This window comes from Pseudomonas sp. LBUM1649 (assembly GCF_059716155.1).
In genome coordinates this window covers 5712501-5769383 of sequence record NZ_CP166807.1, presented here as the reverse complement: position 1 = coordinate 5769383, position 56883 = coordinate 5712501, and the positions used below count along the sequence as shown (strand labels likewise).

Below are 56883 nucleotides of genomic sequence, written 5' to 3'. Positions count from 1 at the left end.
CCATCGCCGAAGGCCTGGCCCAACGCATCATCAATGGCGAAGTGCCCGATGGTCTCAAGGGCAAGCGCCTGCTGTCCCTGGACATGGGGGCATTGATTGCCGGTGCCAAGTATCGCGGCGAGTTCGAAGAGCGCCTGAAATCCCTGCTCAATGAACTGTCGAAGCAAGAAGGGCAGATCATTCTGTTCATCGACGAATTGCACACCATGGTCGGCGCCGGTAAGGGCGAGGGCTCGATGGATGCGGGCAACATGCTCAAGCCAGCCTTGGCCCGTGGTGAATTGCATTGCGTTGGTGCTACCACGCTCAACGAGTACCGCCAATACATAGAGAAGGACGCCGCCCTGGAGCGACGCTTCCAGAAAGTGCTGGTGGACGAGCCGAGCGAAGAAGACACCATCGCCATCCTGCGTGGCCTGAAAGAGCGCTACGAGGTCCACCACAAGGTGGCGATCACCGACGGCGCGATCATTGCGGCGGCCAAGCTCAGCCATCGCTATATCACTGACCGGCAGTTGCCGGACAAGGCCATCGACTTGATCGACGAGGCCGCCAGCCGCATCCGCATGGAGATCGACTCCAAGCCGGAAGTGCTGGATCGCCTGGAACGTCGTCTGATTCAGCTGAAGGTGGAATCCCAGGCACTGAAGAAAGAAAGCGACGAAGCGGCGATTAAACGTCTGGAGAAACTCCAGGAAGAAATCGCTCGTCTGGAGCGTGAGTACTCGGATCTTGAAGAGATCTGGAACTCGGAAAAAGCCGAGGTGCAGGGTTCGGCGCAGATCCAGCAGAAGATCGAACAGTCACGTCAGGAGCTGGAAAGCGCTCGCCGCAAAGGCGACCTGAACCGCATGGCCGAGTTGCAGTACGGGGTGATCCCGGACCTGGAGCGCAGCCTGCAAATGGTCGATCAACATGGCAAAAGCGAAAACCAGTTGCTGCGCAGCAAGGTGACTGAAGAGGAAATCGCCGAAGTCGTGTCGAAATGGACCGGCATTCCCGTGTCGAAAATGCTCGAGGGCGAGCGCGAAAAACTGATGAAGATGGAAAGCCTGTTGCACCAGCGTGTGATCGGCCAGGACGAAGCAGTGGTCGCCGTTTCCAACGCGGTACGGCGCTCCCGCGCCGGGTTGTCCGACCCCAATCGCCCGAGCGGCTCGTTCATGTTCCTCGGCCCGACCGGTGTCGGTAAAACCGAGCTGTGCAAGGCGCTGGCGGAATTCCTTTTTGATACTGAAGAGGCGATGGTGCGGATCGACATGTCCGAGTTCATGGAGAAACATTCCGTGGCTCGCCTGATCGGTGCGCCACCCGGCTACGTCGGTTACGAAGAGGGCGGTTACCTGACCGAGGCGGTGCGCCGCAAGCCTTACTCGGTGATCCTCATGGACGAAGTCGAGAAGGCGCACCCGGATGTGTTCAACATTCTTCTCCAGGTGCTGGAAGATGGTCGCCTGACCGACAGCCATGGCCGCACGGTGGACTTCAAGAACACTGTGATTGTCATGACCTCCAACCTGGGCTCGGTGCAGATCCAGGAGCTGGTAGGTGACCGCGAAGCACAGCGCGCGGCGGTGATGGATGCGATTTCCAGCCACTTCCGGCCGGAATTCATCAACCGGGTCGATGAAGTGGTGATCTTCGAGCCATTGGCGCGGGATCAGATCGCTGGCATTACCGAGATCCAGTTGGGTCGCCTGCGCAGTCGCCTGACCGAGCGGGAGTTGAAGCTGGAACTGAGCCCAGAGGCCATGGATAAGCTGATCGCGGTCGGTTACGACCCGGTGTACGGCGCACGGCCGCTCAAACGAGCGATCCAGCGCTGGATCGAGAACCCGCTGGCGCAGTTGATCCTTTCCGGTCGATTCATGCCGGGCGACACGGCGCATGGCGTGGTGGAAAACGACGAAATCGTCTTCGCCTGATCCATAACGGCAGCAAAATCGAAAAGGCCTCGCATTGCGAGGCCTTTTTTTCATTTAGGCTGTTGAACTCAAAGGAAAAGGCTTGTAAAGTGCGCCCCGCAGTAAGTCACCCGCCAGGGTTTCTGCTCCCAAGCAGGAATCTAAAATAAGTTGCAAATCATTAACTTGAAAGCAATTTAGGGGGTTGACAGAGGTTGTAGAGATTGTAGAATAGCGCGCCTCAGACACACGAACGCAGCGATGCAAACGGGTCGAAGAGAACGCAGTAAAGCTACAAAGTTGTAAATTGAAATATGTAGTTCCGTGATAGCTCAGTCGGTAGAGCAAATGACTGTTAATCATTGGGTCCCAGGTTCGAGTCCTGGTCACGGAGCCAATTTCAAGCCGGGGTATAGCGCAGTCCGGTAGCGCGCCTGCTTTGGGAGCAGGATGTCAGGAGTTCGAATCCCCTTACCCCGACCATTTTTGGGTCGTTAGCTCAGTTGGTAGAGCAGTTGGCTTTTAACCAATTGGTCGTAGGTTCGAATCCCACACGACCCACCATTTTTGAAACCAGCTAACGCTGGAATCGAATCTTAAGATCAGACGCCAAAAGCTCTGTTCGCAGAAGGCGCCTTTCAAAGGTGCCTTTTTTTTACCGGGGTATAGCGCAGTCCGGTAGCGCGCCTGCTTTGGGAGCAGGATGTCAGGAGTTCGAATCCCCTTACCCCGACCATATTAAAAATCCTCGTATCGAAAGATACGGGGATTTTTTTTGTCTGCGAAAAGCTCAGGTGTGCTGCAAATCGCTCAGGTGTGCTGCAAATCATTGTGGGAGCGAGCTTGCTCGCGAAGAGGCCGGGTCAGCCGACATCTATGTTGACTGACCCACCGCTTTCGCGAGCAGGCTCGCTCCCACAGGTTTTTACATCAGTGCAGCTTGAGCCGCGGCTCGGTCCCGCGTCCGATCTTGCTGCCCAGCATCAGCATCGCCGTGCGAAACGTTCCGTACAGAGCCATCTGGTGCATGCGGTACAGCGACACGTAAAACATCCGCGCCAGCCAACCTTCGAGCATTACGCTACCGGTCAGGTTACCCATCAAGTTACCCACAGCCGAAAAACGCGACAACGAGATCAGCGACCCGTAGTCGGTGTACTTGTACTCCGGCAGCGCCTTGCCTTCGATCCGCAACTTCAGCGATTTGGCGAGCAACGAAGCTTGTTGATGCGCAGCCTGGGCGCGCGGCGGCACATTGCGATCAGTGCCCGGTTGCGGGCAAGCCGCGCAGTCACCGAAGGCGAAGATGTTCTCGTCACGGGTGGTTTGCAGGGTAGGCAGCACTTGCAGTTGATTGATGCGGTTGGTCTCCAGGCCATCGATGTCCTTGAGGAACCCTGGCGCACGAATCCCGGCGGCCCAGACTTTCAGGCTGGCGTTGATCACTTTGCCATCCGCGGTGATCAGGCTGTCCGCCGTTACCTCGCTGACTGCGGCGTTGGTCATGACGTTGACCCCGAGTTTTTCCAGGGTTTTATGCACAGGCCCGCCGATCCGTTCCGGCAGGGCCGGCAGCACTCGTGGCCCGGCTTCGATCAGGGTGATGTGCATGTTTTCCGGTTTGATCCGATCCAGGCCATAAGCCGCCAGTTCATGGGCGGCATTATGCAGTTCGGCGGCCAGTTCGACCCCGGTGGCACCGGCACCGACGATGGCGACGCTGATCTGCTCGACCTTGTCGGTCTGCCCCGCGTGCGCGCGCAAGTAGTGGTTGAGCAACTGCTGATGGAAGCGCTCGGCCTGTTTGCGGGTATCCAGGAACAGGCAGTGCTGCGCCGCGCCCTGGGTGCCGAAATCGTTGGTGGTGCTGCCGACGGAGATCACCAGCGAGTCGTAAGGCACTTCCCGGGCGGGCACCAGTTCCAGCCCGGCTTCATCATAAGTGGCGGCCAACTGGATTTTTTTATTGGCGCGATCAAGCCCGCTCATGCGCCCTAGCTGGAACTCGAAGTGGTTCCATTTCGCTTGGGCAACATAGTTGAGTTCGTCTTCGGACGAGTTCAATGACCCGGCCGCGACTTCGTGCAACAGCGGTTTCCAGATGTGGGTCAGGTTCGCGTCGACCAGCATCACGCTGGCCGTGCCGCGCTTGCCCAGAGTCTTACCCAGACGGGTAGCCAACTCCAGACCGCCGGCGCCGCCGCCGACAATTACAATACGATGGGACATGGGGATAACTCGCAAGGCTAAAGGAAATCGGTGTGGTTACCCAAGCGAGCGCGAAGCAGCTCATAGCGTCAGGTAACTGATAAATCGGCTCAACAGGCCCAGACCAATGGTCACTGCCAATACCAGCACCAGGAGCATCCATGGCCGGAAAGGCCGGCGCTCGACTCGGTGTTGGGACAGTTGCAGATACGCTTCGACATGCTTTTGGTCTTCGGGGTTCAGGCGGCTGGTCATAAAGGCCTCGTCAGGTAGACGTTGCTGAAGGTGAAGAAGCTACAGGCAGACTCAACGAACGTTGAATGGAGAATAGCCGCTGTCCGGAATGGGCTCGACGCTCACCGTATCGTCCAGTCGAATGATGCCACTTTGTAACACCCGGGCGGTGATTCCGCCATGTCCGCGCACGGCCTGAAACGTCCCGGGGCCCAGGTTGTGTTGCAGACGTGCGCAGGGCTGGCACCAGCCGGTGGTTTCGAAAATCGCCTGGCCGATTCGGAAACGCCGGCCCTTGAGGCTGAACAGATTGATCCCACTGATAACGAGATTGCGCCGCAAATCTTCAGGCTTGACCGGTTGATCGTCCGGGCGGCCCATCAGCGAACTGATCACCGCCAGATGCTCCCACTGAATCAGCGTCACCTGCCGTGCATTGCGTACGCCGGGTCGGGCGCGATCGCCAGTCAAGCCGGCCTCCAGTCGCGCTTCCACGGCATCCAGTTCGATCATCGGTACGTGACGTTCCGGGCGCACGCCAATCCAGCGTACGCGGCCGGTTTGCGGGACTTCGGCAATCAGTTCCTGCAATGGACTCACAGGCTGATCCCGACGTCGAACACGATGCTGCGTCCCAGGTTGCTGCGCAGGAAGTCCGGCGCATCGGGATGCGCGAACAAAACACGTGCGAAAGTCGGGCCCACCAGCGACAGCGAGCGCCAGCCCTGGCGCAGGTATTCGGTGGGCGGCGGGAAATGACTGTTGAGGTCCAGCACTTCGCGCTTGAGGCTGGCGAAGGCAATGATGTCCAGTTCGCCCAGATCCATGCCGCGTTCTTTGTAGTTGTGCGCTTTTTTGCGCAAGGTCGGCGCCAGCCGCAGCAGGAACTCGTTGGCCGGTATGCGACGGGGCTTGGCCTCGCGCCGTACCAGCTGGCTCAGGGAGAACGCGCTGCGCCGCCGCTGCAGTTCGTCGCGCCACTCATCATTGAGGCGTCGGCCCTCGTCGAGCACGAAGAACACCTCGAAACTGGCGTCGCGAAACAACACGTCCGGCGGCTCCCCGGCCGGGGCGAATTCGTCGGCACGGTAGGGAATGTTCAGGCCTTGCAGCAGGCGTTGGCAGACCCAACGCTCACGCTCCCATTTGCGGGCATTGGACAGGAACGCGTTGGCTTGCTCGGCCGCAATGGTCAGCAGGCGTAAGTAATCTGAATCATCCATACGCCCAAGCTTAGCGCTCAAATGTGATTGCAAAGAAGACAGTTTATCGGAGAGGGGCAAATCCTCGCGCCTTCCAGCCCGGTTCAGGGCACTGCACAAAACGGATAGTGGTCTGCGCAATGCGGATATTGACCCGCGCCTGGTGACTCTACCCTCGGCTGTACGGACGTGAGCCGTGCTACCGCTGCTCCTGAAAAAACAACAACAAGAGATGAATGCCATGCGCAAGATCGACGTACATGAGGTTATCGACAACGCTCGGTTCAACCGCTTTCACTGGATGGTGCTGTTCTGGTGTGCCCTGATCATCATTTTCGATGGTTACGATCTGGTGATCTACGGCGTGGTCTTGCCGATGCTGATGAAAGAGTGGGGGCTCAGTCCTCTGCAGGCCGGTGCACTGGGCAGCTATGCACTGTTCGGCATGATGTTCGGCGCGCTGTTCTTCGGACCGCTGTCGGACAGGATCGGCCGCAAGAAAGCCATCACGATCTGCGTGATCCTCTTCAGTGGTTTTACCGTGCTCAACGGGTTCGCCCGAAATCCTACCGAGTTTGGTCTTTGTCGCTTCATTGCCGGCCTGGGCATTGGTGGCGTGATGCCCAATGTCGTGGCGTTGATGAACGAATACGCGCCGAAAAAAATCCGCAGCACCCTGGTGGCGATCATGTTCAGTGGCTACTCGGTGGGTGGCATGCTGTCCGCCGGGCTGGGTATCGTGCTGATCCCGAGTTTTGGCTGGCAGTCGGTGTTTTATGTGGCGGTCCTGCCATTGCTGCTGTTGCCGCTGATCATGTACTTCCTGCCCGAGTCGGTGGGTTTCATGCTGCGCCAGGGGCGCAATGAAGAAGCCCGCAACATTCTCCAGCGGATCGACCCGGCCTACGTCGCACAGACCGATGATCAGTTGCACATGAATGAAGTGAAGGGCACTGGCACTCCGGTGTTGCAGCTGTTCCGCGAGGGCCGTGCACTGCGCACGTTGATGTTGTGGCTGGCGTTTTTCTGCTGCCTGCTGATGGTCTACGCCTTGAGCTCCTGGCTGCCCAAACTGATGGCCAACGCCGGTTACAGCCTGGGCTCGAGCCTGTCGTTCCTGCTGGTGCTGAACTTCGGGGCGATCTTCGGTGCAGTCGGCGGCGGTGTGCTGGGTGACAAGCTCAACCTGCCGCGTGTGCTATCGGTGTTCTTCGCCATGGCGGCGGTGTCGATCACTCTGTTGGGCTTCAACAGCCCGATGCCGGTGTTGTACCTGCTGATCGCCATCGCCGGCGCCACCACCATTGGCTCGCAGATTCTGTTGTACGCGTGCGCCGCCCAGTTCTACTCCATGAACATCCGCTCTACCGGTCTGGGCTGGGCTTCTGGCATCGGGCGCAATGGTGCGATCGTCGGACCACTGCTGGGGGGGGCCTTGCTCGGGATCAGCCTGCCGCTGCAACTGAACTTCATGGCGTTTGCCTTGCCCGGTGCGATTGCCGCCGTCGCCATGACGGTGTTCGCCATCAGCAGTCGGCGCAGTGCCCGACAACCACTACCAGGCGCGCAGCAGGGCTCGTCTGACGGAGCTGTCGGCGAGGCTTCATGAAAACCTTGATGCGCGACTTTTCCCTGTCTGCGGCCGTCGCCGGATTCATCGCCACAGTGATTTCCTACGCGGGTCCCTTGGTGATTATTTTCCAGGCCGCCGAGGCCGCGCACCTGTCGCGGGAAGTGCTGTCGTCGTGGGTCTGGGCGATTTCCATCGGCAGCGCCGTGCTCGGGATCGGTCTGAGTTTGCGCTACCGCGTGCCAGTGATCATCGCGTGGTCAGCGCCCGGTTCGGCGTTGCTGGTGGCGTTGCTGCCGGGGATCTCGATGCCGGAAGCGGTGGGTGCTTATCTCGTCAGCAGCCTGATCATTTTCCTGGTCGGGGTGTCGGGGGCGTTTGACCGGATCATCGGCAAGCTGCCGGCAGCGGTTGCGGCGGCGATGCTGGCGGGGATTCTGTTCAGCTTCGGCACCGGGTTGTTCGTCTCGTTGCAGGGTAAGCCGTTGCTGGTGCTGGCGATGTTTGCCACGTACCTGATCTGCAAACGGCTGATGCCGCGTTATGCGGTGCTGATGGTCCTGCTGGTGGGCTGCTCGATGGCTTTGCTCGCCGGTGATCTGCATCGCGAGGCGTTGGTCATCGGTTTGGCCACGCCGGTGTGGATCACCCCGGCGTTCAGCCTCAGCGCAACGCTGAACATCGCCTTGCCGCTGGTGATGGTGGCGCTGACCGGCCAGTTCGTTCCCGGCATGGCGGTGTTGCGCGCCAGCGGCTACGCCACGCCATCCGGCCCGATCATCGCCAGCAGCGCATTGGGCACGGCACTGTTGGCGCCGTTCGGTTGCCACGGGCTGAATCTGGCGGCGATTACTGCGGCCATTTGCACTGGCCGCGAGGCCCACGAAGATCCCGGCAAGCGCTATGTGGCAGGGGTGGTGGGTGGCCTGTGTTACCTGGTGCTGGGGATCTTTGGCGCCACCCTGGTCTCACTGTTTTCCGCATTCCCCAAGGAACTGATCGCGGCGCTTGCCGGGCTGGCGCTGTTCGCCGCGATTGCCGGGGCGTTGGCGGGCGCGATGGCGGTGCCAGGTGATCGCGAAGCCGCGCTGGTGACCTTTCTCACCACCGCCTCGGGCATGTCGCTGTTTGGGTTGTCCGCTGCCTTTTGGGGGCTGATTTTCGGCATGGCCACCCACTTGATGTTGAGCACCCGTCGCCCCGTCTCTCGCAGTGAATCCACTGCTGAAGCACTTCAACCTGTCGATCAATAAAAATAAGAGAAAAAAACGATGAAACAGATTCTTCCAACAACCGGTTCAGTGTTGTCCATGGCTGTCGTCTCGAGTTTCTCCTCTGGCGCTACTGCCGCCGAGGGCGGTTTCATCGAAGACACCACGGCCACCCTGCAAGCACGCAATTACTACTTCAGCCGGGACTTTTCCGACATCGTCGGGGCAAATCAACAATCGAAGGCCGAAGAATGGGCGCAGGGATTCATCCTCAACGTTAAATCGGGTTATACCCAAGGGCCCGTCGGTTTCGGCGTGGATGTGATCGGCCTGCTCGGCCTCAAGCTCGACAGCAGCCCGGATCGGGTCAATACCGGTTTGCTGCCCGTACAGGATGACGGGCGCGCGGCGGACAATTACAGCCGTCTGGAGGGCGCGTTGAAGGTGCGCTACTCCAAAACCGAACTGAAGGCGGGTGAGCTGCAACCCAACCTGCCGGTGCTGGTGTTCAGTGATATCCGACTGCTACCGCCCAGCTATCAGGGTGCGAGCATCAGCTCCAATGAGATCAATGGCCTGACACTGCAGGCCGGTCATTTGAATACGACCAGCCTGCGCAACGAAGCCGGTGACGAAAAAATGCAGGCCATGCTCGGTCACGTACCGCAACGTCAGGTCAGCAGTGACGGCTTCAATTTTGCCGGTGCCGATTACGTCTTCAACGATAAACGCAGCTCGGTCAGCGCCTGGTTCGGGCAACTGGAAGATATCTACAACCAGCGCTTCCTGGGTTTCAAGCACAGCCAGCCGATGGGTGACTGGATATTGGGGGCAAACCTCGGCTACTTCGATTCGCGCGAGGACGGCAAAAAGCTGCTGGGCAATATCGACAACCAGGCGTTCTTCTCGCTTCTGTCGGCCAAGCGTGGCGGTCACACGTTTTATGTCGGTTATCAGGGCATGTTCGGCGACAGCGCGTTCCCACGGGTGTTTGCCAACATCTCACCGCTGGGCAACGAAGTGCCGACCTACGAGTTCGCCTACACCGACGAGCGCTCCTGGCAGGCGCGTTACGACTATGACTTCGCGGCCCTGGGAGTACCGGGACTGACCAGTACCCTGCGCTACATCAGCGGCAACAATGTCGATACCGGCAAGGGGTATGAGGGCAAGGACCGTGAGCGTGACCTGGACATCGGCTATGTGCTGCAGAGCGGCAGCCTCAAAGGCCTCGGCATTCGTGTGCGCAATGCGATGGCGCGTTCCAACTACCGCAGTGATATCGATGAGAATCGCTTGATCCTCAGTTACACCTGGACACTGCTATGAGCCACTGATCACAGGTTGCTCGTGCAATCACCCATGACTTCGTATGTCACGCGACGGGTCTGAGCCTGATGATCGACATACACCATGGTCGCTGGCACAACGCCGCACGCGGTGGCGGTGTCCGACACGGAAACCACCTTGGCGATGTCCAGCGGCTGTGCCGGGTTATACAAGACAGCGAGCGGCTCGTTGTCAGCGGCCATGGCCGAGGTGGCGATAAGGGCCAGAAACAGGCTGATCAAGGTTTTCATTTTTCTGTACTCCGCGTTGATTCCGATACCTGAATTCTAGTCTTCGCCCGCAACCGAAAAAGGGGCCAACGCCTGATACAGCCTTACATTAAACGTAACAGTCACCCACCCTGGAGGGCTCATGGATTTGCTTAACAACTTGCGCGTGTTCGTCCGTGTCGTGGACTGCGCAAGTTTCACCGCCGCCGCCGACGCACTGGAATTGTCCACCGCGCAAGTCTCGCGCCTGGTCGCGGACCTGGAGCAGCATGTGCAAGCGCGCCTGCTGCAACGCACCACGCGGCGCTTGAGCCTGACCGAGGCCGGCGAGCGCTTCCTGTTGCGCAGTCGCCTGATACTCGAAGAAATGGAGGAGGCGACCGCGGAGGCTCGCGGCGCCCATCTCAAGCCAAGCGGTCGGTTGCGGGTGCACAGCATGAACGGCCTGGGGGTGTTGATCACGCCGCTGATTGCCCGGTACAGCGAGCTTTATCCCGATGTGGTATTCGAGCTGACCCTGTCGCAGCGCAATCCGGATCCTTTGGAAGAAGGGCACGATGTAGTTATTTCGATTGCCCACGAATTGGCCGATTCGCAATTCGTCGCCCAGGCCATCGGGCAAATCTACAGCGTGCCCTGCGCTTCCCCGGAGTACCTGCAACGCCTTGGTGTACCGGACAATCCGCTGGCGCTGAACGATCACCAGTGTTTGCGGATGCTCGACCCGTTGTACAGCGATCAATGGCTGTTCCAGGACGAAGCGGGCGAGCATGCCGTCAGCCCGGCCAGGACCTTCCAATGCAACGTCGCCGAGTCGATGGTCAAGGCTTCGGAGGCGGGCATGGGCATCAGCCTGATACCGTTTTACACCGCGACGCGGCCCCTGAGCGACGGCACCTTGTTGCGCTTGCTGCCGGACTACCGCCCGCGTCAGCGCAATGTGTATGCGCTGTATCCGTCGCGGCGCTTTCTCGATGCCAAGGTCCGCACGTGGGTGGACTTTCTCAAGGCCGAGTTACCCCGCTTGTTCGCTGAGCATGAAGCAGTGATGAACGATCCACGGCATTGGGCGTGAGGTCGAAGGGCGGGCAAAGGGCGGTGTAGACTGGGAGCCTGTTCTCTTTCGGCAAGCCAACGGAGTGTGCCCCGCCATGATCGGCGCCGAGTTACTGTCATCCGAAACCCTCACGGTGGGGTGGTTGATCTATGTGCCGGTGCTGATCTGGGCCGTTGCGCGAGTGTCCTGGGTCGAGCTGTTCAGTGACAGGCGTCGCCAGCATTTGCTGTTCGGTACGGTGTTTGCGCTGTTTGCGTTGTGGCTGGTGCGTCGGGACTTCGATACCGGCGTGTCCTATCACTTTATCGGCATGACGGCGGTGACGCTGTTGCTGGACTGGCCGCTGGCGATCGTCGGCGGTCTGGTGGCGCAAGCAGGGCTGGTGTTGCTGGGCCGTCAGGACCTGATGGCCATGGGGGTCAATGGCGCGCTGTTCATTTTGTTGCCGGTGTTGATCACCGAATGCTGTGCGATTCTGGTGGAGCGCGCGCAGCCACGAAATCCCTTCGTGTACATCTTCGTTTCCGGTTTCTTCGCCGCAGCCCTTTCAGCGTTGCTGTGCCTGCTGCTATCGCTGACGTTGTTGTGGTACGACGAACGTTTCGCCATGCCGTACTGGCTGGAAGATTTTATCGGTTACCTGTGGCTGATCATTTTTCCCGAGGCGTTCATCAATGGCATGGTGGTCAGCGCGTTGGTGGTGTTCTGCCCCGAGTGGCTGGAGACCTTCAACCGCACGCGCTATCTGTCGGCGCCCTGGAAGGACGACGATCCTGAGTCTTGAGCCCGGTTCCTGAAGGCTGTTGCCAGCGTTTCAATCAATCAGCTGATCAATCAAAACCACGTTGGAATAGATCAGGCTGCCATCGCTCGCCCGGTGTCCGACCAGATGGAACTGACCACGCTCGTAGTGCAAATAGACGCGCATCTGACAGTCGGACAAGGGGCCGTACCCCTCTGGCAAGACCAGGTTCAATGTGTCCATGTCGACATCGACCATGGCTTCAGGCTCCTGGGTTTTCTGCAGGCGTTCTTCAGCTTCCTCCAGCCGTAGATGGAGGGGGCCGTCGACGTAAAAATGGATCTCACCTATTGGGACGGACTTTTGGTCGGCGCTGGGTTTGCACCTGCCTTCGAGCGTAAGGTTACTCATGACGAATCCTCCATCGGGGCTGCTGGAAATCTGCAATTGAGTATAGCTACCAGCCGGATCTCGCTTGCCGACCTATACTTTTTACTGGTTTTGCCACCACGGGTGGTAGTTGCCTGCCCTGCCTGGACGTCAGTGGCGATGCTTGCGCATAACCAATGAGCAACAGGAATAGGATGAAGAGAAAATGGCGATAGCAATTGTCTTGATTCTGATCGTTATTGCCTCAGTGCTCTTTCATGTACTAGCGCCTTGGCATGCGGCACCGCCCGCCTCCAACTGGGGATCAATAGACACCACACTTTTCATTACCCTGATCATTAGCGGAATATTTTTCATCGCCATTACGGTGTTCATGGCAGTCGCCGTGATGCGTTATCGCCATAAGGAAGGTTCCAGGGCGCACTACCAGCCAGAAAGTAAAAGGTTGGAGTTCTGGTTGATTGTAGTGACCTCGATAGGTATCGCCGCGATGTTGGCGCCGGGCCTGGTTGTCTACAATGATTTCATCCGGGTGCCGAAAGATGCTTATGAACTTGAAGTGGTTGCCCAGCAGTGGCAGTGGGCCTTTCGTTTTCCCGGTCAGGACGGAAAGTTGGGGAAATCGGATATCAAGTTTGTCAATGCCATCAATCCCCTCGGCGTTGATCCCAAGGATCCCGCCGGGCAGGACGATGTACTTATAAAAAATAATGAAATCAGACTTCCGCTGGATCGGCCGGTAAAAGTTTTACTGCGGTCTAAAGATGTATTGCACAATTTTTATATACCGCAAATTCGCAGCAAGATGGACATGGTGCCGGGGATGGTGTCGTACTTTTGGTTTACGCCGACTAAAACCGGGAAATATGAAGTCCTTTGCGCTGAATTTTGTGGCGTAGGTCATTACAACATGCGCGGCCAGATGATCGTGGAGGAGCAGGGTGCCTTCGATCAATGGCTGAACAGCCAGCCGACCTTTGCGCAGACATTAGTGTCAGCTGCCAAACCCAGTCAGGACAGCGTGCTGGAAAAAGGTCGCCAGTTGGTCGAACAATACGGCTGCAGTGCCTGCCATAGCCAGGATGGCAGTACCCGTCTCGGCCCGGGATGGAAGGGGCTGTACGGTCGCACTGAACAGTTTGCCGATGGCACCAGTGCGCTGGTCGATGAGGCTTACCTGAAAGAGTCGATCCTCACGCCGCAGGCCCGTCTGGTACAGGGCTACCCGCCGGTCATGGTGGCCTATACTCTCAATGACGATGAACTGGGCGCGCTCATCGCCCTGATCAAATCACTGGGTGTTGCGCCCCAAGCCTCGGGTTCAGGTGAGGACCTGGTGACGCAGGGACAACAGCTGGCCCAATCGCTCGGCTGTCTGGCCTGCCACAGTGTCGATGGCAGCAAGGGCGTCGGCCCCAGCTGGCAGGGCCTGTATGGCGAGACCGTAACCTTTGCCGACGGTACGAGTATCAAGGCCGACGAGGGCTATATAAAGGATTCGATTCTTGATCCCGGCGCCAAAATCGTCAAAGGCTATGCAGCCGTCATGCCGGCCTTTACCCCGAGTGATCAGGAGTTGAACGCACTGATCGCTTTTATCAAATCCAAAGCCAATGCCGACGCTGACGCGAACAAGGCTGAGCCAGGGAAGCAGCCGTAAGCAGCCAGGAATGCACCGAAACTTCGACAGGAGGATGACGTGATGGCCTATGCGGAGCAAGCCGAAACAGAAGCACTGCACGAGCCTAAAAGTTTCCTGACCAAATACATCTGGAGTCAGGACCACAAGGTCATAGCCATTCAATACTCCCTGACGGCTTTGTTCGTGGGTGTTATCGCCGTGGTGTTGTCTGGCTTGATGCGCTTACAGCTAGGCTTCCCCGGCAGTCTGGAGTTCATGGACGCCAGTGCTTACTATCAGGCGATGACCATGCACGGCATGATCATGGTCATTTACCTGCTGACGGCCTTGTTTTTGGGTGGCTTCGGTAACTATCTGATCCCGCTGATGGTGGGCGCCCGCGACATGGTCTTCCCCTATGTCAACATGCTGAGCTACTGGTTCTACCTGCTGGCGGTCGTGGTGTTGCTCTCCAGTTTCTTTGTCCCCGGCGGCCCCACCGGTTCGGGCTGGACGCTCTATCCGCCCCAGTCCATTTCTCAGGGAACACCGGGGGTTGAATGGGGCATCGTCATGATGCTCGTCTCACTGGCGATTTTTATTGTTGCCGCCACCATGGGCGGATTGAACTACGTCACCACGGTGTTGCAGGCGCGCACGCACGGCATGACATTGTTTCGCATGCCGCTCTCCGTATGGGGAATCTTCATGGCCTCGATCATGGCCTTGCTGGCTTTCCCGGCGTTATTTGTCAGTGCGGTCATGATGCTGTTTGACAAGCTGTTGGGCACCAGCTTCTTCATGCCGGCGATGATCTCGCTGGGGCAGCAGCTCGATCACCAGGGTGGCAGCCCGATATTGTTCCAGCACCTGTTCTGGTTCTTTGGCCACCCGGAAGTCTATATCGTTGCGCTCCCTGCGTTTGGTCTGGTCTCCGACCTGATCAGCACGCATGCGCGCAAAAATATCTTCGGCTACCGAATGATGGTGTGGGCCATTATTGCGATTGGCGTGCTCAGCTTTGTGGTCTGGGCGCACCATATGTATGTCAGCGGAATGAACCCGTACTTTGGCTTTTTCTTCGCCGTTACCACCTTGATCATCGCGGTGCCGACTGCCCTGAAAGTCTACAACTGGGTGCTGACCCTTTGGCGGGGCGACATCCATCTGACTGTGCCGATGCTGTTTGCCCTGGCCTTTATCGTCACCTTCCTGGTCGGCGGTCTGACCGGGTTGTTCCTCGGCAATGTGATCGTCGATATTCCGCTCTCGGACACCTATTTCGTCGTAGCCCATTTTCATATGGTCATGGGGGTCGCACCGGTACTGGTGGTGTTCGGCGGTATTTATCATTGGTTCCCGAAGGTCTCCGGGCGCATGTTTAACGACACCCTGGGTAAGTTGCATTTCTGGATAACTTTTCTGGGCACCTACGCCATCTTCTTCCCGATGCACTATCTGGGCTTCCAGGGGATGCCTCGTCGGTACTACGCCTATGACAACTACGCCTTCATTCCGCAGTCGGCGCAAGAGTTGAATGCCTTCATTACGGTGGTCGCATTGATCGTCGGCGTTTCCCAACTGCTGTTCCTGTTCAACATGGCCTGGAGTGTATTTAAAGGTAAACCCGCAGGCAGTAACCCTTGGGGCGCGGCCAGTCTGGAATGGCAAACGCCGGACACCCCACCGGTACACGGTAACTGGGGAGCCAAGCTACCGGTGGTGCATCGTTGGGCCTATGACTACAGCGTGCCGGGGATAGAACAGGATTTCGTGCCGCAAACGGTCTCCGCCGAGGAACTGGAGCAAATGCGGCAACTCAGTGCCGGAACCAGGATAGCGGACGTTAAAACATGAACAGACAGCTATTGAGAAATGCCGACGGCGCTGACCCCGGCGGCAGTTGGAATCGCGATCCTGAAGGTATTCAGTCCGCCGAGGGTACCGATCGAAACCAAATCGCAAAAACAGGCCTGCGCTTGTTTCTGGTCGTGGTGAGCTCGTTATTCTTTCTCTTCCTGCTCGCTTTTATCGCCCGCTCACAAATGGCCGACTGGCTCCCCCTGACAGAACCCATGGCGCCGCTGGCCAATCCATGGCAGCTGTGGGTGAATTCGGCTTTTCTGGTATTGAGTTGCATCGCTCTGCAGTGGTCGCGCATGGCCGCCCACCGGGCTCGAATGGACGCAACGGTCATTGGTTTTGTATTGGGGGGAGGATTTGCCATTGCCTTTCTGGCGGGGCAACTCTGGGTCTGGCAGCAGTTTGCCGCCTGGGGCTACTTTGTCGCCAGCAATCCGGCCAACAGTTTCTTCTACCTGTTGACCGGCGTGCACGGCCTCCACCTGTTGGGCGGGTTGATCGCGTGGGGCAGGACCGTCGCTAAATTCTTGCGTCATGTGCCGTTGCCGCAACTCAGCGCCAGCGTAGAGCTCTGTGCCATCTATTGGCATTACTTGTTGGGTCTTTGGTTCGTGCTATTCGCGCTGTTGACCAGCACGCCGGAAATCTATGAAGCCATCGCCAGATTCTGCGGCCTGAGGTGAAAAACCATGGCATCGCATCCACAAGTCCCCGCCGAGTCCGGCTCATCCAATCCACCAGACTCACCGCCTGCACCGGGATGGCAGGGCATCGCCAGCGACTGGTCCTCGGATAGAGAGGTCTTCAAGCAGGTGCCTTGGGGCAAGGCGATGATGTGGATATTCCTGCTCAGCGATACTTTTATATTCACCTGTTTTTTAACCGGCTACATGTCGGTACGCATGACCATCACCACCGCATGGCCGAATCCCAGTGAAGTGTTTGCATTGACGATCGGTGGTAGAGAAATCCCGCTCATTCTGATCGCCATCATGACCTTTGTGCTGATCAGCAGCAGCGGCACGATGGCCATGGCAGTCAATTACGCCTATCGCCGTGATCGCGCGAAAACCGCAGCCCTGATGCTGGCGACTGCTGCCTTGGGTGTGGCCTTCGTCGGCATGCAGGCATTTGAATGGAGCAAGCTCATCGCAGAGGGAGTGCGTCCTTGGGGGAATCCCATGGGGGCGGCACAATTTGGCGCCGCCTTTTTCATGATTACCGGTTTCCACGGACTGCATGTGTCGATCGGCGCTATCTACCTCGGCATTGTGGCGATGAAAGTATTGCGGGGAGATTATGAGCACTCCGGAAACTATCAGAACGTCGAGATAGCCGGGCTTTATTGGCACTTCGTGGATTTGGTGTGGGTGTTTATTTTTGCTTTCTTCTATTTATGGTAGAGGAGCACGGGTGATGGCACATGCTCAGGGTCAGCAACATCCAATCAGTTTGTATCTCAAAATCTGGGGGCTGTTATTCGTCCTCAGTACGCTGTCGTACCTTGTCGACTATTTCCAGTTCCACGGCTACCTCCGGTGGTCACTGATTATCACTTTCATGTTGCTGAAGGCAGGCTTGATTGTCTCCATCTTCATGCATATGGCCTGGGAGCGGTTGGCCATGGTGTACGCCATATTGGTGCCACCTTTGTGTTTACTGGTGCTCGTCGGACTGATGGCCACCGAGGCAGACTATGTTTTCCTCAGCAGGGTCATTTCCTTTGGCCAATAAGCAGCCTTCGGATGGCCCTCAGTCTCCAGGAGCTAACCCGATATCACGCGCTTGAACTGATGCCATTTGTGCTGCCAGGCTACTGTCCAGTGGGGGGCTGCCGCTCCCGTGCCGGCGATTTCCAGCATTGGATGATGTCCGATTACCTGGTCCAGTACTGATTCCTGATTCGGTTCAACATCCACGAAGAAGATGTGTTTGCCCTCTTTTACCGCCTGCTTGAAATTGCGGAAGTGAGTGTTCGGCACCTGGAACCCAAAAAAACCGCCTTCCCAGATGCTGAAGCCCAAAATAACAATAGCAAGGAAGATGAAGGGCATCCAGCCTGCGGCGGATTCGGTCCAGCCCATCCAATAGGAGCCACCCAGGACCAGTGCCGCGAGTGGCACACCGATCACCGCACCAATCTCACCAGAGTGAACAGCATCTTGTTCCATCAACGAGCTAATCTCGTGGAGGTGATGTTGTTCAACATCAGCAACCTGTTCACTGAGCACATGAATCTGTTCTGAATTGATGCCGCTGGCTTCCAGTTCATTTTCAACGGTTTCAAGATCGTCGAGATTGTCACTGATGTAATAGTGTCGGTTCATGCCACACCTCCCATCTCGTTTATTTTTGCTGTAGACCTCCTCTGTCCAGCAGCCGTTAACTGAGATTTACCGTCGGTATTGGTACCCGTGGGAAACGTTGCACTCTTCATGCAACCCGAAAGTAGTATAGCACTCGCTAGCATGCGGAAAATTGGGTGTCAAGATCCAAAAAAAAACGGCATCAGTGCCTGGCACACCTCATCGATTTCTCGCGTAAGACACACCGCTGATGATCGGGATCAGTGGCGCGGGTCGAAATCGCCGCTGAACAGCTCGTCCTCGGCATCCGGGGCCACTGGAATCTTGTGCTCTTCCGACGCCCAGGCGCCCAGGTCGATCAGTTTGCACCGGTCGGAACAGAACGGCCGGAATTTGCTCTCGGGGCTCCATTCGACAGGGGCACCACAGGTTGGGCATTCGACGGTTGGGATCTGGCTCATGACTGGCCTCCACGCAAAGTAAGGTAAAAGTGATGCAGGCGTTCGACCTCGCTGTGCAGCCAGGTGAGGTCCCGGTCGTTGACCACCACGTCGTCGGCATGGCTTACGCGATCCTGACGGCTGGACTGGGCCTTGAGGATCGCCTGGACCTGCTGTTCGCTGGTCTGGTCACGCCGCAGGGTGCGTTCGATCTGCAACTGTTCGGGGGCATCGATCACCAGGACCCGTTGGGTCATGGCGTACTGGCCGGACTCGATCAGCAGCGGCGAAACCAGGATCGCGTAAGGTGATTTTGCCAGCGCCAGATGATGGGCAATCTCTTCGGCGATAAGCGGATGCAACAAGGCTTCCAGCCAAAGGCGTTGCTCCGGTACTTCGAAGATCAATTTGCGCAACGCGGCGCGGTCCAGTTGCCCGTCGGCTTGCAACACGCCGGGACCGAAGTGTTGGGTAATCTTCGCCAGCGCCGGCCGACCAGGTTCCACCACCCAGCGAGCGGCATGATCGGCATCGACCGCGTGCACGCCCAGGTCGATGAAGTGTTGGGCCGCCGCACTTTTGCCGCTGCCGATGCCGCCGGTCAAGCCGAGAATCCAGGGTTTTTCCACAGGGGTATTCATTTCAGACCGACAAACTGCCAATAGAAGTCGGTTATTTGACCACCCCAGAGCAAGGCAATCCAGCCGGCAATGGCCAGATAGGGTCCGAAAGGGATCGGCGTCGAAGTTTTTGCCTTGCGCAGGCGCAGGTAAACCGCGCCGATGATCGCGCCCACCAGGGATGACAAGACGATCGTCAGCGGCAGGATCTGCCAACCGCCCCAGGCGCCAAACATCGCCAGTAGCTTGAAATCACCATGCCCCATGCCGTCCTTGCCGGTGATCAGCTTGAACACCCAGAACACCGTCCACAGCGCCATGTAGCCGGCAATGGCGCCCCACAACGCCTCAGGCAATGGCACGAACAGATCGAGGCTGTTGACGATCAGCCCCAGCCACATCAGCGGTAGCACCAGAACATCCGGTAGCAGTTGATGCTCGGCGTCGATCAGGCTCATGGCCAGCAAGCCCCAGGTCAGGAGCAACGCCATGCCGGCTTGCCAGCCGAAACCGAAGTGCCAGGCAATGAATGCCGACAGCAGGGCGCAGGCCAGTTCGGTCAATGGATAGCGTTTGCTGATCGGCGTCGCGCATGCCGAGCAGCGCCCGCGCAGGAACAGGAAGCTGAATACCGGAATGTTTTCCCAGGCACGAATCCGGTGGCCGCAATGTGGACATTGGGAGTGCGGCAGCATCAGATTGTAGGTCGACAACGGCGTTTCGCCGGGCAGCCCGAGGATCTCATGGGCCTGCACGCGCCACTCGCGCTCGAGCATTTTCGGCAGGCGCCAGACCAATACATTGAGGAAGCTGCCAACCAGCAGGCCGACCACCCCAACGATGACGACGAAAGCCAGCGGGAAGTGAGTCAGAATTTCGTTCAAGGGCATGTCAGATCGCTGAGCCGAGTTGGAAGATGGGCAGGTACATCGCGACCACCAGGCCGCCGACAATAACACCCAGCACCACCATGATGAACGGTTCCATCAGGCTGGTGAGGTTGTCGACCATATTGTCGACCTCGTCCTCGTAGAAACCGGCGACCTTGTCGAGCATGTCGTCGAGTGCACCAGACTCCTCGCCAATGGCGGTCATCTGAATGGCCATGTTTGGAAATATGCCGGACGTGCGCATGGAAAAATTCAGCTGCATGCCCGTCGCAACGTCCTGCCGGATGCGCAGCACCGCGCGTTTGAACACGATGTTGCCGGTGGCGCCGGCCACCGACTCCAGGGCTTCCACTAGCGGCACACCGGCGGCGAAGGTCGTCGACAGCGTGCGGGCGAAACGGGCCACGGCGGACTTGTACATCAAGGTGCCTATCAGCGGCAGTTTCAGCAGCCAGGTGTCCATTCGGTCGCGAAAACCTTGCGAGGTTTTCAGGGCGTGGCGCACAGCGAAAGCGGCCGCGGTGAGCGCACCCAGCAACAGCCACCACCACGCTTGCATGAATTGCGACAGGTCGATGACCATCAGGGTGAAGGCCGGCAGCTCAGCGCCAAAGCCCTTGAATACGGATTCGAATTGCGGCACCACCTTGATCAGCAGGATTGCGGTCACGATGATCGCGACGCACACGACGATCAGCGGGTAGGTCATGGCTTTCTTGATTTTTGCCTTGAGACTTTCGCTTTTTTCCTTGTAGGTCGCCACCCGTTCCAGCAGGGTGTCCAGTGCGCCGGCCTGTTCCCCGGCGTCCACCATGTTGCAGTACAACTCATCGAAGTATTGCGGTTTTTTGCGCAGGGCCGCGGCGAAACTGTTGCCCGCCGCCACTTCCTGTTTCACCTCATCGACCAGCTTGCGCATGGCCGGGTTGTCGAAGCCTTCACCGATGATGTCGAATGACTGCAACAACGGCACGCCGGCTTTCAGCATGGTCGCCATCTGCCGGGTGAAGAGGGCAATGTCCTGGGCTTTGATGCGTTTGCCCAGATTGAAAATCGACGTGGTTTTTCTGCGCACCTTGCCGGGATTGATGCCTTGCTTGCGCAACTGCGCCTTGATCAGCGCCGGGTTCTGACCGTTCAACTCGCCCGTCACCTTCGTGCCTTTCCTGTCTGTGCCTTCCCAGGTGTACACGCTGGTTCTTGCTGCCTTGACTGCCATCTTCAGTCCTTGGTGACCCGGTTGATTTCTTCAAGGCTGGTAATGCCCTGCATGGTCAAGACTTATAGCCTAGTCAAGCGGTGGAACCAAACCAGCGGTCTTGAGGTGACAAAAAGTGTCAGATAGTGCGGTTCCTGAGGGTAGGAAGGGGCTTCGTGGCGACCGTGCACCCCGCGAACAGGGCGCGCTGGGCCTGGCATGGGCTGTGCTGCAGCTGGTGCAGATCATGAGATTCCGACTCATGCACGGAGGCTGTCAATGAACAATCAAAAAGGTTTTACGCTGATCGAATTGCTGATCGTTGTGGCGATCATCGGGATTCTGGCGACGTTTGCGATCCCGGCTTACTCCAAGTACCAGGCGCGGGCCAAGGTGACAGCGGGACTGGCGGAGATTTCGGCATTGAAGGTGCCGTTTGAGGATCTCATGAATCAAGGGACCGATCCGGATCTGAAGAAGGTGGGCGGTTCCGCAACCACTTCCAATTGCACTACGACAGCAGCGGGCAAAGCCTCAGATGGTACGGGCACGATTGGTTGCACAATCCTCGATGCTCCGGCGCCAGTGCTGAATAAAACCATTACCCTGACGCGTTCGATGACTGGCTGGGCGTGCACCACCGGTGTCGACCAGGAGTACGCGCCGAAAGGCTGCACGGGTGTTGCCCCGAAAGCTTGATCCATCACTTTACTGCCTGATACCCCGCCATTCGCGGGGTATTTTTTATTCCGCCGCTCAGGAATCCAGGGCATTGCAGAAAATCCCGACAATTCATGGCCTTAGGCCTTCTTCAAAACCCGCAACTTGCATGTAGATAATTTCCAACTCATGCATTTTGCATGATTGCGAAAAATGACTGTTTTTATAAGTAATTGATTTATAAGTAAATATAATCGGTTTCAAAGTTGGCACAGCGTTCGCAATATCTCTGGTAACCCTGCTGACAGATAACCCAGCAGATTTTCCAGTAAAACAGGAGTTACTTGTATGAAGAAGTTCGCTATTGCTGCCGCTACTGCTACCGCGCTGACCCTGACCATGGCCAACGCTGCATTTGCCCAGACTCAGGCCACACAAGCACCGATGATGCTGGCCGCCGGTGAAGTCACCGAAGCGAAAGAGGATGTTTCTGATACCTGGATCACTACCAAAGTCAAATCAGACCTGGTTACCGAAAAAGGCATTCCAGGTACCGATATCAAAGTAGAAACCAACAAAGGTGTTGTGTCCCTGTCGTCCACTGTTGCGGTAACGGATGCCCAGAAATCCACCGCCGTGGCGATCACCAAGAAAATCAAAGGCGTCAAAGCGGTCTCCGCTGACGGCTTGAAAGCCGAGTAAGGCAGACTTCTCGCCTGGACTGGGAGAAGGCGCGGTAGACGGGCTGAGTCATACGTCTGCCGCAACTGAAGAGTTCATGCGACCGGCCACAAGGATGTGGCCATTACAGGCCCTGGCATTCGTGTCGGGGCCTGTTCTATGTAAAGCAAAAGACTTTCAGTTACCGCGTTTACTGGTGATCTGCACTAAGCGGTTACCCTCGAACCGCAGCCCCAGCAGCAGGCCCTTTGCCCATCACTCAGCGTCCAGATGCAGTGGCGTAACGACCTTGCCGTCTTTTTCCGCTTCGCCCAACTGGGCATCAATGAAGTACACACGGTCGTCGGCGAGCTGACCCTTGTCCACCAGATAATCCTTGATGCTGCTGGCGCGTTCCTGGCCCAGCTCACGCAAAAGCACTTCGCTGGAACTCCAGAACTGGATCACCTCCGCGCGCATTTTCGCGGTGCGATCTTCTTTGCCCAGGTCTTTCCATTCGGCGGGTGGCTGGACCTTCAGGCGTGTGCGGTAGATCCCTTCCAGCAGCGGACCTTTTTCGCTGTCGGGCACCTCCAGCAAATTCGCCTTCGCCGGCACCTTGTCGCCGCGGCGCTGGAGCATTTTGTAGTAGTTGTACTGATATTCCCGTTCCAGGCGTTGCTCGGCAATCAGCGGGCCGTCACTGCTCTTGGCGGCGGTGCCTTCGATTTCCAGGCGCAGGGCCGGACGTTCCTCGAGGGCCTGGGACAGTTTGACCAGTGCCGCTTCGGCGTCCTTGCTCAGGTCGCTCGACCCGGGCGCGAATGACACGGTACCCAGGTCTTGCGAACCACCACCGGTCACCAGACCACCAATGAGTTTGAATGGCGCGGCGGCAGCCTTGACGATCAGGTTGCGCAGGGTCTGCCAGACAATCGGCATCACGCTGAACTGCGGATTGTTCAGGTCGCCGGTCACCGGCAGTTCGATGGAAATCTTGCCATCGACGTCCTTGAGCAAGGCGATGGCCAGTTTCAGTGGCAGGCTCACGGCATCCGGGCTGTCGACTTTTTCGCCCAGTTGCAACTGCTCGACCACCACTTTGTTTTCAGCCTTGAGCTGACCCTTGATGATCACGTAATGCAGATCGAGGTTGAGTCGGCCCTTGCGGATGCGATATCCGGCGAACTTGCCGGAGTAGGGGGTCAGTGTGGTCAGTTCCACGCGTTTGAAGCTGGTGGCGATGTCGAGGCCGGCCATCGGGTCGAACGGATTGACCGCGCCCTTGATGGTCACCGGTGCGTAGCGGTCAACCTTGCCTTTGATGTCGACACTGGCCCGTTTCGCCTGACGGCTGTCGATGGTGCCGATCGAACCGTTGAGCTGCTGAATGGCGGTGGCGAAGTTCGGGGTCAGGCTGAAGTCGGCGAAGTTCGCAGAACCGTCGTTGATGGCAATGCCACCGATATGGATGCCCAGGGGCTTGTCCTTGCTGGCGGCGGGTTTGGCGGCGGCGGGCTTGGCGCCGGAGTCGGCCGGTTGCGGGATCAGCAGATCATCGATGTTGGTGGTCCGGTCATCGTTGATCATGAAGCGCGCATAGGGTTGCAGCAGGTTGATCTTGTCGATCGACAGGCTGTCGCCGTGTTGGTAGTTCAGGCCTTCGACCACCAACCGTTGCCACTTGAGAAAGTCGCGGGTTTTCAGGGTGTCGAGGGTATGCAGTTGATCGACCTGGGCGCGGCCGGTGACGCTGAGCGCCAGCGGGTCGGTGCTTTTCAGGTTGACCGCCACGTCGCTGCCGAGCATGCCGCTGCGCAGTTCCAGGCGAATGAACGGGCTGATGTAGGACTGGGCGAGGCGCAGGTCGATGTCCTTGGTCTGTACGTTGAGCCTGGCGCTGACCGGAGCCAGGTTGACCTCGCCATCGGCCGTGAGCTTGCCCTGTTTGCCTACGCCGGTGTCGAGTTTGAGGATGAAGGGCGAGCCATTGAGGCTGTCGAACTTCTGCAAATCGAGATTCAGCGGGCTCAATTCCAGTTCCACCGCAGGCTGCGCTTTGCGGTCCGCCAGATGCACTTTGTTATCGCGCAATTGCACATCGTTGAGCAGCACTTGCCAGGGTTTGCCTGGCGTCGCCGGTTCGGGTTTCGGTGAATCAGCGGCCGCCGGGGTGCTCGGCTTTTCGGCGTTGGCCTTGGCCGCCGGTTTGGACGGTTGGCTGGCGAACAGTTTCTGCCAGTCGAGTTGCCCGTCGGCTTCCAGTGCTGCCCAGGTTTCCAGCTTGTGGCTGCGGATCTTGCCGACCACCACTTGTTGCTTGGCCAGGTCCACCGTGGTTTCGCTGATGTCCAGACGCTCGAGTTTCGCCAGCGGCCGTCCGTCCGGGGCCTTGATCGCGAAGGGTGCGACGCTGACCGCGACGTTACTCAGCAGCAGTTCGGTTTGCTTGGACAGGTTGAGTTTGTAATCGGTACTGAGGTTGAGAACACCGCTTTCGAGGTCCAGTGGCACCGCGTCGCGCACATAGGGCCAAAAGGATTTCATCTTGCCATCGGTGATTTTCAGCTTACCTTCGGAGGCGAGCGGGATCAGGCTGAAGTTGCCGGTCCAGTCGATCTGTCCGCCTCCCGGGCCGATGGCGACCAAGGTCATGTCGGCACTGTCTTCGGGCAGGGTGCTGAGGTTTTTCAACTCGAAATCGAGTTTGTCGTAGAGGAATTCGATGGGTTCGCTGGGACGGTTATCCACGAAGTGCACGGCACCACCCGCCAGATTGATCCGGTCTATTCGCAGCGGGAACGGTTTAGCATCGGGATCCGCGGGCGTCGGCTCGCTCTGTGGCAGTTTGAACAACCCGGTCAGGTTCAGTTTGCCGTCCTTGTCGAAAAGCACCTCGGTCTTGGACTTTTCCAGTTCGACATCCGACAGATGCAGCGCCTTGGTCCAGAGACTGTCGAGTTGCAGGTTGGCGTACAGGCGTTCGAAGCCGAGCTGCTCCTTGCCGGGTTCGCCGATGTTCAGGCCCCAAAGGGTCACTTCAAGGCTGAACGGGTTGAGCTCGATACGCTGGAGGGTGGCGGGCATCGTGGCGTAGTTGGCCAGTTGTTGGTTGGCAACGCGCAACGCGATGCCCGGCAAAATCAGAAAGCCCAGCAGACTGTAGAGGGCCAGAGCAGTCAACAAGGCGCCGATGGCGCGAATCAATCCTTTGTACATGTGCGGCTTCATCTGTCTGAATCGGAGTGCGTTGGAGTATGGCACGCGATTTCCGTTCCGAAGTCCTCACATCGGGCGGGATTTGTCTGAAACCAAGGGCGACTTTCAGAACTGCAGAATCAGGGTTTTCAGGGGGGGCTGCTGGTCCATCGACGGGAAATCGCCGCCTGGTTGCATGACTGTCCATTCCCGTACCGGCCGGCCGGCCTTCTCGGCGCAACGCAAGACCTGCTCGCGCCAGTCGTCCATGCTGACTTTTGCCAGGTTGTTGCAGCAGATCAGCACACCGTTGTCAGCGGTGGTCAGCAATGCCGGCTTGAGCAGACTCTGGTAGTCGCGCAGCAGGTCGACGGTCCCGAAAGCACTCTTGGCCCAGGCAGGGGGATCGAGCAGCACCAGGTCGTACTGACGCTGTTCCAGGCGTTGATAGCTCGGCAATTTCTGCCCGCGACGCTGGGTGATGGGCAGGCCCGCCAACTGGCGAATGGCCGGGAAGTAGTCGGACTGGATGAATTCCATGGTCGGCAATTGCGGGTTGAGCAAGCCATTCTCGCGACCGACCGCCAGGTTGCCTTCGGCAAAATCCAGGTTGCACACCTCGCTGGCACCACCGGCTGCGGCGCTGAGACCGACCCCGCAGGTGTAGGCGAACAGGTTCAGCACGCGCTTGTCCTTGCTGTGCTCCTTGACCCAGCCACGGGTGTTGCGCAGGTCCAGGAACAGCAGCGGGTCTTGCCCAGCGTGTCGCCCGCGCACCCGGTAATTGAGGCCCCACTCGTGGCCAACCAGGTCTTGCAGTGCGGCCTCGTCGGCGCGGTAGACGGTGTCTTCACGGTCGATGCGCGAGTTGCCACGGGAACGGTCGTTGTAGACCAACAGGGTTTCAAGCCCCAGGTATTGATTGACGATTTCGTGCAAGTGCAGCAACGCCTCGCGGTCCAGCGACTGGTGGAAGCTTTGCACCATCAGTTGTGGGCCATAGCGGTCGATCGTCAGCCCCCCGGCGCCTTCCTGGCTGCCATGGAACAGGCGATAGCAGTCGGTGCCCTGGCTGTGCAACTCGGCCAGCAGATCCTGTCGATGTTCAAGGGCGGCGCGCAGCGCCTGATTCAAGGATGACATGCTGGGCGCCTTGCAGGTGGATTTGGGCGCGGGAGTTTAACAGCTTGAGCGCAGTAGCACTTGTAGGAGCGAGCATGCTCGCGATGGTCGTCAACGATGACGCTGGGTGGCCTGACACTCCGCGCAGTATTCGAGTCCATCGCGAGCATGCTCGCTCCTACAGCAGGCCCATCCGCCGTTTCGCACGATGTACCGAGCCATTGCGCACCGCCCAGCGCAGCATCGGCGCGCTGCGATTGACGCTGGCGCGGATCAGTTTGCGTTGCAGCGGCCCTTGGCTCACACCGAGCATGTCACTGGCCCAATCCGGCAGCAGGTCGATCCCGGCCTGCATCATCAAACCGCCGAAAGGCCTGGCCAAACGACTGGGGGAGGGGGCGTTCAACAGCAGCCGCAGCACTTCACGACTACGCTCGTCGCACAACAGTTGCGGGCGAACGCGCTCAAGATAAGCGGCAATTTCCTGCCGGGAGCGCGGCACGTCACGGGCGCCCAGGCGTTCGGCCACCAACGCGATCTCTGCGTAGTAACGATCCTGATCGGCCAGGGACAGGTGCGGATTTCGATAACGCAAATGCGCGGCGAGGAAGTTGCTGACCTCGGCCACGTGCACCCAGGTCAGCAGGTCGGGATCGCTGGCGGCATAGGGCCGGCCATCGGGCGCGGTGCCGGTGACTTGCAGGTGGATGGTGCGGACTTTCTCGATCAGCCAGTCGGCGTCCTGTCGTGAGCCGAAGGTGGTTCCGGTGATGAATTGCCCGGTGCGGCGCAGGCGACCGAGCATATCCTCGCGAAAATTCGAATGGTCCCATACACCGGCCAGGGCCAGCGGGTGCAGCGCTTGCAACATCAGGGCGCTGATACCGCCGATCAACATGCTGCTGAAGTCGCCGTGGACTTGCCAGCTCACGGAATCCGGTCCGAACAGCCCGGGGTCGCCCTTGGGGTTTTCCAGGTCGAGCTTGCCCAGGGACAGACCGGTCAGGCTCATGATCTGGGTTTCAATACGGCTACGGATGAATTCCATGGTGTCCCGGTGATTTTCCTACAATAGACGGCTGTACGTTATTGGTTCAGGCGCTTGTCGATCAAGCCCTGGACCACGCTCGGGTCGGCCAGGGTCGAGGTATCTCCCAGGCTGTCCAGTTCGTTACAGGCGATCTTGCGCAGAATGCGGCGCATGATCTTGCCTGAACGGGTTTTCGGCAAGGCCGGCGCCCACTGGATCAGGTCGGGCTTGGCGAAGCTGCCGATTTCCTTGCTGACGTGGGCCAGCAAGGTTTTCTTCAGTTCTTCGTTGGGCTCGACGCCGTTCATGGGGGTGACGAAGGCGTAGATGCCCTGGCCCTTGACGTCATGGGGGTAACCGACCACGGCGGCTTCGGCGATGCTGTCGTGCACTACCAGGGCGCTCTCCACTTCGGCGGTGCCGATGCGGTGCCCGGAGACATTGATGACATCGTCGATGCGCCCGGTGATCCAGTAGTCGCCATCTTCGTCGCGGCGGGCGCCATCGCCGGTGAAATAGTAGCCGGGGTAGGGCTTGAAGTAGGTGTCGACCATTCGTTGCGGGTCGCCATAGACGCTGCGGATCTGCGCCGGCCAGCTTGATTTTATGGCGAGCACGCCGCTGCCGGCGCCTTTGATTTCCTTGCCATGCTCGTCCAGTAGCACCGGTTGTACACCGAACATCGGTTTTGTGGCGCAGCCGGGTTTGATGTGTTTGGCACTGACCAGAGGGCTGAGCATGATGCCGCCGGTTTCGGTCTGCCACCAGGTATCGACGATCGGGCAGCGCTGTTCGCCGACGACATTGAAGTACCACTCCCACGCTTCCGGATTGATCGGTTCACCGACTGTGCCGAGCAATCTGAGGCTGGCACGGGACGTTTCCTTCAACGGTTCTGCGCCCTCGCGCATCAGGGCGCGCAGCGCGGTGGGGGCGGTGTAGAAGATGTTCACTTTGTGCTTGTCGATCACCTGCCAGAACCGCGAGGTGCTCGGGTAGCTCGGCACGCCTTCGAAGATCAGGGTGGTGGCGCCATTGGCCAGGGGCCCGTAGACGATGTAGCTGTGGCCAGTGACCCAGCCGACATCGGCGGTGCACCAGAACACTTCGCCATCGCGGTAGTCCAGCACATATTTGAAGGTCATTGCCGCTTGCAGCAGGTAGCCTCCCGTCGTGTGCAGCACGCCTTTGGGTTTGCCGGTGCTGCCGGAGGTGTAGAGGATGAACAGAGGGTCTTCGGCGTCCATCGGCTCGGGCGGGCAGTCGTCGCCGACGTCGCGCAGCGCCTGGTGATACCAGAGGTCGCGGCCCTCGACCCAATTCACCGGGTTCTGGGTCCGTTCGACCACGACCACAGTGCTGACATCCGGGCAGCCTTGCAGCGCCTTGTCGACATTGTGCTTGAGCGGTACGAACTTGCCGCCGCGCACGCCTTCATCGGCAGTGATCACTGTGCGGCAGTCGGCGTCGAGGATCCGGTCGCGCAGCGAATCCGGCGAGAACCCACCGAACACCACCGAATGCACTGCACCGATGCGTGTGCAGGCGAGCATGGCGTAGGCCGCTTCAGGGATCATCGGCATGTAGATGCACACCCGGTCGCCTTTCTTCACGCCACGGCTTTTGAGCACGTTGGCCAGGCGGCAGACGTAATGGTGAAGTTTCTTGTAAGTGATTTGCGTGGATTCGGCGGGGTCGTCGCCTTCCCAGATGATTGCGGTTTGATCGCCGCGTGTTGCCAGGTGACGGTCAATGCAGTTGTAGCTGACGTTCAGCTTTGCGCCGGCAAACCAGTGGGCTTCACCGGTTTTCAGGTCATAGCGCTGGACGGTCTGCCACGGTGTACTCCAGTCGAGAAACCGGTTGGCCTGTTCGGCCCAGAAGGTGCTCGGGTGTTCGATGGATTCGCGGTACAGGCGGTGATAGTCGTCTTGACTCAGTTGTGCAGCCCGGCGGACGGCATCGGCTTTGGGGAACGTGCTGATATCGAACATGACGGTTCCTTATTCTTGTTTTGGCGACAAGAGGGGAGCTGCGCGACCCTCGTAGGAGCCGGCTTGCTGGCGAAAGCGGCGTATCAGTCGACAAAAATGTTGAATGACACAGCGCTTTCGCCAGCAAGCCGGCTCCTACAAGGTTAGTACCCCCGCAGGAATGGCGTCAGATCAACCGCGGTGACGCCCGCGGAAGTAGTTGATCAAGCCCTGGGTGGACGCGTCGTCAGCCGGGGTTTCTTCGCTGCCGACCAGGCGGTTGTAGACGCCTTTGCCCAGCTCCTTGCCCAGTTCCACACCCCATTGGTCGAAGGCATTGATGCCCCAGATCACGCTTTGCACGAAGACTTTGTGTTCGTACATCGCCACCAGCGCACCGAGGCGCCGCGGGCTGATGCGCTCGACCACCAGGGTGTTGCTCGGACGGTTGCCCGGGATCACCTTGTGCGGCGCAAGGCTCTGCACCTGCTCTTCGCTCATACCTTTGTCACGCAGCTCGGCCTGGGCTTCGGCCAGGGTCTTGCCGAGCATCAGCGCCTGGCTTTGCGACAGGCAGTTGGCGTACAGCCACTGGTGGTGGTCGGCCACCGGGTTGAAGCTGACGATCGGCACGATGAAGTCGGCCGGGATCAGTTGGGTACCCTGGTGCAGCAACTGGTGGTAAGCGTGCTGGCCGTTGCAGCCCACACCACCCCAGATCACCGGGCCGGTATCGGTGCTGACGGGAGTACCGTCCTGGCGCACGCTCTTGCCATTGGATTCCATGTCCAGCTGTTGCAGGTGCTTGGTAATGTTACGCAGGTAGTGATCGTACGGCAGGATCGCGTGGCTTTGCGCGCCCCAGAAATTGCCGTACCAGACCCCCAGCAGGGCCAGCAGCACCGGCATGTTCTGTTCGAACGGGGTGTTCAGGAAGTGCTGGTCCATGGTGTAGGCACCGGACAGCAGCTCCTTGAAGTTCGACATGCCGATGGCCAGGGCGATCGGCAGGCCGATGGCCGACCACAGTGAGTAACGCCCGCCGACCCAGTCCCACATCGGGAAGATGTTTTCTTCGCGGATGCCAAACGCCACGGCGGCAGCGTTGTTGCTCGATACCGCGATGAAGTGGCGATGCAGCTCGGCTTCCGAACCACCCTGGGCCAGGTACCAGGCGCGTGCAGCCTGGGCGTTTTTCAGGGTTTCGAGAGTGTTGAAGGATTTCGACGAGACGATGAACAGCGTGGTCTCGGCGCGCAGTTTCATCGCCAGTTCGTGGAATTCACTGCCATCGATGTTCGCCAGGTAGTGGCAGCGCACGCCTTTCTGGGCATAGGCCAGCAGGGCTTCGGACACCAGCTCCGGGCCGAGGAACGAACCACCGATGCCGATGTTGACCACGTCAGTGATCGGCTTCTCGGAGTAGCCGCGCCACAGGCCGTCGTGGATACGGCCCACGAGGTCGGTGATCTGGTTCAGCACCTTGTGCACTTCAGGCATCACGTTGACGCCGTTGACCGACAACTTGTCGCCGACCGGGCGACGCAGGGCGGTGTGCAGGGCGGGGCGTTCTTCGGAGGCGTTGACGATTTCGCCATCGAACAGCGATTTGATCGCGCCCTTGAGGTCGACTTCGTCGGCCAGGCACACCAGCAGGTCGCGGGTTTGGGCGTTGATCAGGTTTTTCGAATAGTCGAGAAACAGGCCGCAGCTGCTCAGGGTGAATTGGGTAAAACGCTGCGGGTCGGCGTTGAAGGCCTCGCGCATGTTGAAATCCTGCATGGCCTGGCGGTGGTCTTGCAACGCTTGCCAGGCGGGAAGGGCGGTCACGTCGTGGGGGGTGCGGTAGTACGCCATCGCTGCGGGTTTCCTTTTACTTGAACTGCCTTTAAGACACTGAAAATACCGGAATGTCCTGACCACTGTCTGGGTGGTACCCGGTTAGCCTGCGTGCACACGATTAAATAGCGCAGACCGGTAACAGTAAACCCAGAGAGACGATCTGTCTTGGCTTTGTCGAACCTGCGGCCGGTACTTTTTTATACCGGCACGGTCGTGGGGGGAGGTGTGGGGGGAATTGTGGGGGGAATTGTGGCGGGAATTCAGGCGGGGGTGTCGAGGTTCAGGTGCAGGTTGTCGATCAAGCGCGTCGTCCCCAGGAACGCCGCCACCAGAATCACCAGGTCCCGATCTTCCGGGGTTGCCGGGCGCAGGCTCAGCCCATGGCGAATTTCCAGGTAGTCAGGGCGCAGCCCCGCCGCTTCGAGCTGTTGCAGCTTGGTGCGGATCAGGGCCGGGTAATCGCGCTCACCTTGCCTGATCGCTTCGGCGATCTCGCTCAGCGTGCGATACACCACCGGTGCCACGGCTCGCTGATCTTCGCTGAGGAAGCCATTGCGCGACGATAGTGCCAAGCCATCGGCCGCCCGCACCGTCGGCTCGCCAATGATCTGGATTGGCATGTTCAGGTCATGCACCAGCGCGCGAATGACCGCCAATTGCTGAAAGTCTTTCTGGCCGAAGATCGCCAGGTCCGGCTGGACCATGTTGAACAGCTTGCTGACCACCGTTGCCACACCTTCGAAATGCCCTGGACGGCTGCCGCCACAAAGGCCTTCGGAAATCTGCGGGACGCTGACGCGGGTCTGGCCGGTCATGCCGTCGGGATACATCTCTCCAACGGTTGGCGTGAACAGCAGGTCGCAACCGGCCTCGAGCAGTTTTTCCTGATCGGCGGCGAGGGTGCGCGGGTATTTGTCGAGGTCTTCGCCGGCACCGAACTGCAACGGGTTGACGAAAATGCTCGCGACCACGAAATCCACCCGTTGGGTGGCCTTGGTGATCAGCGCGACATGACCGCTGTGCAGGTTGCCCATGGTCGGCACAAAGCCGATGCGCTTGCCTTCACTGCGGGCACGGGCCACGGCGGCCCGAAGTTCGCGGACGGTTTTGACGGTGTTCATGAAGAGAATCCATGTTCGATGCCAGGGAAAGTCGCCGCTTTGACTTCGGTGACATAGGCGCTCAAGGCGGCGTGAATGCTCGTTTGGCCGGCCATGAAGTTTTTCACGAATTTGGGTACGCGACCGGTAATGGACAAGCCCAGCATGTCATGCAGGACCAGTACCTGGCCGTCGGTGCGGTGGCCGGCGCCAATCCCGATGACCGGAATGTTCACGGCCTGGGTGATTTCTTCGGCCAGTTCGCTGGGCACGCATTCGAGCAGCAGCATCGCCGCGCCGGCCTGTTCCAGCGCAATGGCATCTGCACGCATCTGCCGCGCCTGGTTTTCGTTGCGACCCTGGACCTTGTAGCCGCCGAGGATGTTCACCGATTGCGGCGTCAGGCCCATGTGGGCACAGACCGGAATGCCTCGTTCTGCCAGCAGGCGGATCGAGTCCGCCAGCCACAACGCGCCTTCGACCTTGACCATGTGAGCGCCCGCCTGCATCAGCAGGGCGCTGTTGGTCATGGCCTGTTCCGTGGTGGCGTAGGCCATGAAGGGCAAGTCGGCAAGGATCAAGGCGTCGGTGTTACCGCGTTTGACGGCTGCCACGTGGTAAGCCATATCGGCGGTGGTGACCGGCAGGGTGCTGTCATGACCTTGCAGAACCATGCCGAGGGAGTCGCCCACCAGCAGCACTTCGACACCGGCCTGATTGCAGGCGTGGGCGAAGGTCGCGTCATAGCAGGTCAGCATGGTGATTTTTTCACCTTTGTGCTTGAGACCTTGCAGAGTGGTCAGGGTGATGGCTGGCATGAAAAGTTCCTCATTCAGGCGCTGTGGAAACTACTGCGAGTAACGCGCGTGATTCTTCGTTAAATACAGGCGCACGGTCTTTTGTCGTGCTTTTAAGGCCTGGATTGCGCCCTTGATGCCGTGTTGGCGGCAGCGGGACGCCTATAGTCGTGAGGAGAACGTGGGAAGTCAATTGCGTGTGTTACCGCATTGTTACGCGTGGGGTGTTACCGGGTTGACTGATGCGTTTCAGCAGGCGGGATACCGCAATGCTGTCCTGGGTAGGTGATTTCTGTAGGAGCAAAGCTTGCTCGCGATGGCGGTGTGCCAGGCAGCACACATGTCGGATACAAGTCCGTCATCGCGAGCAAGCTTTGCTCCTACAGGGAGGTCAGTGTTGAATCGGGAGGCGTTCCAGGCCGACGAACGGGCATGCCATCAGCAGTTGGGCCAATGTCCGGCCATCGGCCAAACGCAGATCGGCGGGCGCCAATTCCGCCAATGGATACAGCACAAAGGCCCGCTCCTGCATATGGTAATGCGGGACTTTCAGGCGAGGTTCGTCGATCAGGCGGTCACCGAACAGCAGAATGTCCAGGTCCAGCGTGCGCGGTCCCCAGCGCTCAAGGCGCTCGCGGCCCTGGCCGTTTTCGATTGACTGCAAAGCGTCCAGAAGCTCAAGCGGTGCCAGAGTGCTGTCGAGAGCGGCAACCGCGTTGGTGTAGCGCGGTTGGCCGGGGAGCAACGAGTCGCTTTGAAAGAAGGCTGAAACCCCGACCCATTCCGATTGCGGCAACTGTGCCAGCGCCAGGGCGGCGCTGCGCAGCTGTTCGGCGGGGTCAGCGAGGTTGCTGCCCATGCCGATGTAGATGCGTTCCATGGATTATTCGCCCGTGGTACTCGAAGCGTCCGCTGAGCGCTTGCGCTTGGAGCCGCCGCTGCGGCGACGTTTGCGTGGGCCGCCGGTGCCGTCGTCCTTGCCGCTGAGGTCGCGAATCATGTCGCGACGCTCGCTGTCATTGGCATCCTGATAGTCGGTCCACCATTCGCCCAGGCCATCGGTCTGCTCGCCCGCGCTTTCGCGTAGCAGCAGGAAGTCGTAGCCGGCGCGGAATCGCGGATTGTCCAGCAGCAGGTCGGCACGTTTGCCGCTGCGCCGTGGCAGGCGCTCCTGCATGTCCCAGATCTCGCGGATCGGCATGGTGAAGCGTTTCGGGATGGCGATGCGCTGGCACTGCTCGGCAATCAGTTCGTGAGCCGCTTCCTGCATCGCCGGAATCGGCGGCATGCCACGGTCTTGCAGACGCAATACGCGCGCCGGCAGGGCTGGCCAGAGCAGGGCGGCAAACAGGAACGCCGGGGTCACCGGTTTGTTCTGCTTGATGCGCAGGTCGGTGTTGATCAGGGCTTCGCTGATCAGGGTATGGGTGTAGGTCGGGTTGTATTCCAGTGCCTCGGCGCTGGCCGGGAACAGCGGATCGAACAATTGCAGGTCGACCAGCATTTCAAAGGTGTCAGCTGCGTGACCGGACAGGAACAGCTTGAGCACTTCTTCAAACAAGCGGGCCGAAGGGATCTCGCGCAGCATGGGCGCCAGATCGCGGATGGGCGCGGCGCTGTGTTTTTCGATACCGAAATTCAGCTTGGCGGCAAAACGCACGGCGCGCAGCATCCGCACCGGATCTTCCTGGTAGCGCTGCTTGGGGTCGCCAATCAAGCGGATCAGTTGGTTGCGAATGTCGTGTACGCCGTTGGCGTAATCGAGAATGCGTTCGCTGACCGGGTCGTAATACAGGGCGTTGATGGTGAAGTCACGGCGTTGCGCGTCTTCTTCCAGGGTCCCGTAGACGTTATCGCGCAGGATGCGCCCGCTTTCGTTGCGCGAGGATTGATTGTTGTCTTCCTCTTCATCGTTTTGTGGGTGATTGGCGCGGAAGGTCGCGACTTCGATGATTTCGCGGCCAAAGTGGATGTGCACCAGTTTGAACCGGCGGCCGATGATCCGTGCATTACGGAATTCGGCCCGTACCTGTTCGGGCGTGGCGCTGGTGGCGACGTCAAAATCTTTCGGCGTGATGCCGAGCAGCATGTCACGCACACAGCCGCCGACCAGATAGGCCTGGTAACCGGCGCCCTGCAGGCGATCGACGATGTTCACCGCGTAACGGCTGAATTGCGCCTTTTGCAGCGAATGTTGGCCGCTGTTGAGCACTTCAGGCGTACTGCGGATGTGTTGCGTACGACGCACGGGAGTACGGAATGACTGGAACAGCTTCTTCAGCATGGGATGCACTGTTTGAAGGAATGTTCGGCCAAAACGAAGAATGACCGGATGATGGGCGGGGATTCTAGCATTTAGTCGAGGGATGGTGTAGGACACAGCAGATATGAGGCGTAGGAGCGGGGGGGGGAATCGCAGAAACTACAAGGGGAGCCGAAGCTCCCCAAGAAGTAGTTGCATGCTCTATTTTTGTTATTGGTTTCGGGCTTCTTGTTTTTGTTGAGTGCCCTTGCCATGAAGCTTTCCTTCATGACCCTCCCAATCGGGAGCCAAGAGCAAACGGATTGCTTTGGTCGCTGTGCTGCAGTGATCTTGCGATCCAACCAGTTCAGGCTCTGTCTTAAGACAGTTTTTTGTTGTTCTCGGCCTGGTCGTGGGGCAAGCCCCAAATACAACGCCTCTCCAAAAGAATCAGTTAGCTGCGCCTCTCGCCGTCTTGTTTTTATTGTGCGTGAGTCGATTCGTCTTATTTTTATTGTCTTGTACGTTGCTTGTTATTGTTCTTGTACCAAACATATAGCAGGGTGCGTGCCAACTTTTGCGAACCTCAGTAAAACAAGGGGTTAGGCGTTTCGCTGGGGTCAATGAGGGCCAAAAAAAGCCGGGGCTTCGTTACCGTAAGCCCCGGCCTCTGTTACGTGAAAAACCTGAGGTAACAGTTTTTTCACAAAGTCATGTGTTACCCGCACATGAGACAGGTGTGGTTCAGCTCTCGCTCGGTACCCCGGTTTTGCGCCGTGGGATACCCAGGCGCTGACGGCGTTCCCACAGGCACTTGCGACTGACCCCGAGTTTGCGTGCCAGCTCGGTTTCGGTCATGTGATCCTGATGCTCGAGCACGAAGTGCTGGAAGTAGTCTTCCAGGGACAGGTCTTCGGTCGGCTCATGATTGTTGTTGCCTGTATTGTTGCCACCTTGTTGCGGGGGCAGGCCGATGAACTCGTCGTCTTCCAGATCGCCCAGTTCGATGTCGATGCCCAGCAGCTCGGCGGAAATTTCCGGGCTCTCGCACAGGATGACAGCACGCTCGACTGCGTTTTCCAGCTCGCGAACGTTGCCTGGCCACGAGTAATGACGAATGGCTTGCTCGGCGTCAGGGGCAAATTTCAGGTCTGTCCGGTTTATCCGTGCGCTTTGGCGCGCCAGGAAGGCGTTGGCGATTTCATTGACGTCCGCGCCACGCTCGCGCAGCGCCGGCAGTTTCAGGGCGATCACGTGGAGGCGGTAGTACAAATCTTCACGGAACTGGCCGATCTTCGCCAGGCTCTTGAGGTCGCGGTGGGTCGCAGCGATCAGGCGCACATCGACTTTCTGCGACTGGACCGAGCCCACTCGACGAATTTCACCTTCCTGCAGCACGCGCAACAGGCGCGCCTGGGCTTCCAGTGGCAGCTCACCGATTTCATCGAGGAACAAGGTGCCGCCGTCCGCCGCTTCCACCAGGCCGGCACGTCCGGCGCTGGCGCCGGTGAATGCGCCTTTCTCGTGGCCGAACAGTTCGGACTCGATCAGGCTTTCAGGAATAGCCGCGCAGTTCACCGAAATCATCGGCGCCTTGGCCCGCTTGGAGAGGTTGTGCAGGGCGCGCGCCACCAGTTCCTTACCGGTACCGGACTCGCCCTGGATCAGGACATTGGAGTCAGTCGGCGCGACTTTGCGGATCTTGCCATACAGGTCCTGCATCGGTGGGCACGAGCCGATGATGCCGATTTCACCGTTACTGTTGTCGCTACCGGGTTTGGCCGCGCCATTGGCGACTTTGCCGGCAACCGGTTCGCCACTGGCTTGCGCCGATTGCCGGTCACGCAGGATGCGCGCGACGGCCTGGAGCATTTCGTCGTGATCGAAAGGCTTGGCGATGTAATCCACCGCGCCCATCTTCATCGAGTCCACCGCCGAGCGCAGGCTGGCATAGCTGGTCATGATCAGCACCGGAGTGCCCTGGCCAAGCTTGATCAGCTCGGTGCCCGGCGCACCCGGCAGGCGCAGGTCACTGACGATCAGGTCGAACGTGGGAATGGTGAAGCGTTCTTGTGCTTCCTGCACTGAACCGGCTTCGCTGACCTGATACTGGTTACGTTCCAGCAGGCGGCGCAAGGCGGAGCGGATAATTGTTTCGTCTTCGACGATCAAAATGTGCGGCATTGATTCGATACTCTCGACGGTCTCAGTTCACAGCGGACGTCGCTTCGACATGACGCGGTAATGTCACCCGGATACGGGTGCCGCGTTGGCTCTGAACATCAGCCGGGCTGTCGATGGTGATTTGTCCATAATGCTCTTCAACGATGGAATAGACCAGTGCAAGGCCCAGACCGGTGCCTTCACCCGGGTCCTTGGTGGTGAAGAAGGGTTCGAACAATCGGTCCATGATGTTCTTCGGAATACCGCTGCCCTCGTCTTCCACGATCAGGTCGACCGTGTGTTCGCCGGCTTCGCTCTTGACCCGCACCGCGCTACCGGGAGGCGAGGCGTCGCGGGCGTTTGAGAGCAGGTTGATCAACACCTGGGCGAGCCGCTGCGGATCCCCTTCGACCCAATGATCGGGATCGCACAGGTTGTAGAACTGCACTTCGAAATTACGCCGGTTCAGGGCCAGCAGGCCGATGGCGTCCTGGGCCACTTCCGCCAGACAGACGGGCTCGTCGCTGTGCTGGTGGCTGCCGGCATGGGCGAAGCTCATCAACGACTGCACGATGCGCGAGACGCGCTTGGTCTGTTCGAGGATCTGCCCGCTGATTTCCTTGAGTTCGCCGTCTTCCTCGCGCTCTTCACGCAGGTTCTGCGCCAGGCAGGCGATGCCGGTGATCGGGTTGCCGATTTCATGGGCCACGCCCGCAGCCAGGCGACCGATGCTGGCCAGGCGTTCGGAATGCACCAGTTTGTCTTCGAGCATCTGGGTTTCGGTCAGGTCCTCCACCAGCAATACCAGGCCACTGTTGCCCGGTGCGAGCGGTTCGTCGATCGCCGCTTTGTGCAGGTTCAGCCAGCGGGTCTGGCCGTCGAGGGCCAGGTGCTGTTTGTGCAAGTGCTCATCCGGAACATTGATGAAGCCTTGCAGCAGCTCTTTCCACGGGTCGGCAATGGTGCTCAGGCGCGAACCGACCACACGCTGCGCGGCGATCCCGGTCAGTTCCTCCATGGCTTTGTTCCACATGAGGATTTCCTGGTCCTTGGCCAGCGAACAGACGCCCATCGGCAGTTCCTGCAGGGTCTGGCGGTGATAGCGGCGCAGGGCATCGAGTTCGGCGGCCAGGCCGGTCAGGCGCGAATGGTAGTCCTCGAGGCGGCTTTCGATGAAGTGGATGTCTTCGGTGACATAGTTTTCGCCGCCGGCCTTGTAGGGCAGGAACGTCTCGACCATGTCCTGGGCCACGCTCGGTCCCATCAGGCCGGACAGGTTGGCTTCGATCCGGTCGCGCAAGCGGCGCAAGGCGTACGGTCGACGCTCGTCGAAGGGCAGGTAGAGATCGCGCAGGGCCTGCTCGACTTCTTTCTGCGCAGCCTTGGCACCCAGCGGTTTAGCCAGCTGGGTGGCGAATTCCTGGGGCGAGGCGGCGTGCAGTTCCCGGCGTTGCGGGCGACGCACGTTGTCCACGGCGCAGGCTTCGGCGGCGCTGGCCTCTTCGGTGCTGGCATTGGTGAACAGCGAAATCAGGGTGAACATCAGTACGTTGGCGGCCAGGGAGGCGATCGCGGCCATGTGCCAACTGGTGTCATCGAGCACGTAGATCATGTTCAACAACGGTATGTAGAAGCCCTGCAGGTTACCGACCAGCGGTAGCAACATGGTCACCAGCCACACCAGGATCCCTGCCAGCAGCCCGGCGATGAAGCCGCGACGGTTGGCGGTCGGCCAATACAGGACCGACAGCACGCCCGGCAGGAACTGCAGGGTGGCCACGAAGGCGACAATGCCGAGGTTGGCCAGGTCCTGCTCTGCGCCCAGCAGCAGGTAGAAACCGTAGCCGGCCATGATGATGGCGACGATCAGGGCGCGACGGGTCCACTTCAGCCAGCGGTAGATGTTGCCTTCGGCCGGCGGCTGGTACAGCGGCAGCACCAGGTGGTTCAGGGCCATGCCGGACAGGGCCAGGGTGGTGACGATGATCAGGCCGCTGGCGGCGGACAGGCCACCGACATACGCCAGTAGCGCCAAGGCCTTGCTGTTGGCCGCGATGCCGATGCCCAGGGTGAAATATTCCGGGTTGGTGGTGGCGCCGAGCTTCAGGCCGGCCCAGAGAATCAGCGGCACAGCCAGGCTCATCAGCAGCAGGAACAGCGGCAAGCCCCAGCTCGCGCTGACCAGCGAACGCGGATTGAGGTTTTCGGTGAAGGTCATGTGGTACATGTGCGGCATGACGATCGCCGAGGCGAAGAACACCAGCAGCAGCGTGCGCCAAGGGCCTTCCTGCAGCGGCGTGTGCAGCGCGGCCAGAGCGGTCTGGTTTTGCAACAGCCACAACTCCAGCTGTTGCGGGCCGTCGAATACGCCATACAGCGCATAGAGGCCGACGCCGCCGAGGGCGATCAGCTTGATGACCGACTCGAAGGCAATCGCGAACACCAGGCCTTCATGTTTTTCCCGGGTGGCGATGTGCCGGGAGCCGAAGAAAATCGTGAACAGCGTTATCAGTGCGCAGAAACTCAGCGCCACGCGATGCTGTACCGGCTCGCGGGTGAGGATACCGATGGAGTCAGCGACCGCCTGGATCTGCAGCGCCAGCAGGGGCAGTACCCCGACCAGCATGAAAATCGTGGTCAGCGCGCCAGCCCAGGTACTGCGAAAGCGGAAGGCGAACAGATCGGCCAGGGACGACAGCTGGTAGGTGCGGGTGATCTTCAGGATCGGATACAGCAACACCGGCGCCAGCAGAAACGCGCCTGAAACACCCAGGTAGCTGGACAGGAAGCCGTAGCCATACTGATAGGCCAGGCCCACGGTGCCATAAAACGCCCAGGCACTGGCGTAGACCCCCAGCGACAAGGTGTACGTCAGCGGGTGGCGAATGATCGCCCGCGGGATCATGCCCCGTTCGCTGACCCAGGCCACGCCGAACAGCACCGCCAGGTACGCGGCGCTGATCAGGATCATCTGGGTCAGGCTAAAGCTCATCGGCATCTTTTTGGCTCTGCAGGATGAAGGTCACGACGATCAGGATCAGCCAGAGCAGATAAGGGCGATACCAGGCGCCAGTGGCGTCGATCCACCAATCCATGATGGCTGGGGAAAACAGGTAAATCCCCACTACCAGGAGCAGGACCAAGCGATAGATGTACATCCCGGCCTCTCTTTTTTATGCCCGTGCCCGAAAACGTGCGGCGATGGTAACGGATGGGCGCGCCACTGCAAGCACGATCACTGTAGCTGCGCCTCGGGCAGGCTCAGTGTGCGTGGGATCAACAGGGCATCCCAGTGGGCAATGCCCCAGTCCAGCACTTCCCGTGGCGTGGCGTAGGCCAGTTCGGCAGCGGGGGACTGGCCCAGTGCGCGCAACGCCCGCAGCAACAAAGGTGTGGCCTGATCTTCGGTCAGTGGCGGCGAGCGGTAGGACTTGCCGAGTTTGTTGCCATCGGGTTGGGTAATCAGCGGGATGTGCAAATAACGCGGCTGGCGCAGGCCGAGCAGCTCCTGCAAATAGAGCTGGCGCGGCGTGGAATCGAGCAGGTCGGCACCGCGCACGATGTCGGTGATGCCTTGCCAGGCATCGTCCAGGACCACCGCTAGTTGATAAGCGTAGAGCCCGTCGCGCCGGCGAATCACGAAGTCACCGACATCCCGGCCCAGATGCTGGTGGAACTCGCCCTGCACCCGGTCGATGAAGTGATAGTCCAGTTCGGGCACGCGCACCCGGATCGCGGCGTCCTCAGTGCCATGCCCAGCATTGCGGCACAGTCCCGGATAAATGCCGTGGTACGGCTCCAGCTGTTTGCGCGAGCAAGTGCATGCGTAGGCCAGGCCTTGATTGAACAGGCGATTGAGCACTTCGGCATAGGCATCGTGGCGGTCGCTCTGGCGGACCATCTCGCCATCCCACTCGAAGCCATAGCTCTCCAGGGCCTTGAGGATCGCGGCCTGGGCGCCGGGTTCTTCGCGGGGCGGGTCGAGATCTTCCATGCGCATCAGCCAGCGGCCACCCACCGAGCGGGCGTCGAGGTACGAAGCCAATGCGGCGACCAGCGAACCGAAATGCAGATGGCCACTGGGCGTGGGGGCGAAGCGCCCGATGTAGGAGGAACTGGTGATGGCGGTCATGAGGTGATGTTTGTTTGTCCGGGCTTGCGCCAGCCACCTGTGGGAGCGAGCCTGCTCGCGAAGGCGGTGTGTCAGCCAGCATAAATGTTGAAACTGAAGGCCCCTTCGCGAGCAGGCTCGCTCCCACAGGGTTTCGTGCCGAGGCGAATTTCGGAAACAAAAACGGAGCGTTCGCACGCTCCGTTCTTCGTTCAAGCCGCCATTATTTGCCGACTTGCTTTTCCTTGATTTCCGCCAGTGTCTTGCAGTCGATGCACAAGTCAGCGGTAGGGCGCGCCTCAAGACGCTTGACGCCGATCTCGATGCCGCAGGATTCACACCAGCCGTACTCTTCGTCTTCGATCAGCTGAAGCGTCTTGTCGATCTTCTTGATCAACTTGCGCTCACGATCGCGGGCTCGAAGCTCGAGAGCGAACTCTTCTTCCTGGCTGGCACGGTCTGCCGGGTCCGGGAAGTTGGCCGCTTCGTCCTTCATGTGGTCCACAGTCTTGTCGACACCTTCCATCAGCTCTTTTTTCCACTGATTCAGAACCTTGGTGAAGTGTTTGCGCATGGGCTCGCCCATGTACTCTTCGCCAGCCTTCTGAACATAGGGCTCGAAGCCGCTGATCGTCTGATTCGCTTGTTGCTTTGCTTGGGTGGACATGAAATAGACCGCCTCTACTCTTGTAATCCATCTGCGCAGGATTGCTCCATCACCGGCACCCGCCGGCCCTGCGGCTGCAAGCGGGCGAACTTACCAGATCAAATCAGACCGCGCTACTCCCGGATGTCGAGGCCGCAGCCCGCGGTGCTTGCAAATGATGGCAAAGCGTTGCCTGGTGGCTCTGGAACCCGCTCAATTAATGATTTTAGTCAAACCCTGAACACTCGCTCAGCTCGTTTGTGGCCTGGGTCATAAGCCCTCTGACCGCTTTAGGTTCTCGCTCGTTCCTGCGCTTGGGTAGAATCGTTCTTTTCCCTGCTTAAGGAAGGCCAATGGCTCAGTCCTACAGTGCCCGCAGTCGCGCCATCGAACCTTTCCATGTGATGGCGCTGCTGGCGCGGGCCAATGAATTGCAGGCTGCCGGTCACGATGTGATCCACCTGGAAATCGGCGAACCGGATTTCACCACCGCCGAGCCGATCATCCGCGCCGGACAGGCCGCACTGGAGGGGGGCAAGACGCGTTACACCGCCGCCCGCGGAATTCCCGAACTGCGTGAGGCCATTTCGGGCTTTTATCAGCAGCGTTATGGCTTGAACATCGACCCGCGACGCATCCTCATCACGCCCGGCGGTTCCGGTGCGTTGTTGCTGGCCAGTGCCTTGCTGGTCGATCCGGGCAAGCACTGGCTGCTGGCCGACCCGGGTTACCCGTGCAACCGGCATTTCCTGCGCCTGGTTGAAGGCGCCGCGCAGTTGGTCCCGGTAGGTCCGGATGTGCGTTATCAACTGACGCCGGATCTGATCGAGCGGCATTGGGACCACGACAGCGTGGGCGCGCTGGTGGCCTCGCCGGCCAACCCAACCGGTACGATCCTCGCCCGCGATGAGCTGGCGGGGCTGTCCAAGGCCATCAAACAGCGCCACGGTCACCTGGTGGTGGACGAGATCTACCATGGCCTGACCTACGGCACCGATGCGGCCAGCGTGCTGGAAGTCGACGACAGTGCCTTTGTGCTGAATAGTTTTTCCAAATATTTCGGCATGACGGGCTGGCGTCTTGGCTGGCTGGTAGCGCCGGACGCGGCGGTAGGAGAGTTGGAAAAGCTCGCGCAAAACCTCTACATCAGCGCGCCAAGCATGGCCCAGCACGCGGCGTTGGCCTGTTTCGAGCCTGCCACCATTGCGATCCTGGAAGAGCGTCGCGCCGAATTCGGTCGTCGTCGGGACTTCCTGCTGCCTGCTCTTCGAGATCTCGGTTTCGGCATTGCCGTCGAACCGGAAGGCGCGTTCTACTTGTACGCCGATATCAGCAAGTTCGGCGGCGATGCCTTCGCGTTCTGCCGTCACTTCCTCGAAACTGAACATGTCGCGATTACGCCGGGGCTGGACTTCGGCCGGTATCAAGCCGGGCACCACGTTCGGTTTGCCTACACCCAAAGCCTCGAACGCTTGCAGGAAGCGGTGGAGCGTATCGGTCGTGGTCTGCGGAGCTGGCAAGGCTGATGCGTTTTCATCCCCCCCTTGAAGAAGGTCGGCTGATTCGCCGCTACAAGCGTTTTCTCGCCGACATCGAAACCGTCGATGGCGAGTTGCTGACCATTCATTGCCCGAACACTGGCTCGATGCTCAATTGTCAGGTCGAAGGCGGGCAGGTCTGGTTCAGTCGCTCCAATGACCCCAAGCGCAAGTTGCCCGGTACCTGGGAAATTGGCGAAACCCCGCACGGGCGCTTGTTCTGCGTGAATACCGGGCGGGCCAATGGCTTGATCGAAGAGGCGTTGCGGGCGGGGGTGATCACCGAGTTGAACGGCTTCACCGAGTTGAAACGCGAAGTCGCTTACGGTCAGGAAAGCAGTCGCATCGATTTCCGCCTCGATTACCCGAGCGGGCCGGCGTTCGTGGAAGTCAAAAGCGTCACCCTGGGCTATGACGGCACGCCCGTGGCGGCGTTCCCCGATGCGGTGACCCAGCGCGGGGCCAAGCATTTGCGTGAATTGGCCCATCTGGCCCGGGACGGGATTCGCGCGGTGCAGTTGTATTGCGTCAATCTCAGTGGCATCGAAGCCGTGCGTCCGGCTGAAGAGATCGATTCAGCCTACGCGCAGGCCTTGCGTGAGGCCGTGGCGTGTGGCGTTGAAGTGCTGGCCTACGGCGTACGCCTGACCCATGAGGAAATGGTGGTGTATCGGCGTCTGGAGGTATTGCTCGGCAGTTAGAGGCTGACCCAGATCCCCTGTGCGTCTTCGCGGCATTCGACACGGGTCAGCGATTGCCCGGCGCAGGGGCCGGCGACACATTCACCGTCCTCGATCAAGAACAGGGCGCCATGGGTGGCACACTGAATCAGGCTGTTGCTGGGGTCGAGGAACTGGTCAGGGGTCCATTCGAGTCCGACGCCACGGTGCGGGCAGCGATTGATATAGACGTAGACCAGGCCGCTCCGGCGCACGGCGAACAGTTTCTGGTGGTTGAGCTCGAACCCCCGACTGCTGTCATCGGCCAGCTCAATGCCTGTACACAGAAATTTCATGCTGATCCTCAGGTCGCGAGCAAGTGTCAGGTGCTCAGGATACTTGTTACAGCGCTGCGCGACTTTCCACAGGCAAAAAAAAAAGACCCGGCAAGAGCCGGGTCAAATAACCGTGATTAGCCTGATGAGGAGATAATCTGAGAGTCCGAACCAAGGGCTTTTCAGAATATCCACTAGTCTCGCGACCAGTTGCGGTAATCATATCGATTCTCATTACCAAGTCAACAGGTGATTATTCATTTATTCAATTGGTGTTTCACGCTCGTCGGCGGCGAGGTCGTCGATGGCAGGAAATTCGACTGAGGGCCCACTCGGTGCCAAACCCTGCAACAGTCGGGTTGGAATGTTTTGCAGCCTATTGATCAGTGGGCGTAAGCCGGTTGTTCCCCAAGTAAGTACATGGCGAGCGTTACTCGTTCAATTCTTGTGGCGTGACGAGATGGCTTCGAGTTGTTTGTTCAAAGCTTCCTTGCGTTCGGCGGGGATGTCGTTCCAGTGCACGTCCATCAAGGCGCCTTCGATCGCGTACAACAACACCTTGGACGCCCGAAACCCGCGCGTGCGTACGGCCCGATAAGCATCCACCGCCCCCAGGCGACGCAAGTCCGAGGCGCTGTGGATGCCCACCGCATGCAGCCATTGCGCCGACGTCTTGCCAAGATTCTTCAAGTGTTGCAGTTCATCATTCATCAAGCCTCCTTGCGATGGCCGAATGGTGCGTGGGCAAGCTTCTGAGGAGTGTAGCCATCAGCAGGAAAAGCGTGATTGTTTGCTCGTTTTTGACGCAAATGCTTCTAAGAGGTAGCTGGTGGTAGTGCTGCGAAAAACGAGGAAAAGGAGGGGAATAGCGAGTAAATTCCCAGATTTTCAAGCAAGACAGCCCACAGTCAAGCGCGAAGCGGGGGCGCTTGACTTGTCAATTTAGACTGGCGGTCAACGGGTGCGATAACGCAGGCGCGTACCGAAGTTCATCGACATCAGGATTTCGTCGGCGCTCAGTTCCACCGGAAAGTAGGCGCCGGAAATCTGTGCGTGGGCCAGGCTCGCACCTTCAAGCGAAGCGTTGCGAAAATCGATGCCGCGCAGATCGGCGGAGCGGAAATAGGCGTCGGTGAAGTCGATGCCGTCGGCATTTAGTTCGCGCAGGTCCAGGCCACGGAAATCACCACCGACCATGTCGATAGGCCCAAGCTCTGGGCGCTCTTTGTTGAAGCCCGAGATGTCGTCTTTGTGCAGCAAGGCAAACAGCGGGGTGTCGAGCAGTTTCGGCTGGCTCATGTCACGTCACCTGTTGGATTCATGGCGCCAGTATAGTGCCGCTATTTGACAGCCGCGAAGCCGGGTCAGGCTTCACGACTGAAATGCTTCCTTACAGGCCCGGCAGGCGCTGGCGAATCTGTTCCACCACCGTGTCGAGGGTTCCGCTTTCATTGGTCTGCACGCGTTTGCTGCAGAGGATTTCTGCGGGCGTCAATGCTTCACGACTGGCTTGCTGGGCTTCGATAACGGCCAGGGTGGCGTCGGACGGATCCTTTTTGTCCGCCTGGCGCTGGGCCAGCCAGCTCTCGATCACCGCTTGCGGTGCATTGCAGTCAAGGATCAGGAATGGCGCACCGGTGGCCTCGGCCACTTTCGCCGCGTTGATGCGCTGCTCGTGCTTGAGGTAAGTGGCATCGATCACCACCGGGAACCCGGCGTGCAGGATCGCCGCGGCAATTTCGTGCAGGCGCTGGTAGGTCGCGGCGCTGGCGTCGGCACTATAAATGCCGGCTTGCAGGTTGTTGGCAACGGTTTGCTCGCCGAACAGACGTTTGCGTTCTACATCGGAGCGCAGGCGAATCGCCCCCAGCGCTTCCACCAGGCGCATCGCCACATGGCTTTTGCCAACGGCGGAAACACCGTGGGTGATGGCCATGAAGCACGACGGGATGGTGCTATAGCTTTCCGCCAGGTTGGCGTAGTTGCGGTATTGACGCAGTGTCGTGGCGCGCTGCACCGCAGTGGCCTCGGCCGGCATGCTGAACAGGCTGACCTTGGCGCGAACCAGTGCACGGTAGGCTTTATAGAAGTTCAGCAGTTCCAGGCCCTGGTAATCGCCGGTCAGCTGCAGGTATTGGCTGATGAATCGACGTGCCAGGCACTTCAGGCCGCGGTCTTCCAGGTCCATCGCCAGGAAGGCGGTGTCGGCGTACACGTCGGTGAAGCGGAACGGTTCGTTGAATTCGATGCAGTCGAAGATCACGACACTGCCGTCGATCACGGTGGCGTTGCCCAAATGGATGTCACCGTGGCATTCGCGAATGAAACCCTCGACCTTGCGTTGGGCGAACAGTGGCTTGAGGCGTTCGAAGCTGCTCTCGGCCCAGGCCTGCAGGGCGTCCAGTTGCAGCAGGTCGGCCTTGTCGCTGAGGAAGGGGCGAATCTGCTCGAAGTTTTGCCGCACAGGAGCCATGACACTGTCCGCGGTCCCGGCTTCGTGTTCTGCCGGCACACGCGGTGCGTCCAGGTGGAAGCGGGCGATCTGATCAGCCATCTGGTCGATGTGCGCAGGCGTCAATTCGCCGTTGGCTTGCAGCGAACTGAGCAATCCGTCCTGGGCAAACTGGCGCATTTTCAGCGCGTACTCGATGGCCGGACCCTCGCCGCCCAGTTGCGGCGCTTCGGCGCTACCGGTGATCGGTAACACTTCGAGATAAAGATCCTGGGTCAGGCGCTGGTTCAGGCGCAGCTCTTCGCCGCAGAAATGCTCCCGAGCCTCAAGGGTGGTGAAGTCGAGGAAGCCGAAGTTCATCGGCTTCTTCACTTTATAAGCAAAGGGGCCGGTAAGCACGACCCAGGAAATGTGGGTCTCGATGACCTTGAATCCATCTACAGGATGCGGGTAGAGGGCCGGGTTTTGCAGGGCGGCGATCAGTGACTGGCTCACAGGCGATCCTTAAGAGTGGGAAAAATTCAGGCGGTCATTATGGCGTCTAGCCAGCCTAACGCAAACTCGCGGGCCTCCTGTTGAGTATGAGTAAAGTGCGTATAATCCGCCGCCATGACTCGTACTCGAACCCCCCGTACCCCAAAGAAACCCCCCTCCAGAGGCCTGCGGCCCTGGCTGGGCTGGGCCCTTAAACTCAGCCTGGTCGGCCTTGTGGTGCTGGCCGGGTTCGCCGTTTACCTCGATGCCATCGTGCAGGAGAAGTTCTCCGGCAAGCGCTGGACCATTCCGGCCAAGGTCTACGCGCGTCCGCTCGAGCTGTTCGTCGGACAAAAGCTGAGCAGGGACGATTTTCTCACCGAGCTCGATGCCTTGGGCTATCGCCGTGAAAGCGTGGCCAACGGTCCGGGCGCGGCCTCGGTCAACGGCAATACCGTCGATCTGAACACCCGTGGCTTCCAGTTCTATGAAGGCATGGAGCAAGCGCAACCGGTGCGTGTGCGCTTCTCGGGTGATTACGTGGCCGAACTGTCGGCGACCAAGGGTTCAAAGTTGTCGGTGGTTCGTCTGGAACCGTTGCTGATCGGCGGCCTGTACCCGAAAAACCTCGAAGACCGGATCCTGATCAAGATCGATCAGGTGCCGCCGTATCTGCTCGAGACCCTGGTCGCGGTCGAGGACCGTGATTTCTATCACCACTTTGGTGTCTCGCCGAAGTCGATTGCCCGTGCGATCTGGGTCAACGGCTCGTCAGGTCGCATGCGTCAGGGGGGTAGTACCCTGACGCAACAGCTGGTCAAGAACTTCTACCTGACCAACGAGCGCAGCCTGAGCCGCAAGCTGACCGAAGCAATGATGGCGCTGCTGCTGGAACTGCACTATGACAAACGTGAAATCCTTGAGGCTTACCTCAATGAAGTGTTTGTCGGCCAGGACGGTCAACGCGCGGTGCACGGTTTCGGGCTGGCCAGCCAGTTCTTCTTCAGCCAGCCATTGGCCGAGCTCAAGTTGCATCAGGTTGCCTTGCTGGTAGGCATGGTCAAGGGGCCGTCCTCCTACAACCCGCGCCGGTATCCGGAGCGCGCACTTGAGCGGCGCAACCTGGTGCTCGATGTGCTGCAGGAGCAGGGCGTTGCCACGGCCGAGCAAGTCGAAGCGGCGAAGAAAATGCCACTGGGCGTGACCAAGCGGGGCAGTCTGGCGGACAGCTCGTTCCCCGGCTTCCTTGATCTGGTCAAGCGCCAGCTGCGTGAAGACTACCGCGACGAAGACTTGACCGAAGAGGGACTGCGGATCTTTACCAGCTTCGATCCGATCCTGCAGATGAAAGCCGAAGCGTCTGTCAACGACACCTTCAAACGCCTGTCCGGCCGCAAGGGTTCGGACGATGTCGAGGCGGCGATGGTCGTGACCAACCCGGAAACCGGCGAGGTGCAGGCCATGATCGGCAGTCGCCAGGCCGGCTTTGCCGGTTTCAATCGGGCACTGGACGCGGTGCGGCCGATCGGCTCGTTGATCAAACCGGCGGTTTACCTGACGGCACTCGAAAAACCGAGCCAGTACACATTGACCAGCTGGCTGTCGGACGATTCCTTCTCGGTCAAGGGCGCGGACGGCCAGGTCTGGAAGCCGCAGAACTATGATCGCCGCTCCCACGGCACGGTTTTCCTTTATCAAGGACTGGCGCACTCCTACAACTTGTCGACCGCACGCCTGGGCTTGGCCGTGGGCGTACCGAATGTCCTCAAGACACTCGGGCGCCTGGGTGTCAGTCGCGAGTTCCCGGCTTTCCCGTCGATGTTGCTGGGCGCCGGAGGCATGACCCCGATCGAAGTGGCGACCATGTACCAGACGCTCGCCAATGGCGGTTTCAATACGCCGATGCGCGGGATTCGCAGCGTATTGACGGCCGAAGGCGAGCCGCTCAAGCGTTATCCGTTCCAGATTCAGCAACGTTTCGACCCGGCGTCGATCTACCTGATCCAGAGCGCCATGCAGCGCGTCATGCGTGAAGGTACCGGTAGCTCGGTCTACAACGTGTTACCGAAGACCTTGACCCTGGCCGGCAAGACCGGGACCAGTAACGACTCGCGAGACAGTTGGTTCGCAGGGTTCAGTCAGGACTTGCTGGCGGTGGTCTGGTTGGGGCGCGACGATAACGGCAAGACACCGTTCACGGGTGCCACCGGTGCGTTGCAGGTCTGGACCAGCTTCATGCGCAAGGCCGACCCGTTGCCGTTGGACATGCCGCAGCCGGATAATATCGTTCAGGCCTGGGTCGATTCGCGAACCGGTCAAGGTTCCGACGCCGGTTGCCCGGGCGCCGTGCAGATGCCGTATATTCGCGGCAGCGAGCCGCCTCCCGGTGCCGCTTGCGGTGGCGAAAGCCCTGTCAACGCTGAAACGGTGATGGATTGGGTCAAGGGCTGGATGAATTAAGCAAAGAGGGTTTCAAGTGAACAAGTGGTTGATTCCAGCGGTTACTGCCGTGGCTTTGCTCAGCGGTTGCTCCACGGTACAGCGCGGTTCGATTCCGGTAGAGGATTCTGGTACCAGGGTTTCCAATAGCGAGCGCGTATCGGCGAACGGCGGCTACCGTCAGACGACGGTAAAACGTCCTGTGCAATCTCAGACTCAGGAGATTCCACAAGGCGATACCGGTGTTGTCGTGATGGTGCCAGGGGGTGGTGCGGTGACGTCGGCACCGATCAGCACTGCCCCCATTACCCCAGGCCCGATTACGCCAGGACCGATCGACACGTCGCCGGTTCAGTCCGCGCCGGTCACTCAGGGCAGCTACAGCATGCCTTCGACGCCGAGCGGAATTCCGTCGGCCAGTTCCGGTGGTCTGTCCGCCGACGAGCAACTGGACGGTCCGGTACTGGCCCTGCTGACCACCGCTCAGCAGCAACAGGCTGGCGGCGACCTCAATGGCGCTTCATCCAGCCTCGAGCGTGCCCAGCGTGTCGCCCCGCGTGAGCCGCAAGTGCTCTATCGCCTGGCGCAAGTGCGCATGGCTCAAGGTGATGCGCCGCAGGCCGAGCAATTTGCTCGCCGTGGCCTGACCTTCGCCAACGGGCGTCCGGCACTCCAGGCCAGCCTGTGGGAGTTGATCGCCCAGGCGCGTGAGAAGCAGGGCGATTCGGCGGGCGCAACACTGGCTCGTCAGAAAGCCAAGGTTACTTCGTGATGGATGCACGCTTTCTTCAAATCGCCGATCAGCTGCTGCTGATCGAGCGTGAGTTGCGGGTGCAGGGGTGGTGGGACGAAGTCGCACCATCCGCTGAAGCGCTGTCCAGCGTTGAGCCGTTTTCGGTCGATACGCTGGACTTTGAGCAGTGGCTGCAATGGATCTTCCTGCCGCGCATGAAAGCAATCCTGGAGCAGGATCTGCCCTTGCCGAATGCATCGGGGATTCAGGAGATGGCCGAAATGGTCTTCGCCGGGCGCAATGTCCAGGGCAAGGATCGGCAGCTACAGGTTTTGCTCAAAGAGTTCGATCAACTGATCACCGCTTCGCGGTAACCCCGTTCCCTTGTAGGAGCAAAGCTTGCTCGCGATGGGTGCCTTGCATTCAACACATACGTTGACTGTTGCTCCGCTATCGCGAGCAAGCTTTGCTCCTACAAGCAGTTCTGCGTTATCTGTTTTTGCGTTTCGCTAATGCGTTCCTGGCGTTGGGAGTCATCAAGACGCCGCATCTGGCCATCTACTTCCTCTCTCAAACGCGGATTATTCTGCAATTGCGCCAGGTTGGTGCGCCGCCACGCACAAAGGGCTCAAGCCAGCCAGCAGGCCGGCGCTCAAGAAAAACGTTCGCATGCCATTTCCTTGTCTCGGGTTGCGCAATTGAAGCTAACACACATGCAGTTTGGCGGTTTTTTCTTGCTTTCTCATGTGCTTAGTTCAATAAAGCACATAGACGACTTGACTTGCAGGGGACGAAACAGAAGAATCCAAAGTCCGCTGTAGAGGGACTGCCAGAAGCAGACCCACTCGGCAGATCATGAGGCGCACACCAGCGCCGACCTGTTACACCCGCAACGCGTTACCTCGCGCTGGGTGGGAAAGGCCCGCAACACTTGGGACGATCCCAATACTTGCTCAGTCAGTGCTGACGTAGTCGGCGACCACCGTCGCTCATGCTCTGCTGAGAAGTAAACCTATTAAGACCCGTCCCCCTTTTCGTGGACGGTATTCTGGCGTTTTAGAGGTGAACAACGTGGAGCTTTTATCTGGCGGTGAGATGCTCGTCCGCTTTTTGCGCGACGAAGGCGTCAAATATATCTACGGGTACCCGGGTGGTGCTCTTCTTCATGTCTACGATGCCCTGTTCAAAGAACCGGAAGTGACCCACATCCTGGTTCGTCACGAGCAGGCCGCGACCCATATGGCTGACGGCTACGCCCGTGCCACCGGTAAAGCCGGCGTGGTACTGGTGACTTCCGGCCCAGGTGCAACCAACGCCATCACCGGTATCGCCACGGCCTACATGGACTCCATTCCGATGGTGGTGATTTCCGGCCAGGTGCCTAGCACCATGGTCGGTACCGACGCTTTCCAGGAAACCGACATGATCGGTATCTCCCGGCCGATCGTGAAACACAGCTTCATGATCAAGCACGCGTCGGAAATCCCGGAAGTCATGAAGAAGGCCTTCTACCTGGCGCAATCCGGTCGTCCTGGTCCCGTCGTTGTCGATATCCCGAAAGACATGACCAACCCGGCCGAGAAGTTCGAATACGTCTTCCCGAAAAAAGCCAAGCTGCGCTCCTACAGCCCGGCCGTTCGCGGCCACTCGGGGCAAATCCGCAAGGCGGCAGAAATGCTCCTGGCGGCCAAGCGTCCTGTGATGTATTCGGGCGGTGGCGTCATTCTGGGTGGTGGCTCCGCGCCGCTCACCGAGTTGGCGAAGATGCTCAACCTGCCAGTGACCAATACCCTGATGGGCCTGGGCGGCTACCCTGGTACCGACCGTCAGTTCATCGGCATGCTGGGCATGCACGGCAGCTACACCGCCAACCTGGCGATGCACCATGCTGACGTGATCCTGGCCGTCGGCGCACGTTTCGACGACCGCGTCATCAACGGCCCATCGAAGTTCTGCCCGAACGCCAAGATCATTCACATCGACATCGACCCGGCTTCGATTTCCAAGACCATCAAGGCCGATGTGCCGATCGTTGGTCCGGTCGAGAGCGTCCTGACCGAAATGGTCGCGATCCTCAAGGAAATCGGCGAGACCCCGAACAAGGAGTCCGTTGCCAGCTGGTGGAAGCAGATCGACGAGTGGCGCGGTGACCGCGGCCTGTTCCCTTATGACAAGGGCGACGGCAGTGTCATCAAACCGCAAGCGGTGATTGAAACCCTGTGCGAAGTGACCAAGGGCGATGCTTTTGTAGCGTCCGACGTGGGTCAGCATCAGATGTTCGCGGCGCAGTACTACAAGTTCAACAAGCCGAACCGCTGGATCAATTCCGGTGGCCTGGGCACCATGGGCTTCGGTTTCCCGGCAGCCATGGGCATCAAGTTGAGCTTTCCGGATGACGACGTCGCCTGCGTAACGGGCGAAGGCAGCATCCAGATGAACATTCAGGAATTGTCGACCTGCCTGCAGTACGGTTTGCCGGTGAAAATCGTCATCCTGAACAACGGTGTGCTGGGCATGGTTCGCCAGTGGCAGGACATGAGCTACGGCAGCCGTCATTCTCATTCCTATATGGAATCGCTGCCTGATTTCGTCAAGCTGGCGGAGGCCTACGGCCACGTTGGCGTGCGCATCACCGATTCGAAAGACTTGAAGTCGAAGATGGAAGAAGCGTTCGCCATGAAAGATCGTCTGGTGATCATCGATGTTTCGGTTGATACCAGCGAGCACGTCTATCCGATGCAGATCAAAGACGGCTCCATGCGCGATATGTGGCTGAGCAAGACGGAGCGTACTTAATCATGCGGCACATTATTTCCTTGCTTCTGGAAAACGAACCTGGCGCTTTGTCTCGTGTAGTCGGCCTGTTCTCGCAGCGCAACTACAACATCGAAAGCCTGACCGTGGCACCCACCGAAGACCCGACTCTGTCGCGTCTGACGTTGACCACTGTCGGTCACGATGAGGTCATCGAGCAGATCACCAAGAACCTGAACAAGCTGATCGAAGTGGTCAAATTGGTCGACCTGTCGGAAAGTGCTCACATCGAGCGCGAGCTGATGCTGGTCAAGGTCAAGGCTACCGGCGCCCAGCGCGCCGAGATCAAGCGCACCACCGATATTTACCGTGGACAGATCGTCGATGTCAGTGCCAGCGTATATACCGTTCAATTGACCGGTACCAGCGACAAGCTCGACAGCTTCATCCAGTCCATTGGCACCGCCTCGATCCTGGAGACCGTCCGCAGTGGCGTCACCGGAATTGCCCGCGGCGACAAAGTACTCAGCATCTAAACCAAATTAGCGAATGGCCTGAACGGCCTGATATAGGGGAAATTCATGAAAGTTTTCTACGATAAAGACTGCGACCTGTCGATCATCCAGGGCAAGAAAGTTGCCATCATCGGTTACGGTTCCCAGGGCCACGCACAAGCGTGCAACCTGAAAGACTCCGGTGTTGACGTGACTGTTGGCCTGCGCAAAGGCTCGGCCACTGTTGCCAAGGCTGAAGCCCATGGCCTGAAAGTGACTGACGTTGCTTCCGCTGTTGCGGCTGCCGACCTGGTAATGATCCTGACCCCGGACGAGTTCCAGTCTTCCCTGTACAAGAACGAAATCGAGCCGAACATCAAGAAAGGCGCCACCCTGGCCTTCTCCCACGGCTTCGCGATCCACTACAACCAGGTTGTACCGCGCGCTGACCTCGACGTGATCATGATCGCGCCGAAGGCACCAGGCCACACCGTTCGTTCCGAGTTCGTGAAAGGCGGCGGTATCCCTGACCTGATCGCGATCTACCAGGACGCTTCCGGCAACGCCAAGAACGTTGCGCTGTCCTACGCTGCCGGCGTTGGTGGCGGTCGTACCGGCATCATCGAAACCACCTTCAAGGACGAGACTGAAACCGACCTGTTCGGCGAACAAGCCGTTCTGTGCGGCGGTACCGTTGAACTGGTAAAAGCCGGTTTCGAAACCCTGGTTGAAGCTGGCTACGCGCCGGAAATGGCCTACTTCGAGTGCCTGCACGAACTGAAGCTGATCGTTGACCTCATGTACGAAGGCGGTATCGCCAACATGAACTACTCGATCTCCAACAACGCCGAGTACGGCGAGTACGTGACCGGCCCGGAAGTCATCAACGCCGAATCCCGTCAGGCCATGCGCAACGCCCTGAAACGCATTCAGGACGGCGAATACGCCAAAATGTTCATCAGCGAAGGCGCTACCGGCTATCCTTCGATGACCGCCAAGCGTCGTAACAACGCCGCGCACGGTATCGAAGTCATCGGCGAGCAACTGCGCTCCATGATGCCTTGGATCGGTGCCAACAAGATCGTCGACAAAGCCAAAAACTAAGTCGAGCGCTTGTGCGAAAAACGCGGCTTAGGCCGCGTTTTTTCGTTTGGGTGACCGGTTCTGGTATAAAGCTGCATCGTTTGCGGTCGAACCGTCGTCCCAGACACCTGTCGAAACTTTCCACCCCGTTGCAAGGTAATGTCCATGAGCGAACGTCCCGAAGAGCCAAAGCAGGCTTCTGACGCCGAAAGCCTTCTGCCCATCGATGAGCACATCGAAGAAGGGCATGACGCTGAAGGCCGTAAAGTCCGGCATCGTGGTATCTATCTGCTGCCGAATCTGTTCACCACTGCGAATCTCTTCGCAGGGTTCTATTCCATCATCAACTCGATGAGCGCCCAGAGTGCCCTGAGTGCCGGTGACTCGATCGGTGCGAGCAAGTATTTCGCGTTTGCCGCCATCGCGATTTTCGTGGCCATGGTGCTCGACGGCCTCGACGGCCGGGTTGCCCGCATGACCAATACCCAGAGCGCCTTTGGTGCCGAGTACGACTCGCTGTCGGACATGGTCGCCTTTGGCGTGGCACCGGCGTTGCTCGCCTTTGGCTGGGCCCTGGGCGACATGGGTAAGGTCGGCTGGATGGTCGCCTTTATCTATGTAGCAGGCGCGGCGTTGCGCCTGGCGCGTTTCAACACCCAGGTCGGTACTGCCGATAAACGCTATTTCATCGGTCTGGCCAGTCCGGCCGCCGCTGGTGTGGTGGCCGGGATTGTCTGGGCGTTCAGCGATTACGGCATCCAGGGTTCCAAGATGTCCTTCCTGGTTGCGCTGATGGTGGCGGCGGCCGGCATGCTGATGGTCAGCAACATCAAGTACAACAGCTTCAAGGAGCTGGACCTGAAGGGGCGCGTACCTTTCGTGGCGATCCTCGCCGTGGTGCTGGTGTTTGCGGTCGTGTTCAGTGATCCGCCGCGTATCCTGCTCCTGGTTTTCCTCGCCTACGCAGCATCCGGCCCGGTGCAATACCTGTTACATCTTCGTCGGCGCAAAAGCGCCGAGTGATGTAATTTCCCTTCATACTCCGCAGTCTGTTGGTGCGTCTGTTCTCCAATGCTGCGGAGTAGCCATGCTGATCAAAGTCCCAAAAGCGTCCGACTGCCATGAGTCGGACGTCACGCCGGAAACCTTCTATCTTTCGCGACGCAATGTATTAGGTGCTGCCGTGGCCGGATTGGCCGTGACCAGTCTGCCTCGATGGGCTGTGGCCGATGAAACGGCGCGTTATCCGGATGTCGAGCCTGGCAACGCACCCTCCTGGTTTGTCGAAAAGCTTCCTTCCACCCAATGGGGCGCAGTCAGCGTGAAGGATGAGGCGATCACGCCGTTCAAGGACGCAACGCAC

Annotated in this window: 52 protein-coding genes, 4 tRNA genes and 2 pseudogenes (2 of these 58 running past the window's edge); 27 read left to right on the top strand and 31 right to left on the bottom strand. The window is 59.2% G+C overall.

Annotated features, from left to right (window positions below; all coding sequences use genetic code 11):
* The 5 genes from clpB to ACA058_RS26680 all read left to right on the top strand — a co-directional run.
* On the top strand, positions 1–1925 hold the 3' portion of the coding sequence (gene clpB, locus ACA058_RS26700) for an ATP-dependent chaperone ClpB (RefSeq protein ID WP_497636623.1). Its footprint begins 640 nt before the window's first position; the window shows 1925 of its 2565 coding nt (coding positions 641–2565); its start codon lies beyond the left edge, outside the window; the stop codon is at positions 1923–1925.
* Between the two features lie 300 nt (positions 1926–2225).
* Positions 2226–2301, top strand: a tRNA-Asn gene (locus ACA058_RS26695).
* A 9-nt stretch (positions 2302–2310) separates the two neighbouring features.
* Positions 2311–2387: transfer RNA gene (locus tag ACA058_RS26690), tRNA-Pro, on the top strand.
* Positions 2388–2392: 5 nt separating this feature from the next.
* Positions 2393–2468 (top strand) — tRNA-Lys (locus ACA058_RS26685).
* A gap of 95 nt (positions 2469–2563) precedes the next feature.
* Positions 2564–2640: transfer RNA gene (locus ACA058_RS26680), tRNA-Pro, on the top strand.
* A 194-nt stretch (positions 2641–2834) separates the two neighbouring features.
* On the opposite strand, the gene ACA058_RS26675 is transcribed toward ACA058_RS26680, so the two are convergent.
* The 4 genes from ACA058_RS26675 to ACA058_RS26660 are packed head-to-tail and all read right to left on the bottom strand — an operon-like array spanning position 2835 to position 5569.
* Complete coding sequence (locus ACA058_RS26675; RefSeq protein WP_497636622.1) at positions 2835–4133, bottom strand: NAD(P)/FAD-dependent oxidoreductase; 1299 nt, start codon at positions 4131–4133, stop codon at positions 2835–2837.
* A gap of 60 nt (positions 4134–4193) precedes the next feature.
* Positions 4194–4367 (bottom strand): DUF3094 family protein, encoded by a 174-nt coding sequence (locus tag ACA058_RS26670; protein WP_008058327.1) that lies wholly within the window; start codon positions 4365–4367, stop codon positions 4194–4196.
* Between the two features lie 51 nt (positions 4368–4418).
* Positions 4419–4946 carry an MOSC domain-containing protein gene (locus tag ACA058_RS26665; protein ID WP_497636621.1) on the bottom strand — a complete coding sequence of 176 codons (528 nt, stop codon included), beginning with the start codon at positions 4944–4946 and terminating at the stop codon, positions 4419–4421.
* On the bottom strand, positions 4943–5569 hold the full coding sequence (locus ACA058_RS26660) for a DUF1780 domain-containing protein (RefSeq protein ID WP_007970534.1): 627 nt from the start codon (positions 5567–5569) through the stop codon (positions 4943–4945). Before ACA058_RS26660 ends, ACA058_RS26665 begins: the two co-directional genes overlap by 4 nt.
* A 220-nt stretch (positions 5570–5789) precedes the next feature.
* Between ACA058_RS26660 and ACA058_RS26655 the strand changes: the two genes are divergently transcribed.
* The 3 genes from ACA058_RS26655 to ACA058_RS26645 are packed head-to-tail and all read left to right on the top strand — an operon-like array spanning position 5790 to position 9658.
* A complete protein-coding gene (locus ACA058_RS26655; RefSeq protein ID WP_497640009.1) occupies positions 5790–7157 on the top strand; it encodes an aromatic acid/H+ symport family MFS transporter in 1368 nt (455 codons plus the stop codon).
* A complete protein-coding gene (locus tag ACA058_RS26650; RefSeq protein WP_497636620.1) occupies positions 7154–8371 on the top strand; it encodes a benzoate/H(+) symporter BenE family transporter in 1218 nt (405 codons plus the stop codon). Before ACA058_RS26655 ends, ACA058_RS26650 begins: the two co-directional genes overlap by 4 nt.
* 18 nt (positions 8372–8389) lie before the next feature.
* Positions 8390–9658, top strand: coding sequence for an OprD family porin (locus tag ACA058_RS26645; protein WP_497636619.1), 1269 nt, complete (start codon positions 8390–8392; stop codon positions 9656–9658).
* Positions 9659–9666: 8 nt separating this feature from the next.
* Here the strand turns inward: ACA058_RS26645 and ACA058_RS26640 are convergent, their stop codons facing one another.
* The gene (locus ACA058_RS26640) at positions 9667–9909 is read right to left on the bottom strand and encodes a DUF2790 domain-containing protein (protein ID WP_497636618.1); all 243 of its coding nucleotides are present in this window, start codon (positions 9907–9909) and stop codon (positions 9667–9669) included.
* Between the two features lie 121 nt (positions 9910–10030).
* On the opposite strand from ACA058_RS26640, the gene ACA058_RS26635 reads away from it, so the two are divergent.
* Both ACA058_RS26635 and ACA058_RS26630 read left to right on the top strand, forming a co-directional pair.
* The gene (locus ACA058_RS26635) at positions 10031–10963 is read left to right on the top strand and encodes a LysR family transcriptional regulator (protein WP_497636617.1); all 933 of its coding nucleotides are present in this window, start codon (positions 10031–10033) and stop codon (positions 10961–10963) included.
* A gap of 76 nt (positions 10964–11039) precedes the next feature.
* Positions 11040–11729, top strand: coding sequence for an energy-coupling factor ABC transporter permease (locus ACA058_RS26630; protein WP_497636616.1), 690 nt, complete (start codon positions 11040–11042; stop codon positions 11727–11729).
* 30 nt (positions 11730–11759) lie between these two features.
* Here the strand turns inward: ACA058_RS26630 and ACA058_RS26625 are convergent, their stop codons facing one another.
* Complete coding sequence (locus ACA058_RS26625) at positions 11760–12098, bottom strand: hypothetical protein (protein WP_497636615.1); 339 nt, start codon at positions 12096–12098, stop codon at positions 11760–11762.
* 184 nt (positions 12099–12282) lie between these two features.
* Between ACA058_RS26625 and ACA058_RS26620 the strand changes: the two genes are divergently transcribed.
* The 5 genes from ACA058_RS26620 to ACA058_RS26600 are packed head-to-tail and all read left to right on the top strand — an operon-like array spanning position 12283 to position 17295.
* The gene (locus ACA058_RS26620) at positions 12283–13737 is read left to right on the top strand and encodes a c-type cytochrome (protein ID WP_497636614.1); all 1455 of its coding nucleotides are present in this window, start codon (positions 12283–12285) and stop codon (positions 13735–13737) included.
* 42 nt (positions 13738–13779) lie between these two features.
* Positions 13780–15555, top strand: coding sequence for a cytochrome c oxidase subunit I (gene ctaD, locus ACA058_RS26615; protein ID WP_497640008.1), 1776 nt, complete (start codon positions 13780–13782; stop codon positions 15553–15555).
* Positions 15552–16244 (top strand): cytochrome c oxidase subunit 3, encoded by a 693-nt coding sequence (locus tag ACA058_RS26610; RefSeq protein ID WP_497636613.1) that lies wholly within the window; start codon positions 15552–15554, stop codon positions 16242–16244. Before ctaD ends, ACA058_RS26610 begins: the two co-directional genes overlap by 4 nt.
* Before the next feature lie 6 nt (positions 16245–16250).
* Entirely contained in the window at positions 16251–16964 is a 714-nt protein-coding gene (locus ACA058_RS26605) for a heme-copper oxidase subunit III family protein (RefSeq protein ID WP_497636612.1), read from the top strand.
* A gap of 13 nt (positions 16965–16977) precedes the next feature.
* Entirely contained in the window at positions 16978–17295 is a 318-nt protein-coding gene (locus ACA058_RS26600) for a cytochrome C oxidase subunit IV family protein (RefSeq protein WP_497636611.1), read from the top strand.
* A gap of 32 nt (positions 17296–17327) precedes the next feature.
* Here the strand turns inward: ACA058_RS26600 and ACA058_RS26595 are convergent, their stop codons facing one another.
* The 5 genes from ACA058_RS26595 to ACA058_RS26575 all read right to left on the bottom strand — a co-directional run bounded on the left by ACA058_RS26595 (position 17328) and on the right by ACA058_RS26575 (position 21036).
* Positions 17328–17888 (bottom strand): magnesium transporter, encoded by a 561-nt coding sequence (locus ACA058_RS26595; protein ID WP_497636610.1) that lies wholly within the window; start codon positions 17886–17888, stop codon positions 17328–17330.
* Between the two features lie 239 nt (positions 17889–18127).
* Positions 18128–18328: a DNA gyrase inhibitor YacG gene (gene yacG / locus ACA058_RS26590; RefSeq protein WP_060543361.1), complete on the bottom strand. Its 201-nt coding sequence runs from the start codon at positions 18326–18328 to the stop codon at positions 18128–18130.
* Positions 18325–18948: a dephospho-CoA kinase gene (gene coaE / locus ACA058_RS26585; protein ID WP_497636609.1), complete on the bottom strand. Its 624-nt coding sequence runs from the start codon at positions 18946–18948 to the stop codon at positions 18325–18327. Before coaE ends, yacG begins: the two co-directional genes overlap by 4 nt.
* The gene (locus tag ACA058_RS26580) at positions 18945–19817 is read right to left on the bottom strand and encodes a prepilin peptidase (RefSeq protein WP_497636608.1); all 873 of its coding nucleotides are present in this window, start codon (positions 19815–19817) and stop codon (positions 18945–18947) included. The genes coaE and ACA058_RS26580 overlap by 4 nt, the downstream gene beginning before the upstream one ends.
* A gap of 1 nt (position 19818) precedes the next feature.
* Positions 19819–21036, bottom strand: coding sequence for a type II secretion system F family protein (locus ACA058_RS26575; protein ID WP_497636607.1), 1218 nt, complete (start codon positions 21034–21036; stop codon positions 19819–19821).
* A gap of 258 nt (positions 21037–21294) precedes the next feature.
* Between ACA058_RS26575 and ACA058_RS26570 the strand changes: the two genes are divergently transcribed.
* Positions 21295–21714, top strand: coding sequence for a pilin (locus ACA058_RS26570; protein ID WP_497636606.1), 420 nt, complete (start codon positions 21295–21297; stop codon positions 21712–21714).
* Positions 21715–22023: 309 nt separating this feature from the next.
* Positions 22024–22377 (top strand): BON domain-containing protein, encoded by a 354-nt coding sequence (locus tag ACA058_RS26565; RefSeq protein ID WP_497636605.1) that lies wholly within the window; start codon positions 22024–22026, stop codon positions 22375–22377.
* A 234-nt stretch (positions 22378–22611) separates the two neighbouring features.
* Here ACA058_RS26565 and ACA058_RS26560 read toward each other — a convergent pair whose 3' ends face one another.
* The 14 genes from ACA058_RS26560 to dksA form a co-directional block, all read right to left on the bottom strand.
* Complete coding sequence (locus ACA058_RS26560; protein WP_497636604.1) at positions 22612–25566, bottom strand: DUF748 domain-containing protein; 2955 nt, start codon at positions 25564–25566, stop codon at positions 22612–22614.
* Between the two features lie 93 nt (positions 25567–25659).
* Complete coding sequence (locus tag ACA058_RS26555) at positions 25660–26676, bottom strand: class I SAM-dependent rRNA methyltransferase (RefSeq protein ID WP_497636603.1); 1017 nt, start codon at positions 26674–26676, stop codon at positions 25660–25662.
* Between the two features lie 157 nt (positions 26677–26833).
* Positions 26834–27703 carry an oxygenase MpaB family protein gene (locus ACA058_RS26550; protein WP_497636602.1) on the bottom strand — a complete coding sequence of 290 codons (870 nt, stop codon included), beginning with the start codon at positions 27701–27703 and terminating at the stop codon, positions 26834–26836.
* Positions 27704–27741: 38 nt separating this feature from the next.
* Positions 27742–29679: an acetate--CoA ligase gene (gene acs, locus ACA058_RS26545; RefSeq protein WP_497636601.1), complete on the bottom strand. Its 1938-nt coding sequence runs from the start codon at positions 29677–29679 to the stop codon at positions 27742–27744.
* Between the two features lie 171 nt (positions 29680–29850).
* Complete coding sequence (gene pgi, locus ACA058_RS26540) at positions 29851–31515, bottom strand: glucose-6-phosphate isomerase (protein ID WP_497636600.1); 1665 nt, start codon at positions 31513–31515, stop codon at positions 29851–29853.
* A gap of 245 nt (positions 31516–31760) precedes the next feature.
* Positions 31761–32621 (bottom strand): pantoate--beta-alanine ligase, encoded by an 861-nt coding sequence (gene panC, locus ACA058_RS26535; RefSeq protein ID WP_497636599.1) that lies wholly within the window; start codon positions 32619–32621, stop codon positions 31761–31763.
* Positions 32618–33418: a 3-methyl-2-oxobutanoate hydroxymethyltransferase gene (panB, locus tag ACA058_RS26530; protein ID WP_497636598.1), complete on the bottom strand. Its 801-nt coding sequence runs from the start codon at positions 33416–33418 to the stop codon at positions 32618–32620. Before panB ends, panC begins: the two co-directional genes overlap by 4 nt.
* Before the next feature lie 370 nt (positions 33419–33788).
* The gene (folK, locus tag ACA058_RS26525; protein ID WP_497636597.1) at positions 33789–34277 is read right to left on the bottom strand and encodes a 2-amino-4-hydroxy-6-hydroxymethyldihydropteridine diphosphokinase; all 489 of its coding nucleotides are present in this window, start codon (positions 34275–34277) and stop codon (positions 33789–33791) included.
* Positions 34278–34280: 3 nt separating this feature from the next.
* Positions 34281–35681, bottom strand: a complete 1401-nt coding sequence (locus ACA058_RS26520) for a polynucleotide adenylyltransferase PcnB (RefSeq protein WP_497636596.1) — start codon at positions 35679–35681, stop codon at positions 34281–34283.
* 702 nt (positions 35682–36383) lie between these two features.
* A complete protein-coding gene (locus ACA058_RS26515) occupies positions 36384–37823 on the bottom strand; it encodes a sigma-54-dependent transcriptional regulator (protein WP_497636595.1) in 1440 nt (479 codons plus the stop codon).
* 22 nt (positions 37824–37845) lie between these two features.
* Positions 37846–40800, bottom strand: a complete 2955-nt coding sequence (locus tag ACA058_RS26510; protein ID WP_497636594.1) for a sensor histidine kinase — start codon at positions 40798–40800, stop codon at positions 37846–37848.
* Positions 40784–40960: a hypothetical protein gene (locus ACA058_RS26505; RefSeq protein ID WP_003176118.1), complete on the bottom strand. Its 177-nt coding sequence runs from the start codon at positions 40958–40960 to the stop codon at positions 40784–40786. The genes ACA058_RS26510 and ACA058_RS26505 overlap by 17 nt, the downstream gene beginning before the upstream one ends.
* A gap of 77 nt (positions 40961–41037) precedes the next feature.
* Positions 41038–41934: a tRNA glutamyl-Q(34) synthetase GluQRS gene (gene gluQRS, locus ACA058_RS26500; protein ID WP_497636593.1), complete on the bottom strand. Its 897-nt coding sequence runs from the start codon at positions 41932–41934 to the stop codon at positions 41038–41040.
* Between the two features lie 202 nt (positions 41935–42136).
* A complete protein-coding gene (dksA, locus tag ACA058_RS26495) occupies positions 42137–42580 on the bottom strand; it encodes an RNA polymerase-binding protein DksA (RefSeq protein ID WP_046815673.1) in 444 nt (147 codons plus the stop codon).
* Between the two features lie 332 nt (positions 42581–42912).
* On the opposite strand from dksA, the gene ACA058_RS26490 reads away from it, so the two are divergent.
* Together ACA058_RS26490 and sfsA are read left to right on the top strand one after the other, a co-directional pair.
* Positions 42913–44085 (top strand): pyridoxal phosphate-dependent aminotransferase, encoded by a 1173-nt coding sequence (locus tag ACA058_RS26490; protein ID WP_497636592.1) that lies wholly within the window; start codon positions 42913–42915, stop codon positions 44083–44085.
* Positions 44085–44798: a DNA/RNA nuclease SfsA gene (gene sfsA / locus ACA058_RS26485; RefSeq protein WP_497636591.1), complete on the top strand. Its 714-nt coding sequence runs from the start codon at positions 44085–44087 to the stop codon at positions 44796–44798. Before ACA058_RS26490 ends, sfsA begins: the two co-directional genes overlap by 1 nt.
* Here the strand turns inward: sfsA and ACA058_RS26480 are convergent.
* The 5 genes and pseudogenes from ACA058_RS26480 to ACA058_RS26460 form a co-directional block, all read right to left on the bottom strand.
* Positions 44795–45112, bottom strand: coding sequence for a Rieske (2Fe-2S) protein (locus ACA058_RS26480; RefSeq protein ID WP_497636590.1), 318 nt, complete (start codon positions 45110–45112; stop codon positions 44795–44797). The genes sfsA and ACA058_RS26480 overlap by 4 nt on opposite strands.
* 264 nt (positions 45113–45376) lie before the next feature.
* Positions 45377–45513 (bottom strand): annotated as a pseudogene (locus tag ACA058_RS26475) (cAMP-binding protein); the annotation flags it as partial.
* A 16-nt stretch (positions 45514–45529) separates the two neighbouring features.
* Complete coding sequence (locus tag ACA058_RS26470) at positions 45530–45802, bottom strand: TfoX/Sxy family protein (RefSeq protein ID WP_007971093.1); 273 nt, start codon at positions 45800–45802, stop codon at positions 45530–45532.
* 243 nt (positions 45803–46045) lie between these two features.
* The gene (locus ACA058_RS26465) at positions 46046–46390 is read right to left on the bottom strand and encodes a pentapeptide repeat-containing protein (RefSeq protein ID WP_497636589.1); all 345 of its coding nucleotides are present in this window, start codon (positions 46388–46390) and stop codon (positions 46046–46048) included.
* 91 nt (positions 46391–46481) lie between these two features.
* Entirely contained in the window at positions 46482–48038 is a 1557-nt protein-coding gene (locus ACA058_RS26460; protein ID WP_497636588.1) for a bifunctional aminoglycoside phosphotransferase/ATP-binding protein, read from the bottom strand.
* Between the two features lie 114 nt (positions 48039–48152).
* On the opposite strand from ACA058_RS26460, the gene mrcB reads away from it, so the two are divergent.
* Genes mrcB through ACA058_RS26445 form a run of 3 tightly spaced genes read left to right on the top strand, consistent with a single transcriptional unit; the run spans position 48153 to position 51563 of the window.
* Complete coding sequence (gene mrcB / locus ACA058_RS26455) at positions 48153–50477, top strand: penicillin-binding protein 1B (RefSeq protein ID WP_497636587.1); 2325 nt, start codon at positions 48153–48155, stop codon at positions 50475–50477.
* A gap of 16 nt (positions 50478–50493) precedes the next feature.
* Positions 50494–51228: a tetratricopeptide repeat protein gene (locus tag ACA058_RS26450; protein ID WP_497636586.1), complete on the top strand. Its 735-nt coding sequence runs from the start codon at positions 50494–50496 to the stop codon at positions 51226–51228.
* Positions 51228–51563, top strand: a complete 336-nt coding sequence (locus tag ACA058_RS26445) for a YqcC family protein (RefSeq protein WP_497636585.1) — start codon at positions 51228–51230, stop codon at positions 51561–51563. Before ACA058_RS26450 ends, ACA058_RS26445 begins: the two co-directional genes overlap by 1 nt.
* A gap of 98 nt (positions 51564–51661) precedes the next feature.
* Here the strand turns inward: ACA058_RS26445 and ACA058_RS26440 are convergent.
* Positions 51662–51811 (bottom strand): annotated as a pseudogene (locus ACA058_RS26440) (DUF4124 domain-containing protein); the annotation flags it as partial.
* A gap of 449 nt (positions 51812–52260) precedes the next feature.
* Here ACA058_RS26440 and ACA058_RS26435 point away from each other — a divergent pair.
* From ACA058_RS26435 to msrP, 5 genes are all read left to right on the top strand, one after another.
* Positions 52261–53985, top strand: a complete 1725-nt coding sequence (locus tag ACA058_RS26435; RefSeq protein ID WP_497636584.1) for an acetolactate synthase 3 large subunit — start codon at positions 52261–52263, stop codon at positions 53983–53985.
* Positions 53986–53987: 2 nt separating this feature from the next.
* Positions 53988–54479: an acetolactate synthase small subunit gene (gene ilvN, locus ACA058_RS26430; protein WP_003176102.1), complete on the top strand. Its 492-nt coding sequence runs from the start codon at positions 53988–53990 to the stop codon at positions 54477–54479.
* A gap of 45 nt (positions 54480–54524) precedes the next feature.
* On the top strand, positions 54525–55541 hold the full coding sequence (gene ilvC / locus ACA058_RS26425; RefSeq protein ID WP_007909969.1) for a ketol-acid reductoisomerase: 1017 nt from the start codon (positions 54525–54527) through the stop codon (positions 55539–55541).
* 144 nt (positions 55542–55685) lie between these two features.
* Complete coding sequence (gene pssA / locus ACA058_RS26420) at positions 55686–56543, top strand: CDP-diacylglycerol--serine O-phosphatidyltransferase (protein ID WP_008055839.1); 858 nt, start codon at positions 55686–55688, stop codon at positions 56541–56543.
* A 64-nt stretch (positions 56544–56607) separates the two neighbouring features.
* Positions 56608–56883: the beginning of a protein-methionine-sulfoxide reductase catalytic subunit MsrP gene (gene msrP / locus ACA058_RS26415; protein ID WP_497636583.1), read on the top strand. Its footprint extends 738 nt past the window's final position; 276 of the gene's 1014 nt are visible here — the first part of the coding sequence; it begins with the start codon at positions 56608–56610; its stop codon lies off the right edge, out of view.

Coding starts and splice junctions, on each gene's coding strand:
- pgi (WP_497636600.1), bottom strand. CDS start 31,515: ATGGCGTACTACCGCACCCCCCACGACGTGACCGCCCTTCCCGCCTGG.
- ACA058_RS26620 (WP_497636614.1), top strand. CDS start 12,283: ATGGCGATAGCAATTGTCTTGATTCTGATCGTTATTGCCTCAGTGCTC.
- ACA058_RS26505 (WP_003176118.1), bottom strand. CDS start 40,960: ATGTACATCTATCGCTTGGTCCTGCTCCTGGTAGTGGGGATTTACCTG.
- ACA058_RS26550 (WP_497636602.1), bottom strand. CDS start 27,703: ATGGAATTCATCCGTAGCCGTATTGAAACCCAGATCATGAGCCTGACC.
- ACA058_RS26560 (WP_497636604.1), bottom strand. CDS start 25,566: ATGAAGCCGCACATGTACAAAGGATTGATTCGCGCCATCGGCGCCTTG.
- yacG (WP_060543361.1), bottom strand. CDS start 18,328: ATGAGCCAGATCCCAACCGTCGAATGCCCAACCTGTGGTGCCCCTGTC.
- coaE (WP_497636609.1), bottom strand. CDS start 18,948: ATGAATACCCCTGTGGAAAAACCCTGGATTCTCGGCTTGACCGGCGGC.
- ACA058_RS26640 (WP_497636618.1), bottom strand. CDS start 9,909: ATGAAAACCTTGATCAGCCTGTTTCTGGCCCTTATCGCCACCTCGGCC.
- ACA058_RS26470 (WP_007971093.1), bottom strand. CDS start 45,802: ATGAATGATGAACTGCAACACTTGAAGAATCTTGGCAAGACGTCGGCG.
- ACA058_RS26660 (WP_007970534.1), bottom strand. CDS start 5,569: ATGGATGATTCAGATTACTTACGCCTGCTGACCATTGCGGCCGAGCAA.
- ACA058_RS26635 (WP_497636617.1), top strand. CDS start 10,031: ATGGATTTGCTTAACAACTTGCGCGTGTTCGTCCGTGTCGTGGACTGC.
- ACA058_RS26595 (WP_497636610.1), bottom strand. CDS start 17,888: ATGAACCGACACTATTACATCAGTGACAATCTCGACGATCTTGAAACC.
- ACA058_RS26510 (WP_497636594.1), bottom strand. CDS start 40,800: ATGCCGATGAGCTTTAGCCTGACCCAGATGATCCTGATCAGCGCCGCG.
- ilvN (WP_003176102.1), top strand. CDS start 53,988: ATGCGGCACATTATTTCCTTGCTTCTGGAAAACGAACCTGGCGCTTTG.
- ACA058_RS26575 (WP_497636607.1), bottom strand. CDS start 21,036: ATGGCAGTCAAGGCAGCAAGAACCAGCGTGTACACCTGGGAAGGCACA.
- sfsA (WP_497636591.1), top strand. CDS start 44,085: ATGCGTTTTCATCCCCCCCTTGAAGAAGGTCGGCTGATTCGCCGCTAC.
- ACA058_RS26555 (WP_497636603.1), bottom strand. CDS start 26,676: ATGTCATCCTTGAATCAGGCGCTGCGCGCCGCCCTTGAACATCGACAG.
- acs (WP_497636601.1), bottom strand. CDS start 29,679: ATGTTCGATATCAGCACGTTCCCCAAAGCCGATGCCGTCCGCCGGGCT.
- ACA058_RS26565 (WP_497636605.1), top strand. CDS start 22,024: ATGAAGAAGTTCGCTATTGCTGCCGCTACTGCTACCGCGCTGACCCTG.
- ACA058_RS26445 (WP_497636585.1), top strand. CDS start 51,228: ATGGATGCACGCTTTCTTCAAATCGCCGATCAGCTGCTGCTGATCGAG.
- ACA058_RS26600 (WP_497636611.1), top strand. CDS start 16,978: ATGGCACATGCTCAGGGTCAGCAACATCCAATCAGTTTGTATCTCAAA.
- ACA058_RS26570 (WP_497636606.1), top strand. CDS start 21,295: ATGAACAATCAAAAAGGTTTTACGCTGATCGAATTGCTGATCGTTGTG.
- ACA058_RS26625 (WP_497636615.1), bottom strand. CDS start 12,098: ATGAGTAACCTTACGCTCGAAGGCAGGTGCAAACCCAGCGCCGACCAA.
- ACA058_RS26645 (WP_497636619.1), top strand. CDS start 8,390: ATGAAACAGATTCTTCCAACAACCGGTTCAGTGTTGTCCATGGCTGTC.
- ACA058_RS26515 (WP_497636595.1), bottom strand. CDS start 37,823: ATGCCGCACATTTTGATCGTCGAAGACGAAACAATTATCCGCTCCGCC.
- ACA058_RS26605 (WP_497636612.1), top strand. CDS start 16,251: ATGGCATCGCATCCACAAGTCCCCGCCGAGTCCGGCTCATCCAATCCA.
- ACA058_RS26465 (WP_497636589.1), bottom strand. CDS start 46,390: ATGAGCCAGCCGAAACTGCTCGACACCCCGCTGTTTGCCTTGCTGCAC.
- panC (WP_497636599.1), bottom strand. CDS start 32,621: ATGAACACCGTCAAAACCGTCCGCGAACTTCGGGCCGCCGTGGCCCGT.
- ACA058_RS26480 (WP_497636590.1), bottom strand. CDS start 45,112: ATGAAATTTCTGTGTACAGGCATTGAGCTGGCCGATGACAGCAGTCGG.
- ACA058_RS26650 (WP_497636620.1), top strand. CDS start 7,154: ATGAAAACCTTGATGCGCGACTTTTCCCTGTCTGCGGCCGTCGCCGGA.
- ACA058_RS26610 (WP_497636613.1), top strand. CDS start 15,552: ATGAACAGACAGCTATTGAGAAATGCCGACGGCGCTGACCCCGGCGGC.
- mrcB (WP_497636587.1), top strand. CDS start 48,153: ATGACTCGTACTCGAACCCCCCGTACCCCAAAGAAACCCCCCTCCAGA.
- ctaD (WP_497640008.1), top strand. CDS start 13,780: ATGGCCTATGCGGAGCAAGCCGAAACAGAAGCACTGCACGAGCCTAAA.
- folK (WP_497636597.1), bottom strand. CDS start 34,277: ATGGAACGCATCTACATCGGCATGGGCAGCAACCTCGCTGACCCCGCC.
- ACA058_RS26655 (WP_497640009.1), top strand. CDS start 5,790: ATGCGCAAGATCGACGTACATGAGGTTATCGACAACGCTCGGTTCAAC.
- gluQRS (WP_497636593.1), bottom strand. CDS start 41,934: ATGACCGCCATCACCAGTTCCTCCTACATCGGGCGCTTCGCCCCCACG.
- ACA058_RS26520 (WP_497636596.1), bottom strand. CDS start 35,681: ATGCTGAAGAAGCTGTTCCAGTCATTCCGTACTCCCGTGCGTCGTACG.
- ACA058_RS26580 (WP_497636608.1), bottom strand. CDS start 19,817: ATGCCCTTGAACGAAATTCTGACTCACTTCCCGCTGGCTTTCGTCGTC.
- panB (WP_497636598.1), bottom strand. CDS start 33,418: ATGCCAGCCATCACCCTGACCACTCTGCAAGGTCTCAAGCACAAAGGT.
- ACA058_RS26630 (WP_497636616.1), top strand. CDS start 11,040: ATGATCGGCGCCGAGTTACTGTCATCCGAAACCCTCACGGTGGGGTGG.
- ACA058_RS26670 (WP_008058327.1), bottom strand. CDS start 4,367: ATGACCAGCCGCCTGAACCCCGAAGACCAAAAGCATGTCGAAGCGTAT.
- pssA (WP_008055839.1), top strand. CDS start 55,686: ATGAGCGAACGTCCCGAAGAGCCAAAGCAGGCTTCTGACGCCGAAAGC.
- ACA058_RS26490 (WP_497636592.1), top strand. CDS start 42,913: ATGGCTCAGTCCTACAGTGCCCGCAGTCGCGCCATCGAACCTTTCCAT.
- ACA058_RS26675 (WP_497636622.1), bottom strand. CDS start 4,133: ATGTCCCATCGTATTGTAATTGTCGGCGGCGGCGCCGGCGGTCTGGAG.
- dksA (WP_046815673.1), bottom strand. CDS start 42,580: ATGTCCACCCAAGCAAAGCAACAAGCGAATCAGACGATCAGCGGCTTC.
- ilvC (WP_007909969.1), top strand. CDS start 54,525: ATGAAAGTTTTCTACGATAAAGACTGCGACCTGTCGATCATCCAGGGC.